Genomic DNA, 41,030 nt, shown 5'->3' on the forward strand with positions numbered 1-41,030 from the left:
GATATCAACATGGAGGTCTTTCCCGGCCAGGTCGTCGGCCTGATGGGGCCGAGCGGTTCGGGCAAGACCACGCTGCTCAACTGCATGGCCTGCATCCTGGAGCCGAGCGGCGGCCGGCTCACGCTCGACGGCGAAGCCGTCTATGACGACCAATGGCTCAAGGCAGATCTGCGTCGGTTGCGGCTCGACAAGATCGGCTTCATTTTCCAGTATCCCAATCTACTGCCGTTCCTCGATGCCACCGACAACGTGGCCGTGGTGCTCCACCTTGCGGGATTTAGCGCCGCGGCAGCGCATAAGCACGCCGTCGAGTTGCTCGATTACCTCGAGGTCGGCCACCGCAAGCACGCGATGCCCGCGCAACTGTCCGGCGGCGAGGCCCAGCGGGTGGCCATCGCCCGCGCGCTCGCCAATCGACCGCGCATCATCCTCGCCGACGAACCGACCGCGCCGCTCGATTCGGTTCGCGCCCGCATCGTGATGGACTTGCTGCGGCGGATCGCGATCGACCAGAGCGCAGCCATTATCGTCGTCACCCACGACGAGATGATCCTGGACCGGTTCGATCACATATTCCGGCTGCGCGACGGCCGGCTTGAGACCGACGAACTTTCTCGGTCTCCCGTGGGAGCTGACTACTGATTTTTCGTTTCGTCACTGCCGTGAGGTGGGTTCGGCGCCGGCTGTCGTTTGCCGAAAAGACCGGCGAGAAGTCCCATCAGCCCATGCGTGGGCATAGCAGACCCTGGTGATGCCCTCGATCCGCCCACAAACCTGACGAGGCCCCCGACGACCATGATGCCGAGAAAGATCAGGATCGGGAACGGAACGCGCCAGAGCAGCCAGGCCCATGCCGACGGACCGTTAACGTCGATCGTGACATGCTGCTTGCGCAGTTCGGGTATCAGCGCGGGATCGCCGAAGTCGGGAATGCAGCGGCAAGGAAGCTCCGTAACCGGGACCATCCTCGCGCAAAACGACGCGTCCTTACCTTTAGTCCTCACATAGTCGTCATGGCCCCCGCCGCCCTGATTTGAATCAAACGAGTATGGGCTGCCATGAACTCAATGTTGGTGTGGCATCTCTTTCTTTGCCATCGCCAGGTGGTGCGGCTGGTGATGCGACCCGCTCACGAGCAGTCCGATGAAGCCGAGACCGCGGATGTGCGCCACCTCTCTTGTGCTGTTCGACGTGACCGTCAGACGCACGCCATCGGGCAACGCTTCGGTCTTGGCACTCCAGCCGTTCATCTGATTGAGCTCTTCAGCATGGGCCGGCACCATGCGCTGAATGGCGGCAAACGTACGGCCCTCTCCAGTCACGGTGATCTCCAGGCCGCCTTCGATCGGAGTCGCCGCAGCGTCTGCCTTGAGCGTCACCTCGTTCATATCGATCAGATGCTGGCGCAGCGCCTCGAGGTCAATCTTCGACCAGTCGGTCTCGGGATCGGCCTCCAGCATGCGGACGATTTCCTGAATGGCGCCGAATGCATCCTGGCCGGGCATGGTCGGTGTGCCCATGGCCATCTGCATCGTCCCTTGGCCATGCATCTGCATCATCTCTTGGTGGCGCTGCTGCATCATGCCCTGCATCTGGCCGTGTCCAGGCATGGTGTGGTCCATCATGGGCGGTTGCTGGGAAGATGCCACGCCGATCGGCAGGACCAGGGCTACGACCGACAGGACCGCAACGGCGCCGGTCGCCGAAATGATCGCGAGCTTGCGGTTCGAGGGTTTCATTGGAATCTCCCGGAAAAAACTGGAACAATTCACAACAGTTTACCCGGAAGGAACAACGGCCCATATGATTGTAATCATACGTCGGTCGCTTTCTTCAGGACGATTTTGTCCTTCGTGCGTGCGATTGTCCCTTTGGCCTCGAGCTGGCCAAGCGTGCGGTAGAGGGCCTCATGGGTGAGCCCGAGTTGTGCGGCGAGATCCTTCACCGTTCCCTGCAGTGCGATCGTGCGTCCGTCGGCTCCCGCATTCAGCGCCAGGTAGTTCAGCAGGCGCTCACGCGCAGAACGGATGTTGCGCAACTCAAGGTGCGTTCTCAGCGCCATCAGTTCATGTGCAAGCCTAGACGCGAATGCCTCCGCCGCCTTGGGGTTGCGCCTGAACTCGGTGAGAAGCGCTTCCTTGGGGTAGAGACGTGCGCGGGCGTCGGTCACGGCGACGGCATCGCAATGGTAGACCTTGGAGAAAAGCGACGCTTCCGCAATGAGATCGCCCGCGCCCGCGACATGAAGAACAATCTCGCGGCCGGCCTGATCGATTCGGGATAGCCGCACTTGACCCTCTTCGATCTCGTAGATTCCGACCGTCGCGTCGTCCTTGTGGAACAGGATCTCGCCGCGCGCCAGGGAGCGTTCGCGCCCGAGCTTTTCCATGTTCTGTGGCAGCCACCCCCGCGTGGCGTCGTTCGACGTTTTCAAGACTTCCTCGCAAGCAAAGAACCACCCAATTCTGCGTTGGATCGCCGCGGCTCACATCATTGCCGGACAGTTAGAGGGGACTCTTGTCAATCGCCACCGTGTCTTTGCAGCTGCGGTGGATCGACGATCGTCTGACCCAGATCAATTTAGAGCCGGGCGTTACCTGTCACAATCAACTACAATTGGCGCCAGTCCAGCAGTTCGGCTTAGCCCATGCGAGTTCGGCGCTGGTGCAGGAGTATGGACCATGAAATCCTTTTTGATGGCAGTCGGCATCTGGCCGACGACGCTTTTTGTGGCGAACCCCGCTTTCGCGCAAGGTTTTGACAATCGAGAGTGGTGGATGTCGAACTGGGGATGGGGGCACATGGCCTTCGGCGGCGTCATGATGGTCGTGTTTTGGGGTGGGATCATCCTTCTTGTGGTTTTGCTTGCCCGTGGCTTCGGTGGAGGCGAGCGTCGCGACGCGCCGTCGCGGCAGAGCCCCATCGACATCCTTCAGGAGCGGTTCGCAAAGGGAGAGATCGACCAGAAAGAATACGACGACCGGCGGCGTACCCTGTTCGGGACTCGCTGAGCTTGCCGTCGCCAGAGGTCCCACGTCTCCAGCATGATCGCTGTTCCCGCGCACCGAGCGGGGCAAGGCCGTCTGGTGCTCATGGATCAAGGTGACGACATGCCAGACGGTTCCTCCAGCAGCGCGCATATGCGCGACCGCGCTCGGCTCAAATTCACGATCGCGTTGATTGCAGGCATCTGGATCGCTTCGGATATCGGATATTATTTCCTGCTGCCCGCGCTCGGCGAGAAATCCGACTATAACGACGGTCCAATAGCGATCGCGCTATATTACCTGTTTTGGACGGGCATCGCGACCATCGCGTTCTGGCCGCAGTATGCAAGCTGGCCTCGCTACGCCAGATGGGCCATGTTCGAGAATCGCCTGACGAGCATCATCGTATGGTCTCTTGCCTTCGGAGCGAGCGTGGTGTTCGCGGCCTACGTGCTTCCTGCATTGCCGCCATTCGAACTGCGCGAGGGGACGACCCCGCCGGAGCTTCCGTTCGCTACACCCTGGTACTTCCTGCCGAAATCGATCGAGATCCTTTTCCAGCAGCTCCTCGTCGTGGCCCTCGTTCTCACCTTGGCGGCCGAAAACCGCAGCCTTCGCACGATATCGCTCTGTTGCGCGGCCTTGTTCGGAGCGGCGCACGTTCTGCTTGCATTCGGCGATGTGTCGTGGGGCTACGTGGCGCGGTTTGCCACGCTTGCCGCGGTGTTCGGTCTTGCCTTCCCATATCTGATCCTGCGGGTGCCGAACGGCTTCGCCTATTCATACGTGACGCATTGGGGCTACTACGCCGTTACCGTCGTGATGGCGCGTACGCTGGGACCTGGGGCACTTCCCGATCTCGTGAAGCGACTGTTGGATTGGTCTTAGGCTTGTGATCTCGCGCCGCTCGTCCATCACGACCAGGGACGGGTGTCTCGGGAGTGCGCGCTGCACTTGGTGGAGGCCTTGGGCATGGCGGCAGAGGAGGAAGCGAAGCATGAACGCGTGGCAGAAGGCTGCCCTGAAATGGTCCGCGGGGATTTCGCTCAGGACATACCTCTTGGTCGGTGCAGGGATCGTCGCGCTCCAGGGACTCGTTCTTCTTGCCATGGGCCAACCGCCAATCTGTGAGTGCGGCTATGTAACGCTCTGGTCCGGGGCCCTTTCGGGCCCGGAAACTTCCCAGCAACTTACTGACTGGTACACCTACACGCATGTTCTCCACGGGATTGCATTCTATCTGATCCTCTGGCTTGCGGCGCCAGGCTCGCCCATCGGCCTCCGGTTTGCGCTTGCCCTCGGGCTTGAAGCCGGCTGGGAGATTTTCGAGAACACGCCCTTCATCATCAATCGGTATCGAGAATCGGCGCTCGCGCAGGGCTATTTTGGCGACAGCATCATCAACTCCGTGTCCGACACGGTTGCAAGCGTGGGCGGCTTTGTCGTCGCGCGGACACTTCCCGTGTGGGCAATCGGCGTGCTCGTGATCGCGACCGAGCTCTTTTCCGCCTACATGATCCGCGATAATCTCGTGCTCAACATCATTCAGCTCATCTACCCTAGCGAAGCCATCTCAAGCTGGCAGGTCGGAGGCTGAAAACGCCGTGTGCCGGCCCTTGGCCCTCGCGTGTACACCCTACCTGTTCCGACACGACCGAATGGCAGCTCAAAGGAAAGGGCCGCTATCCGGATCTTTCTTGAATTTCGCAGTATCTCCGAGAAAGGCCGAGAAGCGTCACGATTTGCCCTTGAAGTTCCCTCGATCGAGAGTTTGCAACGCGTCGCAAATGCTCGCTACGCCGGCCGACTGATGCCCAGTCGCCTCATTTCCCGATAGACAGTCGATCGGCCGAGACCCAATTGCCGTGCGGCTTCAGCCGGCGATACATCGGCCATGATCAGTTTGATAGCAGCCTCGACCTTTTTCATGTCGAGCGGTTGTCGCCCGGGTCGTTTCCCTTTCGCCCGTGCAGCGGCCACGCCGTCTTTCGTGCGTTCCGAGATCAGCCGTCGTTCGAAATGCGCGATGGCACCGAAGACATGGAAGATCAACTCGCCGGCGGCAGAGGATGTGTCGATCTTCTCCTCGAGGCTGAGGAGTTCAACCTGTCGAGCCCGCAGCATCTTCACGGTTTCCAGCAATTCGGCCAGTGATCGGCCGAGCCGATCAAGCCGCACGACGGCCAGCGTGTCGCCCGCACGGGCATAGGCCAGCAATTCGGCGAGGCCCGGCCGGTCCATGCTCTTGCCCGATTTGACATCGGTGAAGACCTTGATGGCGCCGGCCTGTTCAAGGCGCATGGTCTGACCGGCGACGTCCTGATCGCCGGTTGACACGCGCGCATAGCCGAGAATGTCCCTCATTCGAAGGTATAGAGCCGGGCAAGGTCGTCTCGGTCCGACGGGATGGCGCAGGTCCTCAGCCGCTTGGCAGTTCTCCCTGGAGAACTGGTGACCTTCATCGCCGAGCAGCTCGATCTCCCGGCTGAGACGCTCGCCGATTATGCGAGCCGGGAACAGACCATGACGGATCATACCCGTGAACTCGCGGCGGCGCTTAGGCTTCGCGGCGCGGCCAGGGCGGATATTCCCTTCATGATCGATGCGGCCACCAAGGCCGCTTGGGCGACAGACAACGGTATCGTCATCGCTGCCGGCGTGATCGGCGCGCTGCGCGAGGCGAGGGTTCTGATTCCTTCCGTATCGACAGTGGAGCGTGCCGGAATCGCCGGACGGGTACGAGCCAGAAAGCAAGCCTCTCATGCCCTTCTGTCCGGCCTCCGGCCGGAGCAACTGGACGCGCTCGATGCGCTTCTCATCACCGAACCCAACAAGGGTATCACTGCGCTCACCTGGCTGAAGGCGATACCGACAGCGGTGAAGCCCGATCACGTTCGCGACATTCTCCACCGCTTGCGTCAGGTCAGAGAGATCGGAATTCCGGCAAAACTCAGCACTTTCGTGCATCCCGACCGTTACCGGCAGTTCGTGCGCGAGGGGCGTGCCTCCCCTGCTTACCTGATCGAGCGCTATACCGCTTCGCGCCGACGGGCGACATTGGTTGCTTGTCTGATCGACCTCGAAGAACGGCTCACCGACGCCGCGATCGAAATGGCCGAAAAGCTGATCGGTACGGCATTCAGCCGGGCCAAGAACACGCAAGCCCGCCGCTACGCGGCGACGTCGAAGGACGTTGCCCGTCTGATGCGGTTGTTTCGCGGCACAATCGACGCTCTTTCCACTGCTCTCGAAAACGACTCTGATCCGATCGAGACGGTCGATGAGACCGTTGGTTGGGCGACGCTGCTCAGGGCCAGGCATGAAGTCGAAGCACTCGCTGAAACAGTCGGCGTGGATCCACTCACAGTGGCTGCCGACCGCTACGCGACGCTGAGAAAGTTCGCCCCGACGCTGATCGAGGCGTTGGAATTCAAAGCCGGGCGGGGAAGCGCCCGCACGATCGCCGGAATCCGTATGCTCCGCGAACTGAACAGATCGGGCAAACGCGATGTCCCGCCCGATGCACCGATGCCGTTCAAGAAGGACTGGCGCAAACTGGTGATCGGCCCGGATGGCAAGATCAATCGCCGGCTCTATGAAACGGCAATGCTTGCCCATTTGCGCAACAAGCTGCGTTCTGGGGACGTGTGGGTGGAGCGGTCTTCCGCCTACCGTCGTTTCGACAGCTACCTCCTGCCCGAGCCGGTGGCCGCGCCAATCGTTTCGAAGCTGGGATTGCCTTCAGCCGCCGACGAATGGCTCGAACAGCGCGGCCGGGAGCTCGATTGGCGGCTGAAAAAGTTTGCGTACCGCCTCAAGCGGAATCAGCTCGAGGGTGTGCGCTTCGTCGATGACCGGCTACAGATCTCCCCGGTCAAAATGACGACGCCCGCCGAAGCTGAAGTTCTCGCCGACCGGCTCGACGCCATGATGCCGCGCATTCGCATCACCGAACTTCTGCACGAGGTCGCCCGCGAAACCGGCTTCATGGCGGCATTCACAAATCTGCGCACCGGCGAGAACTGTCCCAACGAGAGCGCACTATTGGCCGCCATCCTGGCCGATGCCACCAATCTCGGCCTCTCCCGCATGGCCGCCGCCAGCCAAGGGGTCACCCGCGACCAGCTCGTCTGGACCCAGGATGCTTACATCCGCGAAGACACTTACAGGGCAGCACTTGCCACCATCATCAAGGCCCAGCATCGCCTGCCGATCGCTGCGGTCTGGGGCGACGGCACCACATCAAGTTCGGATGGACAATTCTTTCGCGGCGGAAAACGCGTCAACGCAGGCGGCGACATCAACGCCCGCTATGGCATCGATCCCGGGTTTAGCTTCTACACCCATGTCTCCGATCAGCATGGACCCTATCACGTCAAGGTCATCTCGGCAGCGACGCACGAGGCGCCCTATGTTCTCGATGGCCTGCTCCATCACGGGAGCAATCTCTCGATTGCTGAACATTTTACCGACACCGGCGGCGCGACCGATCATGTGTTCGCGCTCTGCGCAATGCTCGGCTTCCGCTTCTGCCCCAGACTGCGCGACTTCCCGGATCGCCGGCTGATCCCGATCGAACATCCCGCCGCCTATCCTTCGATCGGGCCGCTTCTGGGCAAACGCATTCGTGCCGACGTCATCCGCGAGCATTGGGACGAGGTGATGCGACTCGTCGCGTCGCTGAAAGCCGGTCATGTCGCACCGTCGGTGATGCTGAGGAAGCTCGCCGCGTACGAGCGTCAGAACCAGGTGGACATCGCGCTTCAGGAGATCGGCAAGATCGAACGGACGCAGTTCATGCTCGACTGGCTGGAAAATCCGTCGCTCCGCCGACGGTGCCAGGCCGGGCTCAACAAGAGCGAACAGCGCCATGCTCTCACGCAGGCGATCTACACCTTCCGCCAGGGGCGGATCATCGATCGCAGCCATGAGGCCCAGCAATACCGGGCATCCGGCCTGAACCTCGTCATTGCGGCTATCGTTTACTGGAATTCGACCTACATGACCGAAGCCATGACGCATCTGAGATCAGGCGGCGAATCCATTCTCGACGATCTGCTGGCCCACACGTCGCCCGTGGGATGGGAGCACATTGCCTTCTCTGGCGACTTCCTTTGGGATCGAGCCGCAAAGGCAACCGGCCGGAAACCGCTCAATCTGTCGGGTAAGCAGCGGGCGGCTTGACGGGTTCAGGCTTCGTTCTCCCTTAGCGTTGTTTAGCGGGAAATCAACGCCATGCCCTCTCTTTGGCGGGCACGTCCTGCGCTTCTCGGACCTTGAGCGCGCAATCCCGGCAATCTCCCAGAAAATGCTGATCCAACAGCTTCGCCAGTTGGAGAAGGATGGGATCGTGCGGCGTATCGTCCACCATCAGGTGCCGCCAAAAGTCGAGTACTTCCTGATGGACTGGGGCCAAGCCCTATGCCCGGCTCTGGAGGCTCTGCTCACATGGGCTGCCCAGCGGGAAAGCACAGACGACTGACGCGCTGGTCCGTGTCGTCGGTGAATTCGTTGCCAGCCTCGGCCAACTCTGTTACGCGCCAAACAGCCGCCGGTCCCAGTAGACGGGCTGGTGCAGACTTGTCTGAATCCTTGAAAACTCCGGATGCGCCGGATTGATCAGCACATTGCACTCGAGGCGCGCCACGACACTCGGCACCAGCAGGATGACGCTGCGCCGTTCTAAACACCAGGTTTCGCCAAATTCCTTGCTCACCGTCGCCGGCATCGTATCCCAGCCGGGCAGTGACGGCTGGGAAAAGACCTCGTAGCTCAATCCACGCGGGATTGTGATTTCGATGTAGTGCTGGTTCGGCGGCAGTCGGCCGCTGCCATGCACCAGCTTTTCCAACAGGGCCGTCGAATAGTGCTCGCTGGTGTAGATGATAGGACTTCCGGGCGTGTTCCATCGCCCTGGCGCGATTGTCGAGCCGGTCGCGTCGAAGATCGGGTAGGTGCCGGCCGGATCGCCGATGCGAAACGACGATAGCGTGCGATCAAGAGCCTGCGCCGTCACGCAGCACTGCCGTACTTCAGACCTGCGAGAATATCGACCACCATTTCGGCGCCGAACTCGCTCAGGAGAACGACATCGATCGGACGCTTGTCCTCAATCATCGGGTGCGGCCGAAACAGGAAGTCGCGCGCTTCCCCTTCGTTCTGCCACACATCGACAGCAAGGCCCCAGACGCGCGCCACGCGGGCCAATCGTGTACCCTCGTCCGGCGAGAGACGATGTACCGTTTTGCGCCGCTCGTAGGTCGCCTTGGGGATCAGCCGATATTTGAACTGAGCATCGCCAGGCGCTAGAAGATGCGCAACGCGCTCGAGCGCCCCGATGGGAAGTCCATTCTCGATCCGGGAGATCAGCCCGAAAGGCGACCGTGACGCCACCTCTTTAACGGGCAGCCCCAACACGTCGGCGACATTTCCGAACGCTAGCATTTCACTCTCTATTCCATTTGAGGCAAAATATAGCCTCACATGATGCGCCGTGCAAGCCGCTGCATCAGCGCGAACCGATCGTCATCTTTGCAGTCGAGCCGCTCGCCCGCAATGCGCCCATCAGCATCGTCCCGACCGAAAACCGCCCTGCCCTCGCCTTCTCGGTGAGAACGCGCAGATAGCCGCCGGCCGGTTCGCTATGCCCCGACGACGACTGGTTCGATGTCTGTGCCCGCTGCAGAATGCACGCAATCACCACGGCGGCGAGACCCATGACATGGCAGGCATCCTCACACGCGCAGATCACGTCACCGGTTGCTTGGTAGTGCGTTCGCCCGACCGGGCCACTCGACATACGAAGCGGAAAATACCATGTTCCTCACGGGGAAAGGGACTGATCTCGACGACCGCCTCCCTCGAACAGATCAAAGCTGGCAGCTTGCCGATTGATGTTCCTGTCAGTGAGACGCCGCAGGTGAAGCGCGCGTTTCGCCGATCTCACCAATTCCCCAAAGATAGGCTCGTAGCAGAACTTCCGGCTCCCGCTCCTCAATTTCAGCGGCTGACCTCGATGTCGTTATCTGCGCACCAGGTCTTGAACGCTTCTTCCGTGGCTTTTTGCTCGAAATCGTACCATCGATCAACGGCGCCTCTGTGCTCCAACAGATCCTTGAAGCGGGCATAGGCACCCGCCCGGCTGAAGATCTCCCGAACCTTGTCATAATCGTCGGGCAGGTGGTGGCGCGCGAATGTCAGTACCAGCGGCTTGCCAAGATCGAGTTCTCTCTTGTCGGGGACAGGGATGTATTGCTCGCTGTCCTCGACGTCGTCAGGCAGTTCTTCGAGATCGTCCGCCCAATCGGAATGCCAGTAGATCTTGCCTGTCTCCTTGCACAGATAGGCCGTATTTTCGCCGCTTCCGCCGGAACTCACGAATTCCAACGCCTCCAGAAGCTCGCTGAAGTTGACTGCCATCCCAATCTCGCTGCGCATGAGCGTGTCGTCGCCGTATATAACCCGACCTAATCGGGCGCAAATGTAGGAGTCTCCCATAGCCTACATGAGGGGTCCGGCCATCACGTGCAGAATATGTTTGTCAGAGACCCGGTTGATCCGTTTGTTCAGTGCCCGCCCAGCGGTGCCTAGGCAGTGCTGCGAGACCTGTGATGGCCTTGCCCAGGCGGATATCCTGTTGGAGTTGTCAGCAAACCAGAGTTCAATTTCGGCCGGATCGAGCGTGTCGACACAAGCGGACGGCGGTATGGCGCAGCCGGATTCTCGGATCGCGCGGATATTGTGCTGATAACGCCGGACTCGCTCCTTTATCGGAAGCTCCGGTCCGTGTTTCAGCAGCTTGTCCTTCGGCCAGGTCGGCATCGCGCGTCCAAGTCTGTTCACAACCTGAGCTTGGCGTTGGCTTGCTCCTGAATCTGCCGGCACCGCTCGATGAGAACATCGAATGGCTCGGCGTCATCAAGCAACAGCCCATCGTCCACCATCTTGCGATAATCTTCAACCAGCAATTCCAAGGCCGAACCGTCAGGTACGAGGGACAATGCGCCTGATACTGCCGCCTGATAGTCGATCAAATCACCGGCGCTGTCTTTCTCGGGGAAGAACGTGGTCTTGTGGCGGGCAACGGCCATGGCGATTTCAGTGTCCGCGATAGCCCGGGCCGCATAGCCTGCTTCGCCAAGGCGTGAGATATCGTGCCAGTGCCGAGCAAAGCGCTCAGCGCCCCGAAATCGCCCTTGGGCGCAAAACACGTGAATGGCTGTCGCCTTTTCCCAGAAAGTCCGTTCGGCTTTCATGACGTGCGGCCATGCACTGGGAAACGTCAATTCCGGGATGTATGCCGCGGCATCAGAAACGACGGGCAATACCTCCCACGGTTCTCCCGTCGCAGGGGCGCCGAATTCAAGCATGACGGCTGGCCGAACGTATCCCGTCCCGATTCCGAGCGGCTCATATCGGATGAAAAGATTGCCTTTCTCTGCCACCGCGTCGGCCGAAAGGTTGGCCTCTGTGAGGGCGGCCGCCATGATCGGCAGGGCGTCCGTGCGCACCCATTGGCCAAGGCGGGCTCGGATCTCCCTGGTCCATCGTCTCTCCTGGCTCCGCGACGTCGGTATGGCGTCCGGGCTATCGCCGATCAAATCCCCCCGCAATCGCACGAATGGAGGGCCCAGACGACCCAGACGTCTTTTTCGAGGAGATGGACAGGTCGTCCCGAAGCGGCGGCAGCCACTTCCAGCGCCTCCCTGCGATCTGCCGATGGAAGGCGAAGAAAGTGCTCAGCCATGGGTGACAAGCTGGCTCACCTGCTCGGCAAGCCAGGTCGGCATGCGAGGTCTGGCGCTCGCGATCTCTTTAAGGACCGGACTGGGAAGACGTTGACGCAGAGTTTGCAGCGCCATCGGTGCTGCGCTCTTTCTCAGCCAGGCAAGCGCCCGAATTGCTTCACCAGCAGGTTTGTCGGTCATTTCGAGTTGCCATGCCGGAGCATGCCTAAGCTCTATAGTCTGATTGCCAAGCTTGAACTGACGGCTGCGCCCTGAGGTAAGATAGACCGAACGCGCTGGCACCTGTGTCGTGAGGCCGAGCGCGTTTGCCGCTGCTGCACCATGTGGGGCGATGAGTTCCCCCGATGAGGCCGCGAGGCCACGCAGGACCGTCTCGACCGACGGCGGCCGGGCGCCGAAGCGAGATGTGACCGGCTGTACGTACCGGCCGCGGCCTGCCCGCAGCAGTCGTCCGCGTTGAACGAGACGAGACAACGACTGGTCGACAGCGGCACGCGAGCCAAGATGCAGCAGTTCCTTCGCGGAAATCGGAGTGCCCTCGGGCAACTCGGCCACGTGCTTCAGGATGCTTGCAGTCAACTTTTCCATGTTTTATCCATTGTCAGAAACTTAGGCGATTTTCCGACATTTTTCAATGCCAGGGGACTCGCTTTGGGCGGTGATTGAGTTTCGCGACTGGCAAGGGCAGCGCTCTGGCCAGTCCCTCGCTCTGGCGCAGGCGAAGCCCGAACACACAACCCAGCGTCAGGACTGTCTCAATGGCAAGATCGGCAAAGCGGGGCTGACCGTGTCTTTCGCCTTGGCGCCCGCCATGCGGCCAAGGCTTGCGAGGTCACCCCAACGTCAAGCTGCCCGCCGCCGCAGGCCTGCCTCCTACGCCGGCCAGTTCGTCACTCTGTACTTCATCTCGGTATTCGATGACGGCGGCTGGCATTGTGTTTGAACGGCATCAGGCGAAGAGCGTCTGGTTTGCGATCGCATCCGCCTATCGACAAAGCCTTACAATCGATCAAAGCACCAAAGCCCAGCCCCTTTGGAAGCTGTGCTTAGCCAGCTACACCCGATCGAACCGTAGCGCGGCTGCACGGCGATGCCCCTCAAGGCCTTCGCTGGCGCTTTGACGTATTGCCGGTGGGGCAACCGCTTCAACCCCGCGCCTGTCGAGCCACTGGTGGGTGCAGATCTTGACGTAGGAGCCAACCCAAAGACCGCCCGTATAGCGTCCTGCCCGCATCGTTGGCAGGGTGTGGTTGGTTCCGCAGCATTTGTCGGAGTAGACCACGCTGGCCAGCGGCCCGATAAAAAGGGAGCCGTAGTTTCTCAGCTTCGCCGCCGTCGCATGCGGGTCGGACGTATGCACCTGAAGGTGCTCGGCGGCGATCATATCCGAGTAGGCGATCATGGTGGCCTCGTCGTCGCAAATGACGATCTCGCCGAAATCGCGCCAAGCCGCCCCTGCCACGCTCGCGGTCGGCAGGTCGGCAAGTTGGCGCTCAACTTGCTTTTCCGTATCTCTGGCAAGTATCTCGTCGGTGGTAATGAGACCGACGCGGGTACGCACGTCGTGTTCGGCCTGGGCGAGCAGGTCGGTGGCGATCATGGCCGCGTCCCCGCTTGCATCGGCGACGACGTAGATTTCGCTCGGGCCGGCCAACTGATCAATGCCGACCTGGCCGAAGACCTGCCGCTTGGCTTCGTTCACGTAGGCGTTGCCGGGACCGACGACCTTGTCGACGGTCGGAATGGACTCCGTACCGTAGGCCATTGCGGCGATTGCCTGAGCTCCTCCGACCCGAAAAATGCGATTAGCGCCGGAGAGATGGCAGCCGGCAATCATCGCATGATGGGCGTTGGGCGGCAGACAGGCGATCACCTCGTCGCAGCCGGCGACCTTTGCCGGTACGATCGTCATGATCGGCGCAGAAAGCAGCGGATACCGGCCGCCCGGCACATAGGCGCCTATTCGCTCGATCGGAATGACCCGATGACCGAGGTGAAGCCCCGGCAAGGTTTCAATCTCGAGCGGCAGAATCGTTTGAAGTTGCGCCTGCGCGAAGGCCCGCACTTGCTGGATGGCAAAGCGCGTGTCGGCGGCAGTCTGCGCGTCGAGCCCGGCCACTGCCGCCTCCCGATCCGGCAGACTCACTTCGAAACTGTCGATTTCCGCCTGGTCGAAAGCGCGGGTGTATTCCCTCAGTGCTGCATCGCCGCGAGAGCGAACGCCCGTAATTACTTCCCTGACAGTCTGCTCGATCCTTGCAGCGTCCTGAGAACCGTGCTCGACCGGTACTTTCAGATGGCGGACTTTCCGACCCAGTTCTTTGTCGAACGGCATTCTTCCTCCATGCTCTTCAATGCCACTTGTCGCGACCGATTGTGTTTGAACGCCGCCGAGCCCGCAATCGGCTGCTTCGGTTCGTCTAGTATCCTCACCAGTTCCAGATTATGGTCGAAGCCCAAACAGCGTGGGCCGTGTGGATATGTCCAAGATCGGCGAACATCTCCGAGAGCTTCGTCGCCGACGTAATCTGGGCGTGCGGGAACTCGCCGCGCGATCAGGCATTTCGCATTCCACCATCTCGCTGATCGAGCGCGACCGCATCAGTCCGACGGTCGACACGCTTGCGGCTGTCCTTGACGCGCTCGGCACGACGCTGCCGGGTTTCTTTTCCGGCATCCGGTCGAACCTGCCCTATTCGCCTTTCTATCCAACCGGAGACTGCGCTGAAATCGGGAATTCGGAATCCGTCTCCTATCGGATGATCGGTATCAACTTTCCAAACCGGCACCTTTTGATGATGCGGGAGACCTACGCTCCGAGCGCGGATTCGGGCGATGCGTTTGAACACAACGCGCAGGAGGCAGGCATCGTCGTGGCTGGCGCTGTAGAGGTCACCGTCGGCAATCAGAGCAGAGTCCTAACACCCGGGGATGGCTATTATTTCGACAGCCGCGTTCCTCACCGCTTTCGCAACATGGCTGATACGCCGAGCGAGATCATCAGCGCGGTCACGCCGCCCACATATTGAGTTCATTATATTCACCGCGCTCCGAGGACCGCTGCATAGAAACTGTTTACAGGGAAGCACCTTGTGCTTTCCTATGCTCGTCCAGAGGAGAACAAGGATGAAGGCCATGACTCTAAAGAGAGCAACAAGCGTTTTCGGCGCGGCAACCCTGGCATTGTCAATTGTGGCAGGAAGCGCCGCAGCCCGCGACCTAACCATCGTGTCCTGGGGCGGCAACTATCAGGAAGCGCAAAAGAAGATCTATTTCGAACCGTTCAGCCAAAAGACCGGTAAGCCGGTGCTCGACGAGAGCTGGGACGGCGGCATCGGAGTGATCGCGGCAAAGGTGAAGGCGGGCACGCCCAACTGGGACGTCGTTCAAGTCGAGACGGAAGAACTCGAACTCGGCTGCATGGATGGTTTCTACGAAACGATTGACTGGGACAAGGTCGGCGGCAAGGACAAGTTCCTCGACGCGGCAGTCCACGAATGCGGCGTCGGAGCCATCGTCTGGTCGACCGCGCTCAGCTATGACGCGGACCGCCTCAAGGAAGCGCCAACCTCCTGGAACGATTTCTGGGACACCACGAAATTCCCCGGCAAACGTGGCTTCCGCCGCGGGCCGAAATACTCGCTCGAGTTTGCCCTGATGGCGGACGGGGTCAAACCGACCGATGTCTATGGCGTGCTGCGCACGCCCGAAGGTGTCGACCGCGCCTTTAAGAAGCTCGGTGATATCAAGGCTGACATCGTCTGGTGGGAAGCCGGGGCGCAGCCGCTCCAGCTGCTGGCCTCCGGCGAAGTGGCCATGACCACCGCCTATAACGGGCGCATCTCCGGCATCAACAAGACCGAAGGCAAGAACTTCAAAATCGTGTGGCCAGGCAGCATCTATGCCATCGACAGCTGGGTGATCCTGAAGGGCAGCCCCAACACGGATGCGGCGATGGACTTCATAGCGTTTGCCAGCCAGCCCGAGAACCAGTCCCAGTTGCCGGAACACATCGCCTACGGTCTGCCGCAGAAGGACGCCGCGGCATTGGTGCCAGCCGAACAGGCCGCGGAACTGCCGACCGCGGAGGCCAATCTGGCCGAGGCGGTGGCGCTCGACGGCGCCTTCTGGGTCGACAATATCGAGGAACTTACAAGCCGCTTCAATGCCTGGCTTGCGGAGTGAACTCACGCTACAGATGATCCGCCAACAGAGGTTGGCGGATCATTCGCTTTGCGGGAAGGTTGCGCCGGGGCGCTCCATAACGACGAGAGGGATGTTTGACCGCATTGATAAAGTTTGAACAGGTCTCAAAGGCATTCGGCAAACTCACCGTGGTCGATCTGCTCGACCTCGAGATTGCCAAAGGCGAGTTCCTGAGCCTGCTTGGCCCCTCCGGATCCGGCAAGACGACAATTCTGATGATGCTGGCCGGTTTTGAGGCGCCATCCAGCGGCGCGATCCGGCTGCAGGACAAGAGGATCAATCATCTGCCTGCACATCTGCGCAACATGGGCGTGGTTTTCCAGAACTACGCCTTGTTCCCGCACATGACCGTGGCCGAGAATGTCGCTTTCCCGCTGTTGATGCGCGGGACGCCGAAGGCCGAGATCGCACTTCGTGTGGGGCGGGCGCTCGACATGGTCAAGCTCACCCAGCTCAAGGACCGTAAGCCTTCGCAGCTTTCGGGGGGGCAGCAGCAGCGCGTTGCGTTGACCCGTGCGCTCGTCTTCGAGCCCACGGTGATGCTGATGGACGAGCCGCTCGGCGCGCTCGACAAGCAGCTGCGCGAACACATGCAGCTTGAGCTTCGTGAGCTGCACCGCCATCTCGGCCTGACCATCGTCTTCGTCACGCATGATCAGGGCGAGGCATTGACCATGTCCGACCGCATCGCGGTGTTCAACGCCGGCAAGATCGAACAACTGGCCTCGCCCGACGAGATCTATGACCGCCCCCGAACGCGGTTCGTCGCCGAGTTTATCGGCGAGACGAACCTGCTCAGCGGCATCCTGCGCGGTCGCGACGGCGACCTTGCCCGTTTCGAATTGACGGGTGGAGCTTCAATTATCATCATGCAGCCACAGGCGATGGAGGCAAGCGGGCATGCGCTGGTCAGCCTGCGGCCCGAACGGGTGCGGCTGTCGCAATCACCTGCCGCAGCGAATGCGATTCCCGTCACCGTCCAGGATACGGTGTATCAGGGTGATCACCTCAGAGTGAAAGTCTTCGGCGAGGGTGTCGAGCTCGTTTCAAAGGTCGATCGCAAATCTGCCATCTGGCCGGTCGGAGCGGCCGCCTTTGCGAGTTTCGAGCCGGCCGAATGCACGGCTATTTCGCAGTGAGATCGGCGCTGCGGGCGCGTCTGGGCGCAATCGCGCTCGTCGCGCCGCTGATGTGCTTCGTCCTCTTCTTCTTCTTCTGGCCGCTGGCAACGATGATGCAGGCGGCCGTGACGGACGGCACGGTGCGGGGAGTCCTTCCCGAGACTGCAGCAGCGCTGTCGGACTGGGATGGGGAGAGCGGGCCAACGGCGGCGATGCAGGCGGCCCTCATCGCCGACTTGCGCGCGCCGGCGCAGCAGATGGATTTCGGCGACGCCGTGCGACGGCTCAACAGCGAGATCTCGGGTTTCCGCTCCCTGATGTCCCGCACGGCGACAGCGGTCCGCGGCGCACCGGAAGGCAGCACGCTCACCCTTGTGGGGATCGACCAGCGATGGGGCGATCCGAAGTACTGGCAGGCGATAAGAAGGGCTATGCCGCTCTACACCGATCGCAACCTCTTGGCGGCGGTCGATCTCACGCGAGACGCGCGCGGCCACATCGCCCAGGCGGAAGGCGGCGCCTCGGCCAACCGGCAGATCTTGACCCGGACCTTCGTTATCTCCGCTGCCGTGACGCTACTTTGCGCCGCGATCGGCCTGCCTTACGCGATGATCATCGCCGCGAGCGGCGGCTGGGTACGCACCCTGCTTCTGATCGCCGTGCTGCTGCCGCTCTGGACCTCACTCCTGGTGCGGACGGCCGCCTGGTTCATCCTCCTGCAGAACGAGGGCATCATCAACGATACCCTGATCGCCCTCGGCCTGACGGACGCGCCGGTGCAGCTGATCTTCAACCGGACAGGCGTTGTCATCGCAATGACCCACGTCCTGCTGCCGTTTATGGTGCTGCCGATCTACAGCGGCCTGCTTGCCATCCCGAACAATCTGCTGCCCGCCGCGGCATCGCTCGGGGCGACACGCCTGCAGGCTTTCCGCCACGTGCTGCTGCCTCTGGCCTTCCCCAGCCTGATGTCCGGCTGCCTGCTCGTGTTCATGGTCGCTCTCGGCTACTACATCACGCCCGCACTGGTCGGCGGCGCCGAAGAGCAGATGATCAGTTCGGTGATCGCCTTCTTCGCCACCGGCACCGCAAACTGGGGAATGGCGGGGGCGCTCGGCTTCATCCTGCTGGCGGTGACGACGCTGCTCTATTTCGTCTATGGCCGGCTGTCGCGATCGCCGACGATGATGATAAACTGAGCAATGCCCAGTCAAGCAAGCCAGGCTTTGCGCGCCACCCAGATTGTGTTCGGCTCCGCCGTCGTCTTCTTTCTGCTCGCCCCCGTCGTCGCCATCCTGCCGCTTGCCTTCAACTCCAGCATCTTCCTCAACTATCCGATCGAGAGCTTTTCCTCGCGCTGGTTCGTCGAACTGTCGGAGAATGAGACGTGGCGTCGTTCCATCGTCAACAGCCTGATCATCGGCGCCGGCGCGACCATCCTGTCAACCGTGCTCGGCACGCTGGCCGCTCTTGGCCTGCGCAGCGCCTGGCTGCCGTTTTCCAGCACGATCCGCACGGTTTTCCTGATGCCCATGGTCATCCCTGCCGTGGTGCTCGGCGTCGGGCTGCAGATGCTCTATGTGCGTACCGGCCTGTCAAGCACCTATCTGGGTGTGATCATCGCTCACGCGGTTCTGTGCGTACCCTTTGTCGTGGTCAGTGTCTCGGGATCGCTCAACGGCATGGATCCGTGGATCGAACGGGCGGCGGCGAGCTTGGGAGCCCCGCCTGCCCGCGTCTTCCGCTTCGTCACTTTGCCGACCATCATGCCAGGCCTGGTGACGGGCATGGTGTTTGCGTTCGCGACCTCCCTCGACGAAGTCGTGCTGACACTGTTCGTGGCGGGACCAAACCAGCGTACCCTCGCGCGACAGATGTTTTCATCGATCCGGGAAAACATAAGCCCAGCTGTCGCGGCCGCTGCATTCGTGATGATCGTCGGAACGCTCAGCCTAGCGGCGCTTGTCGGCTATATACGCTGGCGGCGCTCCAAAGCGGTGTCGCCGAAGCCACAGGCGTAAGTGGCGATTCTTGGACCCGTAGGTGGCTGTTGGCAGTTAGGCTGGGGGCTCGGCGTGTCTCGACCGCCTTCGTTGAGTCCACCGTCAACAAGGTGATCGCCAAGCGCTTCGCCAAAAAGCAACAGATGCAGTGGACGCCCCGTGGCGTCCACCTGCTCATGCAACTGCGCACCCGCGTCGCAAAACTCGGCGGAAACACATCAACTGTGCCTTCGATGCCGATTTGAACCCCTAGCCTGAATATCTCAAAGTGAGGGGGTGCATCGGCCCCGAGAATCTGAGAAACTGCTTTTGCAACAAAGAGTTATCAGATCCAAGGACGGGGTCCGATGCAAACACACTGTATCTCTGACCAGCTCGAATTTGAAGGCTTCGACGCCCACAAAGTTGTCGCCGGTTTCGACGGTGGGGCGATCACCTCGGATGCCGGCGCCTTGCTGCTTCGCCACGCCGACGGGGCTATCGGCCTTTTCGACCGGGTGGCCGCTTGCTTCATCGACCACCGCGATCGCTGCCGGCGTCGTGTTGGGCGGTATCGAAATGATCCCAATGAAGCGGAAGCGACAGGCCAGGTAGGCCTCCAGTCGAACCCGTCTTTAGCCGAGCAGTTCGAAATCCTCTGAGTCTGATTGATCCAGCGCGGGACCCCTTCATGCGCCCTTAACCTTGCGTCGGCCACGCGTGGGTTTCCATCGCTCCCTTCAGGCTTCCCGTGCGGGGTCTGGCAAAGCCCGAAATCATAGCTTTCGATTCAGTCCCTCAGTTCCAATGCGAAACTCATTAGCTCAGCTAATCCATAGGCTAATATTCATCGTTTGATTCTAGCTCGCGGTTCCTGGAGTCTTGAACAAACAGTTTGCGAATAGCCTGAACAGACGAAGAAGAATTATCAAACTAGATGCTAGTTTACTTAATATGGTTGCGGTTGCGCCGGATATATTAAGTCTAATAATTAGCAATAGCCATGCCGATACAAATAGTTGAAACAATATGTGACATACGATCATCTGAAACAGCATGTGTAAATATTAACTCAAGTTAAGACGTAAATCACGGATCACATTAATGCTCTAATCCAGACAATAGCTAAGGAAACTTCGATGGCTGCGATTTCAGAGGGAAGAGTAGAAGAAATACTCGAATCGAAGGTAGCTTTTCCTGAGAAGACGAGCAGAGACGCTCAGCTCTACATCATAATGCTCGATCGCAGTCGAAGCGAGACCCTTGATTTGTCGTAAACACGCCTCCAGGAAGCCCGCAACCATGCCGCCAAGGGCGCCCGTCCCTGGCGTTCAGGTGGGCGACGTGGGCGACCTGGTCGGCCACCAGGGAGCAGCCCCGGCAGGCATGGTCGGGCCAGCCGAACACGCCCGGCTCGAAGAAGGCGCGGTAGACGATCAGCTGACGCCGACCGTCGAACAGGTCGAGCAGGCTTGCCTTTCCGTCAGGCCCCTCGAACGCATACGTCTTCTCCACGGCCATCCACGGCATCCGCCGACGCTCGGCGGCCAGAGCGTCGCGGGCGTGGGTCTGGGCCTTTTCCTTCACGAGCAGCTGCTCGCGGGCCGCCTTCCACGCCTGCGGCGAAACCACCGGTAGTGTGTGCATGGCAGGCTGCCCATTTTTCCGTCCGTTCTCGGCTGATGTGGTCACGGCTTTCAAAACCTCCCGCGCCTCGTGGCTGAAGCGCGAAACCATTCGCTGCTCATCGCTCGTTGCTGGTCGTGAGATAGTTTGGCACCTGACCCGTGGGAGTAACAAGTGTGGCGGTATTTCAGATGCCGTCTTGACCGGCCGGCATCTGAATCCTTCCGCACGAAAAGACATCGGCATTTCAGATAGTTCCATCGGAACAAGAAAGCGGCACAGGACGTTTACTCGGGGTCGGGGATGCCGTCACGAGTAACACATGGCCGCAGCGGCGGACACGGCTGAGCACATAAAGGAACGAACCACCGGCGAACTCAGGACGTTTGCCAAACGCAATTCGCAACGATGGAACCGCAGTTTGATCGCCAGCGTCCTCGGCCCCACCCCGAACACCAGCCCGAGCACCAGATTGTCCGGCCGAACACGAGGCTCCGAAACGGCTTCGTCGCTCGACAAAATTCTGGCTGGCGACAACCCCTTGAAACTGGAAACCGGGGCTGCCGATTGGTGGACGGTTCATCGCGGCTTGTCGCCTGTCCTGGGTACGGCCATTCACAACGGTCATGGGGTCCGCAGCGCCGTCGACGCGTTGCTGGCGATCTCCGACGATGACCGGTTGCGGGAGGAAGATCCGTTCACCGAGTTCGTCATTCGAGATGTCCCCAACCGTATCGTCTTCCACCGGTCGCGTTTCGAGGTCGACCTCAACCGCGCTCGCCAGGCGGCGGTCTACCTCTCGCCCGAACAGGCCTGGGGCATGGACATCTGGAGCGACAAACCGGCGCCCGAAACGATCGAGGATTCGCTTCGTGTGCATGACGACTATTATTCGATGCTAAGACAGGTCTTACGCGGGCTTGAAGAACGCCATGGACGTTTCGTCGTGCTCGATGTTCACAGCTACAACCACCGTCGCGGCGGGCCAAACGCGGCGCCATCCGATCCGGAGACCGCGCCCGATATCAACATCGGCACCTTCTCCATGGACCGTGAACGATGGGCACATGTCGTTGAACCGTTCATTGCCACGTTGCGCACGTTTGAGTTCCGCGGGCACCGGATGGACGTGCGCGAGAATGTCGCCTTCGAAGGCAGAGGCGAGCAAACCCGGTTCATTCACGAAGCCTTCCCGGAGACCGGCTGTGCTATCGCCGTCGAGTTAAAAAAGTTCTTCATGGACGAATGGACCGGATTGCCCGATCGGGCCGCGCTGGTGGCGATGCGTGCTATGATCCGTTCAACGCTGCCGATCCTGGAGGATGGACTGCAAGCGACGACATGAGCAAAGCGCGAGCAAGCGACAGGCCGGCGAAAGCGCTCGACATGGCGCTTGCAGAAGATGTTCTCGCCGATATCGACGCTGGGAAACCGGTTCGGCGAGATCTTGAAGATGGCGGGCGCCTCCACATCGATCGCGCGCTTCCCTTCCTTTGCGTCCATGTGAGCGACGAGGACGATGCGGCGCGGGATGTGGCATCGTCCAACGCGTCGTACCTCATCACCCCCGATCTGAATGCCGCCGTGCCGGTAATCGAAGCCATTGGCGCCGCCATGGCGAAACGCTTCGGCGCCTTCGTGCTGCTGGACGTCGGCGAGTTGGAACGGGACAGGCTGCTCAGTGATGACGCCCCGTTTCTTCCGCCTTTCGAGATCACGCTTTCCGCTACCGATCAAGCAGCGGCCCGCGCCGCCCTCGACAGCTTTGCTTCGGCGGTCGAGAGCGTCGAGGTCAAGTTCCGCTCTCCGCGTCTCGATAAACGTCGTTCGACGGACGACCCGCACGCGCGCCTTGCTGCGCGTCTCATTGGCCTTCCCTGTCTCACCGTGCGTTTCGCGCCGATCTATCGACAGCCTGACTCCGACGAGATTTATCCCGATCTGCGCGCAAGACTGATCGCCAATATCGTCGATGCCGGACTGCAAGCAGTTGCCGCCTTCGTCAAAGCCGCCGGCATTCTGAGCCTGCCGACGCACCGCGCGCTCGGAAGGCAGGCCTTCGTCGACGCTGTCAGCCGCGCCGATCGGAGCATCGACGACATCGCGGCGACCTTCGATTTTCTTCTGGCTGTAACACCGATCAACGCCGACGCGGCGTGGCGGGAATTCCAGGCCAGCGCATTCCAGCATGCGCCAAGGTTCCTCTATCGGCCGCTGGCCGTTCAGGTGGATGTCGAGAAGAGCAAGCTCTTCTCGATCGACTTCGATCGCTTTGAGGACCCCGTGCTTTTCAACCTGTATCGCGAAAAACAGCAGGAACTCGATCTGCAACTTTCGATGCTTTCCGCCCGGGAGACGACACCTTTCGTCGAGTTAGGCCGCGCGCTCTACGGGCGTGTCGAGCCTGCATTGCTTGATGCTGCGAAAGATATTCTGGCGAAAACGGCGAATGCGGGGAAGAGCCAAGTGGAGGATGGCGAGCACGGCGAATACGCCGATTGCCTTTTCGTGGCGCGCCGGGCGCAGTCGATGATCGAAATCTACCGCAGGCAGCATCCCGGATTCGAACCGATGATCGAATTGCGCGACGATCTGCCGGCTGGCCTGATGGTTTCTGGTTCCCGCCTGCTGATCTCGCGCAGTACAAACATGGCGCGCCACAGGGTCGAGGCGTTGCTCAGCCATGAGATCGGCGTCCATCTGCTGACCTACTTCAATGGCTCGGCTCAAGGACTGCGCCTCTTCCGATCGGGCCTCGCCGGATATGAAGGCGTGCAGGAAGGGCTCGCGGTCTTCGCCGAGTATCTGGCAGGCGGCATGACAAGAGGGCGTGTGCGTCTCATCGCCGCCCGCGTGGTTGCTTGCGCGGCCATGCTGGAGGGTGCATCGTTCGAGGAGACCTTCCTGGTTCTGGTTCGCGACTACGGCTTTACCGAGATTGGCGCTTTCAATCTGGCCCTCAGGCTATTTCGTGGTGGTGGCCTCGCGAAGGACGCGATTTACCTGCGCGGCCTGTTCGAGGTGCTCGATCATCTCGGAAAGGGCGGAGCGCTTGATCCGTTCTGGATGGGGAAGATTTCGGCGTCGCATTTTGGTGTCATGCAGGAATTGAACATGCGCGGCCTGCTCAGGGCGCCAGAGATAACGCCTGCCTTCTTGTTGGATCCGCAGGCCGAGCGGCGCCTCGAAAAGGCACGATCGGGGCTCTCGCCGGTCGAAATGATCGCAACCTAGGGGGCTCTTGATGCGCATTGCATTCTTTGTCAATTCGATCGAAACCGAAACACCCCACTATACGACCACCGTGCTCGCACTGGGGGCGCTCAGCCGCGGTCACGAAATCTCCTATCTGACGCCCGACGATTTCGTGCTGCGTCCCGACGACAGCCTCATGGTCCGCGCGATCACTTTGCCGAGCTCGACGTACAAGAAGCCGGAGACGCTGTACAAGGATTTGCAGAGCGACAGGACCGAGATCAAGACGATCGACGTTCGCGAGATCGACATCATCTTTCTGCGGAACGACCCCTCGCTGGACGCCGCCGATCGCCCGTGGGCAGTGAATGTCGGCGCGATCTTCGGGCGCCTTGCGGCCGAGCGCGGCGCGCTCGTCGTCAACGATCCGGCTGGGCTGACCCTGGCTCAAAACAAGCTCTACTTCCAGGGCTTTCCCAAAGCCGTGCGACCGGTCACGCTGATTTCCAAGAGCATCGAAGAGATCCGCGCCTTCATCAAGCAGCAGCCCAAAGGCGCTATCGTCAAGCCACTGCAGGGATCCGGCGGCAGGAACGTCTTCAAGATCGACTCGGCAAAGGACGCCAACCTCAACCAGATCTTCGAAGCGGTCAGCGGGGAAGGCTATCTGATCGCGCAGGGCTACCTGCCCGAAGCCAAGGCCGGCGATGTCCGTCTCTTCGTGATGAATGGAAAGCCGCTGGAGCGCGACGGCAAATATGCCGCCTTTCGCCGCGTGCCTGCAAAGGGCGAGGTTCGCTCCAACATCCACGTCGCGGGCACCGCCGAGAGGGTGGAGGTAACGAACACTATGCTTTCCGTGGCCGAGATGGTGCGACCGAAACTCGTTCAGGACGGGATGTTCCTCGTTGGGCTCGATATTGTCGGAGACAAGCTCCTGGAGATCAACGTCTTCACTCCAGGCGGGCTTTCGGGCATGTCGGAAATGTACAAGACAAATTTCGCCGAGAGCGTGATCATCTCCCTCGAAAACAAGCTTTCAATACGAGCCGCTTATCCCGCCTCGATGTCGAATCGAGAACTCGCGGCATTGTGAAATCCTGACGCTTGGTACTGTTTGTGAAAGGCGGAAATGGCTGATTTCGTGCCGTTCAATTGTCGACTGGAAACGAGCAGCCAGCGCCATAACACGACCTTCAGGGCGCTCGTTCAAAGCTGCCCTTCGCGCATCGGCTTGGGTCGACCCAACCTTGACTTTCGTGATGCTTGTCGCAAACCTCCGCAATGCAAGAGCATCGCGACTAAGCGACCCGGTGTCGTCTCCATTGGGCAGGCGCGCTTGACTGGACGCAAGGGATTGGCGAACGCGTGGCAGCCCGACTGCGTCGCCTTTTGGATTTCCATCGTCAGGGATCAGCGTGATCCCATGGCATTGTGGCGCCACGCAGCAGGCGACAGGCCGACGGCCTTCTTGAAGGACCTGCTGAACGCTGCCTCCGATTCATAACCGATCTCACGGCCCACCGCGGCGACCTTCATGGGACTGTCGGCGAGAAGACGCGCGGCGATCTGCATGCGCCAGAGCGTCAGGTACTGCATCGGCGCATGGCCAACGAGATGGGTGAAGCGTGCCGCCAGCGCCGCACGCGACATGCAAGCCCGGCGCGCCAGTTCATTCAGAGACCACGGATATGCGGGTTGCTCGTGGAGCATGACCAGAACCTTGCCGATCGAGGGGTCCCGCAGGCCTGAAAGCCAGCCGGTCTCGTGGGCCGGCAGGATCTCCAGATACTGCCGCATCACTTCCACGAAGATGAGCTCGCTCAGCCTCAGGCGGATGGTCTCGCCGCCGAGCCGAGGCCGGCGCGCCTCGGCAAGGGTGAGGTCGATGAGGTGGCTCAGCAGGTCGTCACCTCCGCCGCGGGTCCGCCTGACACGCAAAAGCCGCGGCAGCGTCGATAGCACGGGATTGAAGGGCTGCATGTCACAGCCGAGAAAGCCGCACACAAACTCGCTTTGCGGCTCGCCACCGCCGCCTTCCTTGCTGACGAAGGGCAGCCTGCCGGCTGCCATGTTCCGGAACCAATCTATTGTCGCTTCGGCATCGAATTCCGGCGGCTGGTCGGGCTCGCTCAGCATCGAATAGGGATCGCCATGTGGAAACACCAGCACGTCCCCTGCCTCGAACCAGGTGGACGCGCCACCGGTTATCTTCGCCCAGCCCACGCCCTTCAGGATGATGTGATAGGACACCACGTGCTGCGCGCGTGGAAGGATGACGGAAGAAAACGCCTCCGCGCGGGGCACCTCCACACCCCAGGGAAAAGACGCATCCACCAGGAAGAAGAGCGCCCCCGTCAGCTTGACGGTGCGCAGGACGTCGGAAAGCGGATCCGTGCCATGCGCTTTGCATGTGGCAGGCGACCCCAACGTTGTCGAAGCATCGGCCGACCGCTCTGCACGCAGCATCATAGACGATGCGGCAAGCGACGAAGACGTATGGTCATGGGCCTGCACCATGCCGAAGCATACCCTGTGTGCGCTGGCATATCCATCGGATGTGCCCGGCGATCAGGATGGAGACAAGACCATGAGCATGCTCGAGCAGGTACGCAGTCCAGCGGAAATCTATGATGCTCATTTCGTGCCGGCGCTTTTTACCCAATGGGGGCCGGTTGTCGCCGCGGAAGCCGGGGTGCGCGAGGGTGACCGCGTGCTCGATGTGGCCTGCGGCACTGGCGCGCTGACCCTCGCGGCGGCCGGGATCGCCGGCCCTTCAGGCTCGGTTGTCGGCCTCGACGCCAATCCGGAAATGCTCGCTGTGGCGCGCCGCAAGCCTGTGCAGATCGAATGGCTGGAAGGCATGGCCGAGTCGCTGCCGTTGCCGGACAGCAGCTTCGATGCCGTCGTCAGCCAGTTCGGCTTCATGTTCTTCGAGGACAAGCCGCAGGCGCTTCGCGAGATGGTGCGCGTCTTGAAGCCTGGCGGCCGGCTGGCGGTTGCCGTGTGTGACGCGGTGGAGAACTCACCGGGCTATGGCGCCTTCGCGCTGTTGCTTGACCGTCTCTTCGGCAGACAGGTGGGCGACGCCTTCCGCGCGCCCTTCAGCATGGGCGATGCGGGGCAGCTGCATGAAATCTGCCGCGTGGCGGGCATCGAGGATGCCGAGGTCGTGCAGCGCAACGGAAAGGTGCGCTTCAAATCGATCGATGCCCTCGTATCCACCGAGCGCGCCTGCGTGTGGACGCTAGGCGGCGTGCTCACCGACAAACAGTTCGAGCGGCTTCTGAAAGAATCGAAGACAACGCTCAGGCCCTTCGTGATCAATGGCGGGACCGTCGAGTTCGACATGCCGTCGCTCATCATAAGGGCGCGGAAAACGTAGGGCGGACAAGTTTGGTGTCGGGCTCGGGGCACAGGCCGCCAGTGCGCGGATACTCGAGCTCACATAGCGACGGTGCCGCGGTTGCCACATAAGATCGGATTAATTGGTCGCTCAATGCAGCTCTCACCTCGCCTCGCCACGGCTTCATTGGCGGGCAGGCCTATTTGAACTGGCTGAGATCAGACCTCGTCGGTCACCACGTGTAGGTCGGGAAACTGGCGATGCTGGCTCATTGCTGCATCTCGGCCGAACCGCAAGCTTACACCCCACCCAGTCCTTCCACGCATCATTTCTGGCGTTCTGCGGCTCAGGTGTTTGAACCAACAGGACGCGCCAGTTCCAGAAGTTCGGGGGGTCGAGCGCACTATGGCGCAAGTCGGACGCATTGCCGACTTTTCCCGGGACCCAATTGTCTTGCCCGAGCAAGCATGTATGACCCTTTAGCGGCAATTGGCTTCTGCCGGGAAGCATTCGGTCGGCCGTCACTCCGGCAACCCCGCGATCCGCATGTGTCCGATCCAGCGTTCGAGGCTTCCGGGGGCGGTCCATATCTTCTCCCACTCCCTGCGCTCCTTGCTGATCGATTCGCCGGGCGAGTTCTGGAGGAAAACCGCAAGCGCTTCCTTTGCCTCCCGCTCGTTTCCCAGACAAGCGTGGATCCCAGCAAGCATTCGGTATGCGCCGCTCAGGATTCTGGACATTTTGCGCATCGCCGTCAGCGCAGCCTCGCAATCGTACTTTTCCCAGAGCGCCCAGCCCATCTGCCAGTGGAACCAGTCGGGGTGGAAAGGATCGACGCCCTTGGCCTGCTCGATCCGGTCGATCGCTTCGTCGATGCGGCCGACATACAGCAGCGGGTCCGTACTGCCGACGAGGATATTCGAGTTGCTGGGATTCAGGGCGATCGCCTGATCGAACCGCGCAAGGGCCTGCTCGATCTCTCCGGCCTCGGTGTGGATGCGGGCGCGGACATGATGCGCCTCGGCATCGTCGGGAGCGAGCAGGATAGCCTTGTCGGCGTATTCGGCGGCGCGCTTCAATGCCTCGTCCCGGTCATGTTCCTGCTCATGCCACCCGAATACAGCATCAAAGCGATAGGACCAGGCCAGCCCGATATAGCCGAACTGGGCGTTCGGATCCGCTTCGATCGCCTTGAGGCTGAACTGCCGCAGCAGCTCGCTTCCCGCGGCAGAGTTATCCTTGCGGATCTCGGCAATCCCCATCAGGTGATAGCGGAGCGCACTGACCTGCGCGGCGCCGCTCTGTGGCAAGGGTCGCTCGATCCTGCGCCCGACCCGATCCGCAAGCGTGCGGATGATCTCCTCTTGGACGACGAAAAGATCGCCGATTTCCCGGTTGTAGGTGTTGGCCCAGAGATGCGATCCGTCGTGCGCATTCAGCAACTGGGCGGTCACTTTGAGCCGGTCTCCGATCTTCTGCTGGCTGCCTTCGAGCAGGTAGTCGACGCCGAGTTCATCTCCGATCTGCCTGGTGTCGACCGGCTGGTCGCGGTACTTGAAGCTCGAGTTCCGGGCGATGACGGCATATGTCTTGCTCCGCGATAGCTCGGTGATGATCCCCTCGGCGACGGCATCGCCGAGATATCCCCTGTCCCCACCGGCACTCATGTCGTCGAAGGGAAGGACCGCAATCCTCGGCATGTCGGTCGAACGGACCGGCGCAGCACGCCATATTTCCGCGCCGTAATATGCGCCGATCGCTGCCGCAACGAGAACGATTGCAGCAAGAATGAAGCCGCGTCGCGAGGATCGTGTCTTGGCACGTTCCGTGCCGGCTGCGGCGTTTGGGTCCGCCGCGTCCGACGGATCGGCATTCAGTCGGTAGCCTCTCTTTGGGACGGTTTCCACGATCACGTGCGCGTCGTCGCCCAACGCGCGGCGAATATCGGCAATGCATTGAGTGAGGCTGTCGTCGGTCACGAAGGTATCGGGCCAGACCGCCTGCATCAGCGCATCCTTGGACACGATTTCGCCCGGTCGCGCCGCGAGCACGGAGAGCACCTCGGCGGACTGGCTGCGAAGATTGACCGCTTTGCCTTCGACGGTTCGGAGTTCTTTGCTTTTCGTCAGGAAGACAAAACCGTCGACCGAGATCATTTCAGCAGATTTCGGGTCAATTTCAGGAGCCTTTCGGGACATTTCACCCTCCTGGCGCGCTTCCTAGTTTAGCCCATTCGGCCGTCGCTTCCAAGCGATCCCACCAGCACCGGATTGGAAAGCAGGAAGACATGAAACGCACCAGGCTCATCATCGCTCTCGCTCTTCTTTTGGCAGCGCAAATGGCAGCAAAAGGGGATACCCGCATCTGCGGCCCTGACCATGTCAGGGAGATTAGGGGATAACGATGGAACAGTTTCTTTTAATTACCCTTCTGTTAAACTTTGATGGCACTGTAGTAGTTGGCAATCATGAAAATGGCTTCCCTCCCAAGGTGTTAGTTTCAGAGGCGGAATGCAAACATCTGAAACACCAATATGAATTTGTCGGGCCTCCTTTTGGTCTTGAATATCTGTCAACCGCTTACATCTGTGAGAGGAAATTGATTATTGCTTCTGGTTACAATGCTCAGATGACGTCCATCCCAACCCCGAAGGTTACTATGTCGCCAGCCTCAGGGAGCAAGTCAGCGAAGACCCTCGCATCATCCTGAGCACGAGCGACGAGTTCTATCTCATCACCCGACCGGCCGCGACCCCCGATATGGGCACGTCGAAGGCGCTGTTGCTGATGCACTAACGTACCGTGAAGTACCTCTTCGTGCCGGTCATTCGGCGCGACACACTTTGTTCACGATCGTTGAAAGCGTCGCGGCGTGCGGCTATATTACTGGAGATACTAGGAGGTGACAGTGGGCAGCTCGCAGAAACGTGCGATTCAGAACTATCGATCTCGGCTCAGCGAGCGCGGTTTGGCGCGCTTCGAGGTGCTCGGTCGCTATGCCGATCGCGACCTCATTCGATCAATGGCGCGCCGCTTGGCAGAAGACGGCCCGGATGCCTCGCGCCTCCGCGCGGTTGTCAGCCAGACCATCGCCGGTGAACCGCCGAAGAGAGGCGGCATCATGGCTGCGCTCCGTCGCTCCCCGCTTGTTGGCGCCGATCTCGACCTCACCCGTCCCCGCGAAGAAGGACGTGAAATCGAAATCTGATGCGCTACCTGCTCGATACCAACATCATCAGCAACATCACGAAGCCAGTTCCTTCCGAGTCTCTTCTTGCGTGGATGGGCGCGCAAATAGACGAGGATCTGTTCATTGCCTCGCTGACAGTTGCCGAAATCCGCCGGGGCGTTCTGGAGAAGCCGGCGGGCAAGCGGCGCGATCGGCTCGAAGCCTGGTTCTCAGGACCTGAGGGACCGCAAGCCCTGTTCGCTGGTCGCGTGCTCCCCTTCGACGAGAGCGCCGGCCTGGTCTGGGCGCGTCTCATGGCGGACGGAAAAGCGCAGGGTCGACCTCGTAGCGCCCTGGACACCATCATAGCCGCCGTCGCCGAATCCCATGAATGCACCCTCGTCACCGACAACGAAGGGGATTTCGCAGGGGTAGAAATCGTGAACCCTGTGCGGGCATCGGGCACCTAAGACCACGACGAGCACGCGCGATGATTTTCGGAAACCGACGCTGGCCCCATTTGCGCAGCGCGCCGGATACATCTGCGCCTATCCCGATTGCCGCCAGCTTACGATCGGTCCTTCTGACGACTGCCAGTCCGGCTTGACCATGGTCGGCGTCGGCTTGGCGACGGCACGATCATCAGGCGCGGTTTTTAGAGCGACCGCCCGTTCGGCCTGAGACACCTCCAACAATACTGGCTGCGGCCGAAAGTTGCTCATTGGGGCTGCATTCGACTTCCCCAACTGGTGGCGGCACCGGAAGTCCATCCACGCTGGCCATCAGCTCCAAATACCGCTGAGCCGACGCGGCCCACTGGAATCGGGCCGCCCTTGCGCGACCACGTGCGATCAACTTGGTCCTGAGGCCTTCTTCGTGGACCAGGCGCATGAAACAATCGAACCATGCATTCTCGTCACCAGGTGATGCGTACAAAACCGCATCCCCGCCGATTTCGGGCAGACTGGCACGGTCTGACATGACCACCGGACATCCCAGCGCCATGGCTTCGAGCGGCGGCAGTCCGAACCCCTCAACCAAGGAGGGGAACGCCAGACATAGACAGTCGCGCAAAAGTGCACCGAGTTCCGCGTCCGACCTTCTTCCCAGCCAGATGACGTTCGGCGACGCCTTGTTGCCGATGCTGCCAAAGACACGCGGCGTTGATGCGCCGACGACAACAATTTGTAGCCCCGCCGCGGCAAGTCGGTCGTGCATGCCGATGATCAAACCGACATTTTTGTGCGGGATAGAACTGCCAAGCACGACGATCGTACCAGGACCGGCGACTGCCAGGGTTTGTTGCGAGTGACGAGGGGTCCATCGCAGCGCATGTTCGTGGCCGTTGCTTACAACCTCGACCCTTGCCGCCGCACACACGCCATGACGCGTCAGCTCGCCTGCGGAGTACTGCGACACCGTTGCAATCCTAAGCGCGGTCCTGCCCAGGGCCGGGACCAAGGTGCGGTAAAGAAGCCGAAACGGAAGTGAATAGCTCTGCGGGCATGTTCTGGTATTGACATCGTGAATGCACAGGACCTGCCGGCGTACGGCCAGGGGACCCGTATTGCAGAGGCTGAGCAGGCCGCCGCGAAGATAGGCCGGAAGCACAGCTTGTTCCCACGCATGCCCGCCGAAGCTGCCGACAGTCCGGACACGGATTGCGGCCAAGGGCAATTTGTCAAGCACCCCCGGCGGAACCAGCAGCTCGACGGCCAGATCCCGTGCCAAGGGAGCTTGGCCGACGATCAGGGCATCCAGCGCCGAAACGATCTCGCGTGCATAGCGCTGAACTCCGGTGGTCGGCTGCGCGAGAAAACGGCCGTTAATCGTCCAATGTCGTGTCATCGCGAACCACGTCCGGGCGACATTCGGTCGCCAGCGCCATGCATCAGTTCCGCGACTTTGGATGACCAAGACGGCCGGGTCATCTTGGTCTTTGGGACATAACCGGGCGTTTTCCCAAAAGGCTTTCCGGCAGCTCTCATCCGAATGGCGTGGCAAATCCTGGGCGCTTACGCCAAATGTTTGAGGTTCCGCTTGGCGCGGCAATGGTAGACTGCATTGGGCAGTGCGGCAGATCCAGAAATCGTCGTGCTTGGATGGATGTCAGGGCAAAGTTCAGCCAATGGAGTGAAGCCGCATGATATCTTGTGCAAGACAAGCAAGTTCGAGCTAATGCAGCGGCAGGCCAATCGATCGCGACCAAGTCCAATTGGACGGGTGGTCGCCGCGACCAGGCGTTTGTGGACAACCCTGGCATGTTTGCTGGGCATGACAGTCTCGGCCCCAGCAGACCTCCTCTGGGGGGTAAATGGCCATCCCTTCAATGCTTACCCCGGAATATCGATCGAACAGCAGCTCGATTACGTCCGCGACCTCGGCATGACCTCGTATCGCGTCAACATTTCCAGCGCCGACAGCGCCACCAAACTTGCCGAACTGGTCAAGGCGGGCAAGGAGCGCGGAGTCCAGATCCTGCCGGTCATCACGCCCGAACTGGACCTCGACAATGGAAGCGTCGATGACCTCTATGCGCAGGCCTATGAACTCGCATCGACACTCGTATCCCGCTTCAAGGACGATATCCGCGTCTGGGAGCTTGGCAACGAGATGGAGAACTATGCGATCTTGATGCCCTGCGAGATGCAAGACAACGGCATACAGTACAACTGCTCCTGGGGACCTGCCGGCGGCACCCTGACATCCGACTATTTCAGTCCGCGCTGGGCGAAGGTGAGCGCGGTGCTGCGCGGTCTATCGGATGCAACCATCGCGGTGGATCCGACGATCAGAAAAGCCATGGGGACGGCTGGCTGGGGTCACCGTGCAGCGTTCACCCGCATGCTCCAGGACGGCATCCGATGGGATATTTCGGTCTGGCATCTTTACGAGGGTGACCCGGAGGAAGCGTTCAAATTCCTGGCGACATTCGGCCAACCCATCTGGCTGACAGAGTTCAATTACAATGGCGGCAGCCAACGCGGGGAAAAGCAGCAGGCCGAAGGTCTGGTCCAGACCATGACGCTCCTGCGCAGATATCAATCCCTATATGGATTGGAAGCTGCCCATATCTATGAACTGCTCGACGAGCCGTACTGGGCGCCAAGCCATGAGGCCTTCATGGGCCTCGTCCGCCTGAAGAAGCGCGACCATGGGCTATGGACGCCGAGCGGGCGAAAGCCGGCATATGATGCCGTAAGGAAGGTCATTGCCGACGGCAGCGCAGAACCCGGTTCGCCGACGGTCCCCACAGTGAGCTCGCCGCCTCCGGACCAGGCGTCGGTGCCCCCCGTTGCCGATGTCGGCACATTTCACCCCTGTTCGCTCGATGCGTTCGACAAGTCTGCCTTCAATCACGCCAATCAGGTTGCATATGCTTACTGTCTGGTCTTGCGTCGCATGCCGTCGCCGACCGAGCAGTGGCGCGAGGTCATTGCGATGAAGAAGGATCCGGCCATATTTCCATTACTGACGAAGCTGTTGCTTTCGGTTGAATTCAGGACTGAGAATCAGCCGGTTGGGCTTGGAAATAGGCGATACGTGACCCTTCTCTATCGGACGCTGCTGGGACGGGAGCCAGACAACAACGGGCTTTCGGTTTACGTATCGAAACTGGACATGGACGAGGCGAATGGCCAACAGATCGTGGCGGAATTGATCCATTCGTATGAGTTTCGCTCCAGACATGCGGTTCTGTTTCCCAGCGAGCCTCAGAAGGCGGTTCAATGAACGTTTTCGGCCGACAGGTCGTCAGCGGAACTGTTTGGTCAGCTGTCGAGACGTGGGGCCGACAGATCGCCATGTTCGGCGTGTTTGTGGTGCCGGCTCGCCACCTTGGCGCGGCAATTTATGCGGCAGCTTCCTTCGTACTGGTGCGCCCTGACCTGCTCAACGCAGGCAATTTTGTATTGAGGCTGAGGGCTCGATGAAGATCGTAATCCTGAGCCAGCCTTTTGATACGGTCACGCCCCCGATCCAGAACTCGATCGGTATTTGGACGTATGAAGTCGCCAGGCGGCTGGGTGCAGATTGCGACATGACCATAGTCGCCCGGCGCCTGCGCGGGATGCCGGCCCAGATGGAAATCGACGGCATCCGTTTCGAGCTGCTCAAATGTGCGCCGGCTCGCGCCTGGAGCATGGCATCCCACCTCTGGAGCCGTGTCTGGCCGCGATCGCCGCTGGTCGCACAAAGTCTCTATGCCTTCGACTATCTCGCCCAGGCCATTCGCACGATACGCCGTCTCTCGCCCGACGTGGTCCACATCCAGAATTTTCCGCAATACGTGCCGGCCATTCGACGGGCGGCGCCGCAAGCAGCAATCGTGTTGCACATGCATTGTGACTGGCTTGCGGAACTTGACCGCAATGCGATGAAACAAGCGCTCGCCGCCACCGATCTCGCCGTCGGGTGCTCTGAGCATGTCGTGGCCGCGGCGCGCGCGCGCTTTGCTGAAATGGACACAAACTTCGCAGTCCTGCCGAACGGAGCGCCCGCGAACCAGGACGTCACTGCCGTCGCACGAATACCGGGAAAGGTTTTGTTCGTCGGCCGTGTGTCATCCGAAAAAGGCATCCACACGCTGATCGAAGCCTGGCAGAGCGTTGTTGCAGCCTGTCCTGAAGCCCGCCTTGAGATTGTCGGCCCGTCGGCAACTCTGCCTCGTGAGTTCCTGATTGACCTGAGCACGGACCGTGACGTCCGGGATCTCGCTCGCTTCTACCGGGGCGGTAGCGCATACCTCGGTTCCTACGACGCCGCGCTGCGTGCGATGATAGCACCAGCGATCGCTCCGACCATCAGTTTCGCTGGCACGCAACCCTACAAGAAATTGGTCGAGCGATATGCCGAAGCATCGCTTGTCGTAAATCCCTCGCTCAGCGAGTCCTTCGGAATGAGCCTGATCGAGGCGCTGTCCAATGGCACTCCTGTCGTAGCCACGCGCGTCGGTGGCATGACGGAGATCATGGAAGCCACCGGCGGCGGCGTGTTGGTTGAGAAGAACGACCCGAATGCATTGGCAGCCCAGATCATCGGCCTTCTTGGAGATCCAGCGCGAGCGGCGAAACTGGGACGCCGGGGAGCCGCGCGGGTCGCCGATCTCTATGCGTGGGAAAAAATAGCCCAGTCGACCCGGAACCTTTATGACAAGGCCATCGCCACCCACAGTTCACGGCTCGGAAAGCGAAACCGCTCTTTCGCTCAGCGCCTGGCCTTGAACGAGGTGAACACCGAGCCCGTGTCATCTCCCCATTCCCAGTTGACGGCGAGCCCGACCCGCAGAATTTGAAGGGCAGCATCGTCGGGATAGATGTCGGTCAGGCTTCGCTGCATCACCAGTTCGTCGTCGATCAGGATTGCAAATCGATTTCCGTCGAATGCAGCGCGCATGCGAAAGCATTTTCCCCAAACCACTTTGTCCGCCACATTGGTCCAGACCGCGTCATAAAGTTCCTCGAAGCCGAGCCGCTTGATGAACACCGAAATCGAGGCCCCCTGGTAGACATCGTCGAGCCAGGTCGTGACACAGACGTAGTTGTCGCTGTCTTGCCAGAAAAGCAGTCCTGCCCGGCTGCGCTGATCTTGGCCTCGACGCTCCCCAGGAGGCTCGATTGTAACCTCAAGATCGCTGAACCCCGGTAGATCCCAAGGCAGCGAATAGAATGTCCGACCCGGGTTCGGTCTGTGCACGCTCGCGCGCACATGGGCGCTGCCCAGCCCGTCGACGTCGATGACCCCGGTTCCCAGTGTTCTTGCCCATTGTCCACCGCCGAGCTCCGTCGTGCGGCGATCCAATTCGCCGGCGGTGCCGGTAAAATCGTCGGCGTAAGACAAGCTTGCTCCGAGTTGGTTCCAGGATGCCTCCAGAGGCGCCATCAATGGGATGGGAACTTCGCAAGGATGAGCCTCGAAACTATGCCAACGCGGCTCGCTGTCGGCGCTTGTCCATACACCTACCCCGGTAGCATCCTCGGCTGAACCAGCCGCAGCGGGCAGGTCGAAAAGACGAGCCCCATCCAGAAAGCAGCTCACCTGACCGTCCCAGTCGAGAATCTGGACCGAATGGGTGGAACGCTCGCGCAAGGCATGTGCCGTATCCGTCGCGATCGTCGTTTCTTTGCCCGATTGCCTGCTGACCAAAGTGCATCCGAGCGTCGAGAGTTTCAGCAGCCAGAAATTGTGCTTGTCCCGAAACCGCCAGACGAGCCCACATACATCCGAGTCCGCGCTGATCTCCAGCAGCCCATGGATCAATCCTGAAGGGCGGCCGGGATCGATGACGGACAGATTGTCGCCAGCGTCCTGCAAGAAACGCCACCGCCCTCCGGTTTCGGCAGTCTGCCCCGGCAAGCCTTCCATAAGTGCATCGGCAGCGTGGGCGGTGCCAAACTTCGTAGAAAATTCAGGCAGCCTCCCGACATGAACCGCCTGAACGCGTGTGTCGACGCGAAACCCGATCTGGCCAAGCGCTGACTGGTGAACGCCCGCAAACAGCTTTTCGTCCTTGTTGAAAGGATCGATCGCAATTGGACGCATCATCGGAAAAGCAGCGAGCCCATGAGCTTTCTGGTCGGCGGCCGCATAATAGACAGCGCCCTGCTCCCGCAACGCCACGACATAGTAGACATGAAGGTTCTTTAGACGCCGGAACGCACTCAGGCATTGCTTTCCCACACGCGCCCACAGCTCGCCATTTTCACCTTCGGCGGCGTGCATGACAAAGCCGCACCCCTCTTCCACGGGATTGACCGGCGCCTCGCTGGGGAACCAACCGACAGCCAGGTTCTCGTTGATGTTCGGCCCGCGGTAGGTCCTGGAGGTGCTAAGCACCCACCACCAAAAACGGCGAAGGGTGAGCCTCTTCCGTGGCGCACGCATCAACGAAACCAGACGGCCGGGCCATGGGTCGATGCCCGGTCCCCGCAGCCAACGGTAGACTCGCCTGGCGATGTCTTCAGGCAGTGGCGATCCCTGTGATGTGTTGTGGCCGTTGGTGATAGAGACCAACAGCACCAGACCAGCCTCTCGCTGAAAGGGACCATAGGAAATCCCTTGCCGGCCCCAGCCTGGCCTGACGAGTGGCTGGAAACGAAGTGCGCCGTGATCGATCGCGATCTGGCGTTCGATGTCGCGTCCTCGCCTGACCCCTCCCTTTGTCGCCAAGGTCCCTATCACCGTGCCGCGGGTGCGATCGTCCTGAAAACTATCTGCGACAAGAATCTCCGGTCCGACAACGCCGGACTCGGCCTGTTCAGCAGGTGCTGCCCAGTCATGACGGTGCAACAATTAAGACCTCCTCACGTCGTCATTGGCTGCGCGAGACTCGTGCGAGACTTTCCAAGGCATCGATGACGTATCGCCGGCCCAGCAGAAGTCGCGCACCGCTTCTCTTGTCCGTCTTGATCGCGCTTGCTGTGCCTTTGCATGGGATCCCTGTGATGGCTCCACCAAGATGACTCTCAAGTGTCCATCGGTTGCGCGAAGACGTGTTCGACCTGCCATTCCCGATTGTCATAGGAGGCTGGCAGCGATTTCAATGCGTAGCCTGCGGCAGTGAGGAATTCCGCGATCCTTCGGGCCTTGCGGTCAAGCCCCTCGCGCGTTGCGTCGTCGACCTCATAAATCACCTTCGGGCGGTGCCTACGCAGCGTTTGCGTCATACCGCCGAGGACGTCGATTTCGGCGCCTTCCACGTCGATCTTGACCAGCGAGGGCGGCCTGAGACCTCGGCGGGCGATGGCATCGTCGATAGCGACTATGCCGACTTCCAGGCGGCCACTCATGTCCGGCGGCGCTCCCGCCGAGGCAAGCGCCGCGCCGCCGATGTGATGAGCCAGGAGAAGCTGGCCACGGCCGGTTGTCGAGCCCGCGGCTTCGGCGAACACCCGTATCGTGTCGAACCCGCTGAGCCGCGCACTTTCTGCGACAGCTTCGGCGTTGCGGGGGACTGGTTCGAACGCATAGACTTGACCGCGCGGCCCGACGCGACGCGCGGCGATGAGACAAAAGAACCCGATATTCGCGCCAATGTCGAAAAAGGCATCCCCCGGCGCCAGGTTGGCCGTGATCGCCTGCTGGATGGGCGGTTCGTACGTGCCGCGAACAAAGTTCGGGTCGGCGCTCCGCGCCACGAGCTTGAGGCCGGCGGCCTCTCCCTTGGCTATGACGCGCGCATCGCAGAACATGCCGAGGAACTTGCCCGTCAATCTCACACGCTCTTCCTCACTCTGCGACGCCTCGGGACGCGGGCCAACCGTTGCCGCTCGCCGCAAGGGTGGCAGATTGTGCGCCCGGGATCGAGCCCGACAACGGTGGCCGCCTGCTACTTCCTCCGGCTAGTCGCTACTCCGATTGTCTCATTCCGGGGATACCTGCCCGGCCTGTCAGCCCGATGGGGCGGCGGCATCGTTGCGCCAGACATGGATCGCCTCGGGAGCCGAATGGATCTCCGGCCTTGCCGAGAAACGAGACGAACTGGAGATCGAGTTGATCGATCTTGGTGATTATCCGCTGCCGTTCCTCGAAGATGCCGTGCCGCCGGCCGGCGGACCTTCGCCGAACGCGCAGGTTCGCGCCTGCAACCAGCTTTGCTGGCCGGGGTCGCCATCGTCGAGCGCGCCGGACCCGAAAAGCTCCAGATGCTGCGTAGCCATACCGTCGGTGAGAACAGAACCCACTTCAGCAATCTTGCCGACAGGACAATGGCCCAAACTAGCCGGCCGCGACCGCCCGCGCAGTTGCAGTTAATTGAGAATCGGAGCGATTGTATTCGCACATTAAAGGCAAAGCCGATCGGAACCGCCGCATTCTTACGGTTAAGTGCCAAGCAACACCGAGGGCGAAGCCGACGGGTCGGCGCCGATCCGCGGTTGCCGATCCGCGTCGATCCTGCTCGCGCCCTAGCCGCGCGGAGGAAGGACGGGGAGGCTGATTTTCTGCTTGCAGCAAGGGGAGAAGGTCAGGCGGCGCCGGCAGCTTCATCCTGCCTTCCGCGCAAACGCCCAGACCATCAGCGGGTATTCCTCGTCGTTGGAGAGGTCGCGCCACATGCCGTAGGAGCGAACTGGTCCGCCGATATGGGCTTTTGCGCAGGCCTTGTTGCCCCAGCTGAACGCCTCTATGCCGGCTTCCGGAAAGCCGCCTTCGACCAGCAACTGCTTCAGGCCGGCGGGGGTCCAGCGGTTGTAATCGTGCGGCCTGGCATGCACCCTGAACAGGAACGGCGTCGCCACCATCGCCCAGCCGCCCGGCCTGGTCATGGCGTGGATATTTTTGGCCGCGGCCAGCGGCCGCTGCACATGCTCCAGCACCTGATCGGCGATGACGATCGCATATTGATTCTCGGTGCGGTCCTTGCAGATGTCGAATTCGGGAAAATCGACCGACGTGTAGTTGGAGCACAGCGTCTTCCAGTAGCGGTTCCAGCCGGGCGAAACCTCGATCACAGGGGAAGATTTTCGGCCGTCCGCTTCAAGAAACGCGGTGAATGCCTCGATTTGCCTGATGCGCAGCCAGTTGCGGGAGTCGTAGCCGAGCAGTCGTTTTGCAGCCTGTTTGCTGCGTCTTTTCAAGGCACTGGGTAGGCTCTCCGTCATCGTCACATCGACCTCCTTAAAGGCCCGCCGCGCCTCCCTTGAATATCGAATTCGACCTGACCGTCAAGAACCTCCGGGCTTCGAACAAGCCGACACCACCGAAGAAAGAATGCCATGACGAGCGATTCCCGTGCCCACGATAACCTGTCGCGACAGGCGGAACTGGAGACCGAGCGCAGCCAGTATGGGCTGTCTGGGAGGCCGTGTCTCAGGCCGGTTGTCTTCGCGGCACGATCCCAAAGGTCGTCACCAGAGAAGGCGATGTGTTGCCATCCGACCGGCGAGACACGGGCCAAGAGGTGTCCGGGGCAATTGCAATTTTCCTGTTTGTAGACACCCGCTCGGACCCCCCGACAATTTGGGGTTGTCAACCTTGCATGCTGCCACGCACAATGCCGGCGATCCGAAAAAGCCGACCGACCATCTGCGTCGATCGGGGTACTGGAGGCTCGCAATGCGCCAGACTTGGCCTGATGTCGCCAAGGGCGTGGGCATCGTTCTTGTCGTCCTGGCCCACGTTCTTACCCAAAGCCGCTGGCAATTGGCACCGGCGATCTATTTTGCGATCTCTCTCTTCTACATGCCGTTTTTCTTCGTCATATCCGGATATCTCTACACCGTTTCCGACAGAAAGGGTCTTCTTTCAAAGCGGGTGCATGGGCTGCTGATACCCTACGTGACATTTCTCAGCCTCGTCATCACCGGCATGCTTCTCGTTGATCTGCTTCGCGGCGACATACCGGCGCCCTGGCAAATCCGGGAACTCATGACGAACGCAATTCTGGGTGGAAGGTACCTGACCGGCGAACTTGGCATCTTCTGGTTCGTCACATGCCTTTTCGCGACCCAGATCATCTATAACGAGGTCGCGAAAAGGACTGCGGGGCCGACCGACCCGGCAATGTTAACCTTCGTTGCCGCGGCCGTCGTCCTTGCTTATATCATTCAGGCCTACTGGCCGGACGTGCGCTCGCCTCTCGCCCTGACCAACGTCCCGCTTGCCATCGGCGCCTTCTGGTTCGGACACGCCCTGCGAGAAAGCAGTTTCACCGC

General features: G+C 60.8%; 38 protein-coding genes and 5 pseudogenes. 23 read left to right on the plus strand and 20 right to left on the minus strand.

Features of this window, described 5'->3' with window-relative positions; genetic code table 11:
• On the plus strand, positions 1-642 hold a 642-nt coding region (locus IQ26_RS31905), incomplete at its 5' end, for an ABC transporter ATP-binding protein (RefSeq protein WP_145722362.1).
• On the opposite strand, the gene IQ26_RS31910 is transcribed toward IQ26_RS31905, so the two are convergent.
• The 3 genes from IQ26_RS31910 to IQ26_RS31920 all read right to left on the minus strand — a co-directional run bounded on the left by IQ26_RS31910 (position 636) and on the right by IQ26_RS31920 (position 2,434).
• On the minus strand, positions 636-965 hold the full coding sequence (locus IQ26_RS31910) for a hypothetical protein (protein WP_145722363.1): 330 nt from the start codon (positions 963-965) through the stop codon (positions 636-638). The genes IQ26_RS31905 and IQ26_RS31910 overlap by 7 nt on opposite strands.
• 99 nt (positions 966-1,064) lie before the next feature.
• Entirely contained in the window at positions 1,065-1,739 is a 675-nt protein-coding gene (locus IQ26_RS31915; protein WP_145722364.1) for a hypothetical protein, read from the minus strand.
• Positions 1,740-1,813: 74 nt separating this feature from the next.
• Positions 1,814-2,434, minus strand: a complete 621-nt coding sequence (locus IQ26_RS31920) for a Crp/Fnr family transcriptional regulator (protein ID WP_145722365.1) — start codon at positions 2,432-2,434, stop codon at positions 1,814-1,816.
• 262 nt (positions 2,435-2,696) lie between these two features.
• On the opposite strand from IQ26_RS31920, the gene IQ26_RS31925 reads away from it, so the two are divergent.
• The 3 genes from IQ26_RS31925 to IQ26_RS31935 all read left to right on the plus strand — a co-directional run bounded on the left by IQ26_RS31925 (position 2,697) and on the right by IQ26_RS31935 (position 4,584).
• The gene (locus IQ26_RS31925; protein ID WP_208760261.1) at positions 2,697-3,011 is read left to right on the plus strand and encodes an SHOCT domain-containing protein; all 315 of its coding nucleotides are present in this window, start codon (positions 2,697-2,699) and stop codon (positions 3,009-3,011) included.
• Positions 3,012-3,110: 99 nt separating this feature from the next.
• Entirely contained in the window at positions 3,111-3,875 is a 765-nt protein-coding gene (locus IQ26_RS31930; protein WP_145722366.1) for a hypothetical protein, read from the plus strand.
• Positions 3,876-3,984: 109 nt separating this feature from the next.
• Entirely contained in the window at positions 3,985-4,584 is a 600-nt protein-coding gene (locus tag IQ26_RS31935) for a DUF2585 family protein (protein ID WP_145722367.1), read from the plus strand.
• A 197-nt stretch (positions 4,585-4,781) separates the two neighbouring features.
• Here the strand turns inward: IQ26_RS31935 and IQ26_RS31940 are convergent, their stop codons facing one another.
• Entirely contained in the window at positions 4,782-5,351 is a 570-nt protein-coding gene (locus tag IQ26_RS31940) for a recombinase family protein (RefSeq protein WP_145722368.1), read from the minus strand.
• 42 nt (positions 5,352-5,393) lie between these two features.
• Between IQ26_RS31940 and IQ26_RS31945 the strand changes: the two genes are divergently transcribed.
• Together IQ26_RS31945 and IQ26_RS31950 are read left to right on the plus strand one after the other, a co-directional pair.
• Complete coding sequence (locus tag IQ26_RS31945; protein WP_276316451.1) at positions 5,394-8,171, plus strand: Tn3 family transposase; 2,778 nt, start codon at positions 5,394-5,396, stop codon at positions 8,169-8,171.
• Between the two features lie 28 nt (positions 8,172-8,199).
• On the plus strand, positions 8,200-8,469 hold the full coding sequence (locus IQ26_RS31950) for a winged helix-turn-helix transcriptional regulator (RefSeq protein ID WP_145722369.1): 270 nt from the start codon (positions 8,200-8,202) through the stop codon (positions 8,467-8,469).
• Positions 8,470-8,520: 51 nt separating this feature from the next.
• On the opposite strand, the gene IQ26_RS31955 is transcribed toward IQ26_RS31950, so the two are convergent.
• The 9 genes and pseudogenes from IQ26_RS31955 to hisD all read right to left on the minus strand — a co-directional run bounded on the left by IQ26_RS31955 (position 8,521) and on the right by hisD (position 14,069).
• On the minus strand, positions 8,521-9,003 hold the full coding sequence (locus IQ26_RS31955) for an RES family NAD+ phosphorylase (protein WP_145722370.1): 483 nt from the start codon (positions 9,001-9,003) through the stop codon (positions 8,521-8,523).
• A complete protein-coding gene (locus IQ26_RS31960) occupies positions 9,000-9,431 on the minus strand; it encodes an antitoxin Xre-like helix-turn-helix domain-containing protein (protein ID WP_145722371.1) in 432 nt (143 codons plus the stop codon). The genes IQ26_RS31955 and IQ26_RS31960 overlap by 4 nt, the downstream gene beginning before the upstream one ends.
• 64 nt (positions 9,432-9,495) lie before the next feature.
• A pseudogene (gene repC / locus IQ26_RS31965) lies at positions 9,496-9,729 on the minus strand (replication initiation protein RepC); the annotation flags it as partial.
• Between the two features lie 257 nt (positions 9,730-9,986).
• Positions 9,987-10,406, minus strand: coding sequence for a UPF0158 family protein (locus IQ26_RS31970; RefSeq protein WP_145722396.1), 420 nt, complete (start codon positions 10,404-10,406; stop codon positions 9,987-9,989).
• An 81-nt stretch (positions 10,407-10,487) separates the two neighbouring features.
• Complete coding sequence (locus IQ26_RS40710; protein ID WP_240547330.1) at positions 10,488-10,808, minus strand: hypothetical protein; 321 nt, start codon at positions 10,806-10,808, stop codon at positions 10,488-10,490.
• 17 nt (positions 10,809-10,825) lie between these two features.
• Positions 10,826-11,733, minus strand: a pseudogene (locus tag IQ26_RS31980) (nucleotidyl transferase AbiEii/AbiGii toxin family protein).
• Positions 11,726-12,322 (minus strand): DUF6088 family protein, encoded by a 597-nt coding sequence (locus tag IQ26_RS31985; protein ID WP_145722373.1) that lies wholly within the window; start codon positions 12,320-12,322, stop codon positions 11,726-11,728. Before IQ26_RS31985 ends, IQ26_RS31980 begins: the two are co-directional and overlap by 8 nt.
• A 91-nt stretch (positions 12,323-12,413) precedes the next feature.
• Positions 12,414-12,684, minus strand: a pseudogene (locus tag IQ26_RS31990) (transposase); the annotation flags it as partial.
• A gap of 104 nt (positions 12,685-12,788) precedes the next feature.
• Positions 12,789-14,069: a histidinol dehydrogenase gene (hisD, locus tag IQ26_RS31995; RefSeq protein WP_145722374.1), complete on the minus strand. Its 1,281-nt coding sequence runs from the start codon at positions 14,067-14,069 to the stop codon at positions 12,789-12,791.
• A 145-nt stretch (positions 14,070-14,214) separates the two neighbouring features.
• On the opposite strand from hisD, the gene IQ26_RS32000 reads away from it, so the two are divergent.
• The 6 genes and pseudogenes from IQ26_RS32000 to IQ26_RS32030 all read left to right on the plus strand — a co-directional run.
• A complete protein-coding gene (locus IQ26_RS32000) occupies positions 14,215-14,763 on the plus strand; it encodes a cupin domain-containing protein (protein WP_145722375.1) in 549 nt (182 codons plus the stop codon).
• 97 nt (positions 14,764-14,860) lie between these two features.
• A complete protein-coding gene (locus tag IQ26_RS32005) occupies positions 14,861-15,919 on the plus strand; it encodes an ABC transporter substrate-binding protein (RefSeq protein ID WP_407660267.1) in 1,059 nt (352 codons plus the stop codon).
• A 95-nt stretch (positions 15,920-16,014) separates the two neighbouring features.
• Entirely contained in the window at positions 16,015-17,079 is a 1,065-nt protein-coding gene (locus tag IQ26_RS32010) for an ABC transporter ATP-binding protein (RefSeq protein WP_145722377.1), read from the plus strand.
• Positions 17,058-18,260 (plus strand): ABC transporter permease, encoded by a 1,203-nt coding sequence (locus IQ26_RS32015; protein ID WP_145722378.1) that lies wholly within the window; start codon positions 17,058-17,060, stop codon positions 18,258-18,260. The genes IQ26_RS32010 and IQ26_RS32015 overlap by 22 nt, the downstream gene beginning before the upstream one ends.
• 3 nt (positions 18,261-18,263) lie before the next feature.
• A complete protein-coding gene (locus IQ26_RS32020) occupies positions 18,264-19,082 on the plus strand; it encodes an ABC transporter permease (protein WP_145722379.1) in 819 nt (272 codons plus the stop codon).
• 329 nt (positions 19,083-19,411) lie between these two features.
• Positions 19,412-19,591: pseudogene (locus IQ26_RS32030) on the plus strand (transposase); the annotation flags it as partial.
• A gap of 772 nt (positions 19,592-20,363) precedes the next feature.
• Here IQ26_RS32030 and IQ26_RS32035 read toward each other — a convergent pair.
• Positions 20,364-20,735, minus strand: a pseudogene (locus tag IQ26_RS32035) (DUF899 family protein); the annotation flags it as partial.
• A gap of 256 nt (positions 20,736-20,991) precedes the next feature.
• Here IQ26_RS32035 and IQ26_RS32040 point away from each other — a divergent pair.
• From IQ26_RS32040 to IQ26_RS32050, 3 genes are read left to right on the plus strand one after another with little or no spacing between them, the layout of a single operon-like run.
• Positions 20,992-22,014: an N-formylglutamate amidohydrolase gene (locus IQ26_RS32040; RefSeq protein ID WP_145722381.1), complete on the plus strand. Its 1,023-nt coding sequence runs from the start codon at positions 20,992-20,994 to the stop codon at positions 22,012-22,014.
• Complete coding sequence (locus IQ26_RS32045; protein WP_145722382.1) at positions 22,011-23,903, plus strand: flavohemoglobin expression-modulating QEGLA motif protein; 1,893 nt, start codon at positions 22,011-22,013, stop codon at positions 23,901-23,903. Before IQ26_RS32040 ends, IQ26_RS32045 begins: the two co-directional genes overlap by 4 nt.
• A gap of 10 nt (positions 23,904-23,913) precedes the next feature.
• Positions 23,914-24,960, plus strand: a complete 1,047-nt coding sequence (locus IQ26_RS32050; RefSeq protein ID WP_145722383.1) for a glutathione synthase — start codon at positions 23,914-23,916, stop codon at positions 24,958-24,960.
• A gap of 317 nt (positions 24,961-25,277) precedes the next feature.
• On the opposite strand, the gene IQ26_RS32055 is transcribed toward IQ26_RS32050, so the two are convergent.
• Positions 25,278-26,384: an AraC family transcriptional regulator gene (locus tag IQ26_RS32055; RefSeq protein WP_240547331.1), complete on the minus strand. Its 1,107-nt coding sequence runs from the start codon at positions 26,382-26,384 to the stop codon at positions 25,278-25,280.
• A gap of 70 nt (positions 26,385-26,454) precedes the next feature.
• Between IQ26_RS32055 and IQ26_RS32060 the strand changes: the two genes are divergently transcribed.
• Complete coding sequence (locus IQ26_RS32060; RefSeq protein WP_145722384.1) at positions 26,455-27,249, plus strand: methyltransferase domain-containing protein; 795 nt, start codon at positions 26,455-26,457, stop codon at positions 27,247-27,249.
• A gap of 482 nt (positions 27,250-27,731) precedes the next feature.
• Here the strand turns inward: IQ26_RS32060 and IQ26_RS32065 are convergent, their stop codons facing one another.
• On the minus strand, positions 27,732-29,408 hold the full coding sequence (locus IQ26_RS32065) for a winged helix-turn-helix domain-containing tetratricopeptide repeat protein (protein ID WP_145722385.1): 1,677 nt from the start codon (positions 29,406-29,408) through the stop codon (positions 27,732-27,734).
• A gap of 205 nt (positions 29,409-29,613) precedes the next feature.
• On the opposite strand from IQ26_RS32065, the gene IQ26_RS32070 reads away from it, so the two are divergent.
• The 3 genes from IQ26_RS32070 to IQ26_RS32080 all read left to right on the plus strand — a co-directional run bounded on the left by IQ26_RS32070 (position 29,614) and on the right by IQ26_RS32080 (position 30,848).
• A complete protein-coding gene (locus IQ26_RS32070) occupies positions 29,614-29,919 on the plus strand; it encodes a hypothetical protein (protein WP_145722386.1) in 306 nt (101 codons plus the stop codon).
• A 198-nt stretch (positions 29,920-30,117) separates the two neighbouring features.
• Positions 30,118-30,417, plus strand: a complete 300-nt coding sequence (locus tag IQ26_RS32075) for a hypothetical protein (RefSeq protein ID WP_145722387.1) — start codon at positions 30,118-30,120, stop codon at positions 30,415-30,417.
• Positions 30,417-30,848 (plus strand): PIN domain-containing protein, encoded by a 432-nt coding sequence (locus tag IQ26_RS32080; RefSeq protein WP_145722388.1) that lies wholly within the window; start codon positions 30,417-30,419, stop codon positions 30,846-30,848. Before IQ26_RS32075 ends, IQ26_RS32080 begins: the two co-directional genes overlap by 1 nt.
• A 172-nt stretch (positions 30,849-31,020) precedes the next feature.
• On the opposite strand, the gene IQ26_RS32085 is transcribed toward IQ26_RS32080, so the two are convergent.
• Positions 31,021-32,226 carry a glycosyltransferase family 4 protein gene (locus tag IQ26_RS32085; RefSeq protein WP_145722389.1) on the minus strand — a complete coding sequence of 402 codons (1,206 nt, stop codon included), beginning with the start codon at positions 32,224-32,226 and terminating at the stop codon, positions 31,021-31,023.
• Between the two features lie 216 nt (positions 32,227-32,442).
• Between IQ26_RS32085 and IQ26_RS32090 the strand changes: the two genes are divergently transcribed.
• From IQ26_RS32090 to IQ26_RS32100, 3 genes are read left to right on the plus strand one after another with little or no spacing between them, the layout of a single operon-like run.
• Positions 32,443-34,110 (plus strand): DUF4214 domain-containing protein, encoded by a 1,668-nt coding sequence (locus tag IQ26_RS32090; RefSeq protein WP_240547332.1) that lies wholly within the window; start codon positions 32,443-32,445, stop codon positions 34,108-34,110.
• Positions 34,107-34,310 carry a hypothetical protein gene (locus IQ26_RS32095; protein ID WP_145722390.1) on the plus strand — a complete coding sequence of 68 codons (204 nt, stop codon included), beginning with the start codon at positions 34,107-34,109 and terminating at the stop codon, positions 34,308-34,310. Before IQ26_RS32090 ends, IQ26_RS32095 begins: the two co-directional genes overlap by 4 nt.
• Positions 34,307-35,671 carry a glycosyltransferase family 4 protein gene (locus IQ26_RS32100; RefSeq protein WP_145722391.1) on the plus strand — a complete coding sequence of 455 codons (1,365 nt, stop codon included), beginning with the start codon at positions 34,307-34,309 and terminating at the stop codon, positions 35,669-35,671. Before IQ26_RS32095 ends, IQ26_RS32100 begins: the two co-directional genes overlap by 4 nt.
• On the opposite strand, the gene IQ26_RS32105 is transcribed toward IQ26_RS32100, so the two are convergent.
• From IQ26_RS32105 to IQ26_RS32115, 3 genes are all read right to left on the minus strand, one after another.
• Positions 35,584-37,668: an oxidoreductase gene (locus IQ26_RS32105; RefSeq protein ID WP_240547333.1), complete on the minus strand. Its 2,085-nt coding sequence runs from the start codon at positions 37,666-37,668 to the stop codon at positions 35,584-35,586. The genes IQ26_RS32100 and IQ26_RS32105 overlap by 88 nt on opposite strands.
• Positions 37,669-37,841: 173 nt before the next feature.
• Positions 37,842-38,594: an FkbM family methyltransferase gene (locus IQ26_RS32110; protein WP_145722392.1), complete on the minus strand. Its 753-nt coding sequence runs from the start codon at positions 38,592-38,594 to the stop codon at positions 37,842-37,844.
• Positions 38,595-39,359: 765 nt separating this feature from the next.
• Positions 39,360-39,977 carry a methyltransferase domain-containing protein gene (locus IQ26_RS32115; protein WP_145722393.1) on the minus strand — a complete coding sequence of 206 codons (618 nt, stop codon included), beginning with the start codon at positions 39,975-39,977 and terminating at the stop codon, positions 39,360-39,362.
• Between the two features lie 487 nt (positions 39,978-40,464).
• Between IQ26_RS32115 and IQ26_RS32120 the strand changes: the two genes are divergently transcribed.
• Positions 40,465-41,030, plus strand: a 566-nt coding sequence (locus IQ26_RS32120) for an acyltransferase family protein (protein ID WP_162458132.1), incomplete at its 3' end; no start/stop codon positions are given.

This window comes from Mesorhizobium tianshanense, assembly GCF_007830515.1.
Lineage (GTDB): Bacteria > Pseudomonadota > Alphaproteobacteria > Rhizobiales > Rhizobiaceae > Mesorhizobium > Mesorhizobium tianshanense.

What these genes read in the sequence shown, in the direction of transcription:
- IQ26_RS32115 (WP_145722393.1), bottom strand. Translation starts at nt 39,977, where the DNA reads ATGACGGAGAGCCTACCCAGTGCCTTGAAAAGACGCAGCAAACAGGCT.
- IQ26_RS31960 (WP_145722371.1), bottom strand. Translation starts at nt 9,431, where the DNA reads ATGCTAGCGTTCGGAAATGTCGCCGACGTGTTGGGGCTGCCCGTTAAA.
- IQ26_RS32070 (WP_145722386.1), top strand. Translation starts at nt 29,614, where the DNA reads ATGGAACAGTTTCTTTTAATTACCCTTCTGTTAAACTTTGATGGCACT.
- IQ26_RS31985 (WP_145722373.1), bottom strand. Translation starts at nt 12,322, where the DNA reads ATGGAAAAGTTGACTGCAAGCATCCTGAAGCACGTGGCCGAGTTGCCC.
- IQ26_RS31930 (WP_145722366.1), top strand. Translation starts at nt 3,111, where the DNA reads ATGCCAGACGGTTCCTCCAGCAGCGCGCATATGCGCGACCGCGCTCGG.
- IQ26_RS32000 (WP_145722375.1), top strand. Translation starts at nt 14,215, where the DNA reads ATGTCCAAGATCGGCGAACATCTCCGAGAGCTTCGTCGCCGACGTAAT.
- IQ26_RS40710 (WP_240547330.1), bottom strand. Translation starts at nt 10,808, where the DNA reads ATGCCGACCTGGCCGAAGGACAAGCTGCTGAAACACGGACCGGAGCTT.
- IQ26_RS31940 (WP_145722368.1), bottom strand. Translation starts at nt 5,351, where the DNA reads ATGAGGGACATTCTCGGCTATGCGCGCGTGTCAACCGGCGATCAGGAC.
- IQ26_RS32100 (WP_145722391.1), top strand. Translation starts at nt 34,307, where the DNA reads ATGAAGATCGTAATCCTGAGCCAGCCTTTTGATACGGTCACGCCCCCG.
- IQ26_RS32095 (WP_145722390.1), top strand. Translation starts at nt 34,107, where the DNA reads ATGAACGTTTTCGGCCGACAGGTCGTCAGCGGAACTGTTTGGTCAGCT.
- IQ26_RS32065 (WP_145722385.1), bottom strand. Translation starts at nt 29,408, where the DNA reads ATGTCCCGAAAGGCTCCTGAAATTGACCCGAAATCTGCTGAAATGATC.
- IQ26_RS31945 (WP_276316451.1), top strand. Translation starts at nt 5,394, where the DNA reads ATGGCGCAGGTCCTCAGCCGCTTGGCAGTTCTCCCTGGAGAACTGGTG.
- IQ26_RS31910 (WP_145722363.1), bottom strand. Translation starts at nt 965, where the DNA reads ATGGTCCCGGTTACGGAGCTTCCTTGCCGCTGCATTCCCGACTTCGGC.
- IQ26_RS31925 (WP_208760261.1), top strand. Translation starts at nt 2,697, where the DNA reads ATGGCAGTCGGCATCTGGCCGACGACGCTTTTTGTGGCGAACCCCGCT.
- IQ26_RS31935 (WP_145722367.1), top strand. Translation starts at nt 3,985, where the DNA reads ATGAACGCGTGGCAGAAGGCTGCCCTGAAATGGTCCGCGGGGATTTCG.
- IQ26_RS32060 (WP_145722384.1), top strand. Translation starts at nt 26,455, where the DNA reads ATGAGCATGCTCGAGCAGGTACGCAGTCCAGCGGAAATCTATGATGCT.
- IQ26_RS32015 (WP_145722378.1), top strand. Translation starts at nt 17,058, where the DNA reads ATGCACGGCTATTTCGCAGTGAGATCGGCGCTGCGGGCGCGTCTGGGC.
- IQ26_RS32040 (WP_145722381.1), top strand. Translation starts at nt 20,992, where the DNA reads ATGGCCGCAGCGGCGGACACGGCTGAGCACATAAAGGAACGAACCACC.
- IQ26_RS32080 (WP_145722388.1), top strand. Translation starts at nt 30,417, where the DNA reads ATGCGCTACCTGCTCGATACCAACATCATCAGCAACATCACGAAGCCA.
- IQ26_RS31915 (WP_145722364.1), bottom strand. Translation starts at nt 1,739, where the DNA reads ATGAAACCCTCGAACCGCAAGCTCGCGATCATTTCGGCGACCGGCGCC.
- IQ26_RS31970 (WP_145722396.1), bottom strand. Translation starts at nt 10,406, where the DNA reads ATGGCAGTCAACTTCAGCGAGCTTCTGGAGGCGTTGGAATTCGTGAGT.
- hisD (WP_145722374.1), bottom strand. Translation starts at nt 14,069, where the DNA reads ATGCCGTTCGACAAAGAACTGGGTCGGAAAGTCCGCCATCTGAAAGTA.
- IQ26_RS32050 (WP_145722383.1), top strand. Translation starts at nt 23,914, where the DNA reads ATGCGCATTGCATTCTTTGTCAATTCGATCGAAACCGAAACACCCCAC.
- IQ26_RS32020 (WP_145722379.1), top strand. Translation starts at nt 18,264, where the DNA reads ATGCCCAGTCAAGCAAGCCAGGCTTTGCGCGCCACCCAGATTGTGTTC.
- IQ26_RS32085 (WP_145722389.1), bottom strand. Translation starts at nt 32,226, where the DNA reads ATGACACGACATTGGACGATTAACGGCCGTTTTCTCGCGCAGCCGACC.
- IQ26_RS32045 (WP_145722382.1), top strand. Translation starts at nt 22,011, where the DNA reads ATGAGCAAAGCGCGAGCAAGCGACAGGCCGGCGAAAGCGCTCGACATG.
- IQ26_RS32005 (WP_407660267.1), top strand. Translation starts at nt 14,861, where the DNA reads ATGAAGGCCATGACTCTAAAGAGAGCAACAAGCGTTTTCGGCGCGGCA.
- IQ26_RS32055 (WP_240547331.1), bottom strand. Translation starts at nt 26,384, where the DNA reads ATGGTGCAGGCCCATGACCATACGTCTTCGTCGCTTGCCGCATCGTCT.